Genomic DNA, 57,671 nt, shown 5'->3' on the forward strand with positions numbered 1-57,671 from the left:
TCCCGGGCGCCCGCATCGTGGCCGTCGACGGCTCCGGACCGCTGCTGGAGCGGGCCCGCGCCCGCGCCGAGCGCCTCGGCGCCGGCGACCGCTTCGACACCCTGACCGGTGACCTGCCCGAGGTGCTGGCCGAGCTGGACTACCCGGCCGACCTGCTGTGGGCCAGCCGCAGCATCCACCACCTCGGCGACCAGGCCGCGGCGCTCGCGGCCTGCGCCGAACGGCTCGCACCCGGCGGCACGCTGGCCGTGATGGAGGGCGGACTGCCCGCCCGCTTCCTGCCCCGCGACATCGGCTTCGGCCGCCCCGGCCTCCAGGCGCGCATCGACGCCGTGGAGGAGGAGCGGTTCACGCGCATGCGCGAGGAGCTGCCCGGCTCGGTGGCCCAGGTGGAGGACTGGCCCGCCCTGCTCACCGCGGCCGGCCTGCACCACACCCGCTCGCGCACCTTCCTCCTCGACCTCCCGGCCCCGGTGCCGGACCGCGCCCGCGCCCACGTGGCCGAGACCCTCACCCGCACCCGCGACATGCTCGGCGAGCACCTGGACGCCGACGACCGCGCCACCCTCGACCGTCTCGTCGACCCCGGCGACCCGGCGAGCGTCCACCACCGCCCGGACGTCTTCGTCCTGGCGGCCCACACCGTCCACACGGGGGTACGGCCGGTGTGACGCCTCGGCGTGACCGCCGTCGTCCGGCCGGCGGGGCGGCCCGACCGGCCCACCCGGACACGCCGGCGGCCGGCCACCCGTCGGGACGGGGGCCGGTCACCGGCGTGGTGCGCCGTCAGGCGCTGTTGAACTCCGCGGGGTTCAGACCCACCCGCCGGTCCTCGTTCAGCGCGCTGATCGCCGCCAGGTCCTCGGCGTCCAGGGTGAACCCGAAGACGTCGATGTTCTCCTTGATGCGGGACGGCGTCACCGACTTGGGGATGACGACGTTGCCCAGCTGGAGGTGCCAGCGCAGCACCACCTGGGCGGGGGTGCGCTGGTGCTTCTGCGCGATGGCCACGATCGCCGGGATCTCCAGGATGCCCTTGCCGGAGCCGAGCGGGGAGTAGGCCTCGGTGGCGATGCCCCGCTCCGCGTGCCACTCCCGCGCGGCGGCCTGCTGCAGATGCGGGTGCAGCTCGATCTGGTTGACCGCCGGGACGACCGAGGTCTCCCCGGTCAGCCGCTCCAGGTGCTCCGGCAGGAAGTTGGACACGCCGATCGCGCGCACCCGCCCGTCCGACAGCAGCTTCTCGAACGCCCTGTACGTGTCGACGTACAGGTCCCGGGCCGGGGTCGGCCAGTGGATGAGGTACAGGTCGACGTAGTCGAGGCCGAGCTTCGCCAGCGACGTGTCGAAGGCCTTGAGGGTGGAGTCGTACCCGTGGTCGCTGTTCCACAGCTTGGTGGTGACGAAGATGTCCTCACGGGGGACGCCCGACCGCGCGATGGCCTTGCCGGTGCCCTCCTCGTTGCCGTAGATCGCCGCCGTGTCGATGCTGCGGTAGCCGGCCTCCAGCGCCGCCGCCACGGCCGTCTCGGCCTCCGCGTCCGGTACCTGCCAGACGCCGAACCCCAACTGGGGCATCTCGACGCCGTTGTTCAGGGTGATCGGGGGGACCTTGCTCACGAGCTCTCGATCCTTAGGTTGTGGTCAGGTGATACCTCCATCGTCAACGATCACGGCCCGCGCCGCATTCCTGACCGCGGAATTCATGCCCGGTACCACGCCTCGGCCTCTTGGGCGTACGCCTTCCCGGCGGCCTTGCGCTTCAGCTTCGACGACGGTGTGAGCGGCCCCCTGCTCCTCGGTGAACGGCTGCGCGAGGACACGGGAGGCGCGGATCGGCTCGGCCGGCGGGACGCTCCGGCCGCCGCACGTGCCGGCTCACCGCCGACCGGCGCAGTCCGAGCCGCCGCGCCGCCTGCGTGAAGCTCAGCGTCTGGGCCACCGACAGGAAGGTCCGCAGGCGGGTCGGCTCGTACATGCCGGCAGCCTGCTCCGGCGACCGCCCGGCGGTCGCATATCGTGATGGCGGTGAGAGCGGTGTACGGCATGTCCGGTCACGGGCCGGGGGAGCAGGACGGAGCGGGGACGCCTCGTCCCTGGCGCCGGGGCACCCGTTCCCCGGTACCGCACCGCCGAGCACACGCACCCGAGCACGTGGAGCACCGTGAAACGCCCGCACTGGCCGCGCTGGATGCCGATCGACCCGTACATCACGCTCCTGCTCGGCACGGTGGGGCTGGCCGCGCTGCTGCCCGCCCGCGGCACCGGCGCGGACGTCGCCTCCGGCGCCTCCACCGCCGCGATCGCGTTCCTCTTCTTCCTCTACGGCGCCCGCCTGTCCACCCGCGAGGCGCTGGACGGCCTCAAGCACTGGCGGCTCCACGTCACCGTCCTGGCCTGCACCTTCGTGGTCTTCCCCCTGCTGGGCCTGGCCACCCGCGGGCTCGTCCCGGTGCTGCTCACCGACCCGCTCCACCAGGGGCTGCTGTTCTGCACCCTGGTCCCCTCCACCATCCAGTCGTCGATCGCGTTCACCTCGATCGCCCGCGGCAACGTGCCTGCCGCGATCTGCGCCGGCTCGTTCTCCTCGCTGGCCGGCATCGTCGTCACCCCGCTGCTCGCGGCGGCGCTGCTCGGTGGCGGCGCGGGCGGCTTCTCCGCCGACTCGGTGGTGAAGATCGTGCTCCAGCTGCTGGTGCCGTTCCTCGCCGGGCAGGTCACGCGCCGCTGGACCGGCGGCTTCGTCGCCCGCCACCGCAAGGTGCTCGGACTGGTGGACCGCGGCTCCATCCTGCTCGTCGTCTACACCGCGTTCAGCGAGGGCATGGTGCAGGGCGTCTGGAGCCAGGTGAGCCCCGCCCGGCTCGGCGGCCTGCTCGCCGTCGAAGCGGTGCTGCTCGCGGTGATGCTGGCGCTCACCTGGTACGGCGCCAAGGGCCTCGGCTTCGGACGGGAGGACCGGATCGCCATCCAGTTCGCCGGGTCGAAGAAGTCGCTGGCCGCCGGACTGCCCATGGCGAGCGTGCTGTTCGGGGCGCACGCCTCGCTGGCCGTGCTGCCGCTGATGCTGTTCCACCAGATGCAGCTCATGGTGTGCGCGGTGATCGCCAAGCGCCGCTCGAAGGACCCGGTCCCGGAGGCCGCGTCCGGGGACCGGGCCGCACGGCCACGGACCGAGGCGGGTACGGGGACACCTCCCGGCTGAGCGTCACCGGTGCCGCGGACGTCTCCGCGGCGGCCCGCTTCCGGTTCAGGGCCGCGTCGATCGTGTCGCCACCGGGCCGCGCGTGGCCGAGCGGCGCCTTCGTCGGGGCGCGCTTGTAGTCCTCACCCGGTGCCTCGCCGTCCCCCCTGCCCGCCCGGCTGGGCGGGCGGGCCGTCGGCGGGTTCGTCGTCCTGCGCCCCGCGTCCCTGTCCGTGGGGCGCAGGGGCACGGGGCGCAGGACGACTCCCCGCCGCCGTGCGGCGAGGGGGCCGTCAGGCCCGGACGGCCGCGGCCCGCAGGGCGATCCGCTCCTCACCCGCGTACACGTTCATGGAGCTGCCCCGCAGGAAGCCCACCAGGGTCATGCCGGTCTCCGCCGCCAGGTCCACGGCCAGCGAGGACGGCGCCGAGACCGCCGCCAGCACCGGGATGCCGGCCATGACCGCCTTCTGCGCCAGCTCGAACGAGGCCCGCCCGGACACCATGAGGACGGTCCGGGACAGCGGCAGGCTCCCGTTCTGCAGGGCGCGGCCGACCAGCTTGTCGACCGCGTTGTGCCGGCCCACGTCCTCCCGTACGTCCAGCAGCTCGCCGTGCTCGTCGAACAGGGCCGCCGCGTGCAGTCCGCCGGTGCGGTCGAAGACCCGCTGGGCCGCCCGCAGCCGGTCCGGCAGCCCCGCCAGCAGCTCCGGCGTCACCCGCAGCCGCGGGGTGTCCGCGACCGGGTGACGTGTCGTGGTGCGCACCGCGTCCAGGCTGGCCTTGCCGCACAGACCACAGGACGAGGTGGTGTAGACGTTGCGCTCCAGCGTGATGTCGGGGACCGCCACCCCGGGGGCGGTCGACACGTCGACCACGTTGTACGTGTTCGCCCCTCCCTCGCTCCCGGCTCCGCCCGAGCGGGAGGCGCCCCCACGCGTCGCCCCGGCGCAGTAGACGATGTTCCGCAGGTCCGACGCGGTGGCCAGCACCCCCTCGCTGACCAGGAAGCCGGCCGCCAGCGCGAAGTCGTCCCCCGGGGTGCGCATGGTGATCGCCAGGGGCTTGCCGTTCAGCCGGATCTCCAGGGGCTCCTCGGCGACGAGCGTGTCCGGTCGGGTGGAGACCGCCCCGTCCCGGATGCGGATCACCTTGCGTCGTTCCGTGACTCGTCCCATGTCCCTACCCGTTCCGTCCAGTCCCGGTTCCGCACGTGCTGGTGGCCGGACCGGCCCTTCCTGCGCAGGGTGCCGTGGGTCACCGGGTGTCGCGCGGCGACGTGACCTTCACGGTCTCATTGTCCTGCACAGGGGGCGTCAGGTCGCGGCCCACGCCGCGAGGGGCGCGCACGGTCGTCGTGCGCGTCCACCGCGACCCGTCCCACGTACCCGCCGCCCGCGTGTCGAACTCCGATCCGTGTGACAGCGCCTTCGTGGGGCAGACTCCGATGCGCGCGTCGAAGCCGTGCCCGCGCCGGGGACCGCGGTGGTCTTCCGCCACCGCGCACGCCACGCGGCCGACGGCCCGTGCGGGCTTCGATCTGCTGCCGGCGCGGGTGTCACCCACTGCCCGCGCGGGCTCGGCTCGCTGCCGGCGAGGGCGCCGCCCACCGTCCGGTCCACGCTCGACGCGCCCGCCGGCACCGCCGGACCGCGGGTCTTTGCCCGGTCCGCCGTGCGCACCCCGCGGCGCTCGCGCCGGCCGCGCTCGTCGTTCCCCGGACGGCGCGGCGCGGGGACGCCGGACGGAAGCTCCCGGGGGCTGACGGAAGGCGACAAGCCTCACGCCCGTTTCCTGTCGCTTCACCTGCGCTCGTACCCGTGAGTCACTGATCAGACTGGTGAATCCCGCAACCGGATCACCGAGGGGATCACCATGAGCGGCTCGCGCATCACCGCCGTCGGCCACTACCAGCCCGCCCGCGTCCTGACCAACGAGGACCTGGCGGCCAGGGTCGACACCAGCGACGCGTGGATCACGAGCCGGGTCGGCATCCGCACCCGTCACATCGCCGGGCCCGAGGAGCCCGTCGACGAACTGGCGGCGCACGCCGCCGCCAAGGCGCTCGCCGCGGCCGGCCGCACCCCCGACGAGATCGATCTGGTCCTGGTCGCCACCTCCACCGCGATCGACCGCTCACCCAACATGGCGGCCCGCGTCGCCGCCCGCCTCGGCATGCCCGGCCCCGCCGTCATGGACGTCAACGTGGTGTGCGCCGGCTTCACCCACGCCCTCGCCACCGCCGACCACGCGGTGCGGGCCGGCGGGGCGCACCGGGTGCTGGTCATCGGCGCCGACAAGATGTCCGAGGTGGCGGACTGGACCGACCGCACCACCTGCGTCCTGGTCGGCGACGGGGCGGGCGCGGCCGTGGTGGAGGCGGCCGGGCCGGGCGCGGAGAACGGCATCGGTCCCGTGCTGTGGGGCTCGGTGCCCGAGATGGGCAACGCGGTGCGGATCGAGGGCACCCCGCCGCGGTTCGCGCAGGAGGGGCAGAGCGTCTACCGGTGGGCGACCACCCGGCTGCCGGAACTCGCCCGGCGGGCCTGCGAGAAGGCGGGGCTGACGCCCGAGGACCTCGCCGCGGTCGTGCTGCACCAGGCCAACCTGCGGATCGTGGAACCCCTCGCGCGCCGGATCGGCGCCGTCAACGCGGTCGTCGCGCGGGACGTCGTCGACTCCGGCAACACGTCGGCCGCGAGCATCCCGCTCGCCTTCTCCAAACTCGTCGAACAGGGCGCGGTGTCCAGCGGGGACCCGGTGCTGCTGTTCGGCTTCGGCGGGAACCTGTCGTACGCGGGGCAGGTCGTGCGGTGCCCCTGAGCGGGCCCGTCGTGGTGTGACGAGGGTGATCCTCGCCGAGGGCCCCGGTGCGGTCGGTGCGGTCGGTGCGGACGACGCGGACGCCGCGGTGGCGCTCAACGCCCGTTCCACGCCACGGTGAGGGAGCCGGCGGGCAACGCGGTGCTCACCGGGCCGGCCGCCCAGGTGGACCGGAGGGCGCGCCGGTACTACGCGCCGGCAGCGCGGCGAGCGGTCCTGGACCGCGCACCGGGAGCTGATCGCCGCCATCGCCGCGCGGGACGAGCGGCCGGCCACCCGTCTGATGCGGGAACACATCGCACACACCCGGCGGTCGCACCACGCGCGGGAGGACTCCTGAAGGACTTCGTCCCGTTCTGAGCGGTACTGTCCCGGGCCGCGCGCCCCCTCTTTGTCCTGAGAGTGGAAAAAGTAGGGGCCAATTCCTGCGCGACTTCTTCCCACCTCTGGCAGGCGCTGCTACTTTCCCCTCCGAAAGCACGCCACACACGTGGCCGGAATCCGGCGCGCACAGCCGACGAGGCGGGGAGGGGCTCGTGAGACGCATGACAGCGCGACCCGCGAACGCCCATCAGGCACGACTGCTCAGGCTGCTGCGCGACGGCGGACCCAACTCCCGTGCCCAGCTCGGCGACCAGGTCGACCTGTCCCGGTCGAAGCTGGCCGTGGAGGTGGACCGGCTGCTGGAGACGGAACTCGTCGTGGCCGACGGACTCGCCGCCTCGCGCGGCGGCCGCCGCTCCCACAACATCCGCCTCAACCCGCACCTGCGCTTCCTCGGCGTCGACATCGGCGCGACCTCGGTCGACGTCGCCGTCACCAACGCCGAGCTGGAGATCCTCGGGCACATCAACCAGCCGATGGACGTGCGCGAGGGACCGGTCGCGGTCTTCGAGCAGGTGCTGGCCATGGCCGCCAAGCTGAGGGCCACCGGGCTCGCGGAAGGGTTCGACGGCGCCGGCATCGGCGTCCCCGGGCCGGTCCGCTTCCCCGAGGGCATCCCGGTCGCGCCGCCGATCATGCCCGGCTGGGACGGCTTCCCGGTGCGGGAGGCGCTCAGCCAGGAGCTCGGCTGCCCGGTCATGGTCGACAACGACGTGAACCTCATGGCGCTGGGGGAGCAGCACGCGGGCGTCGCCCGCACCGTCGCCGACTTCCTCTGCGTCAAGATCGGCACCGGCATCGGCTGCGGCATCGTCGTCGGCGGTGAGGTCTACCGCGGCACGACGGGCAGCGCCGGCGACATCGGGCACATCCAGGCCGTGCCCGACGGACGCCCGTGCGCCTGCGGCAACCGGGGCTGCCTGGAGGCGCACTTCTCGGGCGCGGCCCTCGCGCGGGACGCGACCGAGGCCGCCGAGCAGCGGCTCTCGCCCGAACTCGCCGCCCGGCTGGAGGCGAACGGCACGCTCAGCGCCGTCGACGTCGCCGCCGCGGCCGCCGCTGGTGACGCCACCGCCCTCGACCTGATCCGCGAGGGCGGGAACCGCACCGGCCAGGTCATCGCCGGCCTGGTCAGCTTCTTCAACCCGGGCCTGGTGGTGATCGGCGGCGGGGTGACCGGCCTCGGCCACACCCTGCTCGCCGCGATCCGCACCCAGGTCTACCGCGGGTCGCTGCCCCTGGCGACGGGCAACCTGCCCATCGTCCTGGGGGAGTTGGGCCCCACCGCCGGAGTCATCGGCGCGGCCCGCCTCATCAGCGACCACCTGTTCTCACCCGCCTGAGCCGACACCGGTACGGCGCCCCGCCGCACCGGCGCCCAGCACCACCCGGGGAGGGTTCGCCCGCCCCGGTGTCCAGCACCACCCGGGGAGGGTTCGCCCGCCCCGGCGCCAGCACCACCCGGCGCGGGCCAGCCCGCGCCGACCCGGACTGCACCACCCGCCGGCACGGGTCCCAGCCCCGTACCGGCGTGCAAGGCACCACCTCGCCGGTGCGACCGCCAGCCGTACCGGCGCGAACAGCACGACCCGCCGAGAACAGCACGCCCCGCCGAGACGGAAGCCGTCCGCTCCGGTGCGAGCCGCACCACCCGTCGACGCGGGGCGCCGCCCCGTACCCGCACGAGTCGTACCACCCGCCGGCGCGGGTGCCCACCCGCTCCGGTGCGAGCCGCACCACCCGCCCCGACACCGCACGACCGCCGCCGCTCCGCTCCGCCCTGCCCGAAAACGCGCGCCCCGGAGGGGGCCAGGAAAGCCGGCCCCGCGAGGGGCCAGACACCGCTTGTCCCGCGAGGGGCCCGAAAGCCGGTCCCGTGAGGGGCCGTCGGCCCACGCCCGCCGAGGGGAATCCGCATGGCACCAGAACCACCGCTGCTCAGCATGTCCGGCATCACCAAGTCGTTCCCGGGAGTCCGGGCGCTGGACGGCGTGGACCTCGACGTCCAGGCCGGCGAGGTGCACTGTCTGCTCGGCCAGAACGGCGCCGGGAAGTCCACCTTGATCAAGGTGCTGGCCGGCGCCCACCAGCCCGACACGGGCACGATCCGCTGGCGCGGTGACGACGTCACCCTGCGCTCGCCGATCGCCGCCATGCGCCTCGGCATCGCCACCATCTACCAGGAACTCGACCTGGTGGAGCACCTGTCGGTCGCGGAGAACGTCCACCTCGGCCACGAACCCACCACCGCCGGCTTCGTCGTCCGGGGCCGGGCCGCCAAGGCGTCCACCGCCGAGCTGCTGAAGCGCCTCGGGCACCCGGAGATCGACCCCGGCCGCCTGGTCGGCGACCTGCCCGCCGCGCACCAGCAGATCGTGTCCATGGCCCGCGCCCTCTCCCACGACGTACGGCTCATCGTGATGGACGAGCCGTCCGCCGCCCTCGACCCGGACGAGGTCGACAACCTCTTCCGCATCGTCGGCGACCTGACCGCCGCCGGCGTCGCCGTGGTCTACATCTCCCACCGCCTGGAGGAGATCCGCCGCATCGGCGACCGCGTGACCGTGCTGAAGGACGGCCGGGCCGTGGCCCGCGGGCTGCCCGCCAGGTCGACGCCGACCAGCGAGGTGGTGTCGCTGATGACGGGCCGCACCGTCGAGTACGTCTTCCCGCCCCGCCCCGCCGCCCCGCCGGCCGCGGGCGATCCGGTCCTCACCGTCGAAAACCTGTCCAGGCGCGGGGAGTTCGCCCCGCTCGACCTCCACGTCCGCCGCGGCGAGATCGTCGGCCTCGCCGGACTCGTCGGGTCCGGACGGTCGGAGATCCTCGAGACGGTCTACGGCGCCCGCAAGCCCGACACCGGCCGCGTCCTCGTCGACGGAAAACCGCTCCGCCCCGGCAGCGTCCGCGCGGCCGTCCGCGCCGGACTGGGCCTCGCCCCAGAGGAACGCAAGGCGCAGGCCCTGCTGATGCTGGAGTCGGTCACCCGCAACGTGTCCGTCTCCTCCATGTCCCGCTTCGCGCGGGCCGGCTGGATCGACCGCGGCGCCGAACTGGGGGCGGCGCGCGCGGCGGTCCGGGAGCTGTCCCTGCGGCCCGACAACCCCGACGTGCCCGTGCGCACCCTGTCCGGCGGCAACCAGCAGAAGGCCGTGCTCGCCCGCTGGCTGCTGCGCGGCTGCCGGGTGCTGCTGCTCGACGAACCCACCCGCGGCGTCGACGTCGGCGCCCGCGCCGAACTGTACGCGGTCGTACGGCGGCTGGCGGACGAAGGGCTCGCCGTGCTGCTGGTCTCCAGCGAGGTGCCCGAGGTCCTCGGCCTCGCCGACCGCGTCCTGGTGCTGCGCGAGGGCTCCGTCGTCCACACGGCGCCCGCCCGCGAACTCGACGAACACCGTGTACTCGACCTGGTCATGGAAGGAAGCCCGGCGTCATGACGCAGAACGTCTCCCCGCCGCGGGACAGCACCTCCAAGGCAGCGCCGGCCGGCGAACGGCCCGCCTGGCGGGCCGTGCTGTTCCGCGCCGACGTGCGCACCCTGTCCCTGCTCGGCGTGCTCGCCGTGCTGATCCTGATCGGCGGCATCACCAAGCCGGACGAGTTCCTGGACACCCGCAACCTCCAGCTGGTCCTCACCCAGGCCTCCGTCATCGGCGTCGTCACCGTCGGCATGACCTTCGTGATCATCTCCGGCGGCATCGACCTGTCGGTCGGCGCGATCGTCGCCCTCGCCTCGGTGTGGGCCACCACCGTCGCCACCCAGGAGTACGGCTTCGCCGGCATCCTCTTCACCGCCGTCCTGGTCGGCCTCGGCTGCGGCCTGGTCAACGGGGTGCTCATCGCGTACGGCGGGATGGTGCCGTTCATCGCCACCCTCGCCATGCTCGCCTCCGCCCGCGGTCTCGCCCTGCAGATCACCGACGGGCGCACGCAGATCGTCACCGTCGACGGCGTCCTCGACCTCGGCGAGCGCGCCTCCTACGTGCTGGGCGTCCCCCCGCTGGTGCTGGTGTTCGCCGCGGTCACCGTCGTCGGCTGGCTGGTGCTCAACCGCACCACCTTCGGCCGCCGCTCCGTCGCCGTCGGCGGCAACGCGGAGGCCGCCCGGCTGGCCGGCATCGACGTGCGCCGCCAGCGGCTCTACCTGTACCTGCTGTCCGGGCTGTGCTGCGGCATCGCCGCCTTCCTGCTGATCGTCCTGTCCGGATCCGGCCAGAACACCAACGGCAACCTCTACGAACTCGACGCCATCGCCGCCGCGATCATCGGCGGCACCCTGCTCACCGGGGGCCGCGGCACCATCGTCGGCTCCGTCCTCGGCGTCCTGATCTTCACCACCATCACCAACATCTTCGCCCTGAACAACCTGCAGACCGACGTCCAGCAGATCGCCAAGGGCGCGATCATCGTCGCCGCCGTGCTGGTCCAGCGGCGTACCGCGAGCACGACCTGAGGGAAGGGTTCACCGCCATGCCAGAGCCGACGTCCACCAGCCGCAGAGGACTCCTCCTCGGAGCCGCCGCCGTTTCCGCCGGCGCCCTCGTCACCGGCTGCACCAGCAACGAGCCCAGCGGCGGCGACGAGTCCGCCGCGAACAACCAGCCGGCCGCCGACGACAAGCCCGGCAAGCAGGTCACCATCGGCTTCGCCGGACCGCAGGCCGACCACGGCTGGCTCAACGCCATCAACGACCAGGCCAAGCAGCGTGCCGAGAAGTACTCCGACGTCACCCTGGAGAGCACCGAGGGCTCCAACGACACCGCCCAGCAGATCGGCCAGATCGAGACCCTCATCAACAAGAAGGTCGACGTCCTGGTGATCCTGCCCGCCGACGGCAAGGCGCTCACCCAGGTCGGGCTGAAGGCGATGCGCGCCGGCATCCCCGTCGTCAACCTCGACCGCATCTTCAACACCCCGCAGGCGTACCGCTGCTGGGTCGGCGGTGACAACTACGGCATGGGCCTCAACGCCGGCCACTACATCGGCGAGAAGCTCAAGGACAAGCCCGACGCCAGGGTGATCGAGCTGGCCGGCCTGGACAACCTGGAGCTGACCAAGCAGCGCACCCAGGGCTTCGACGACGCGCTGAAGAACTACCCGAACATCCGCAAGGTGGCCCGCCAGGCCGCCGAGTTCACCGTCGAGTCCGGCCAGGCCAAGATGGCACAGCTGCTCCAGGCCCAGTCGCGGTTCGACGCGCTGTGGAACCACGACGACGACCAGGGCGTGGGCGCGCTGCGCGCCATCGAGCAGGCCGGCCGCGACGACTTCCTGATGGTCGGCGGCGCCGGCGCGCTCTCCGCGTTCGAGGCCATCAAGGCCGACGACGGTGTCCTGAAGGCCACGGTCCTGTACCCGCCGACGATGGCCGCCTCCGCGATCGACCTCGCCCGCGCCCTCGGCCAGGGCAAGGGCATCGACGGCCTGTCCGAGTTCGAGATCCCCTCCTCGGTGACCTGCTACTCGGCCGTCGTCGACAAGGACAACGTCGACCAGTACATGCCCACCGGATTCAGGTGAGCGGCCCCGCCCCACGGGCCTGACCGGCCCACCGGGCGGGGACCGCCCCGCCCGCCACGACGACGAGGAGGACATCCGAATGGCACAGCCGCAAGCGTCCGAAGGGGCGGGAACGGGGAAGCCGCCGCTGCGCGTCGGCATGGTCGGTTACGCCTTCATGGGCGCCGCCCACTCCCAGGGCTGGCGCACCGTGGGACGCGTCTTCGACCTGCCGCTCCGCCCCGAGATGGCCGTGATCTGCGGCCGGGACGCCGACGCCGTGCGGGCGGCGGCCGACCAGCACGGCTGGGCACGGGCCGAGACCGACTGGCGGGCCCTGGTGGAGCGCGACGACGTCGACCTCGTCGACATCTGCACCCCCGGCGACAGCCACGCCGAGATCGCGCTGGCCGCGCTGGCCGCGGGCAAGCACGTGCTGTGCGAGAAGCCCCTCGCCAACACCGTCGCGGAGGCCGAGGCGATGGCCCGCGCGGCCCAGGAGGCGCGGGCCCGCGGCCAGGCGGCCATGGTCGGCTTCAACTACCGCCGGGTGCCCGCCACCGCGCTGGCCCGGCGGATGGTGGAGGAGGGCCGCGTCGGCACCCTGCGGCACGTGCGGGTGGCGTACCTCCAGGACTGGCTGGTGGACCCGCAGTTCCCGCTCACCTGGCGGCTGCGCCGCGAACAGGCGGGATCCGGCTCGCTCGGCGACCTCGGCGCGCACATCGTCGACCTCGCCCAGCACCTGGCCGGCGAGCGGCTCGCGGGCGTCTCCGCGCTCACCGAGACGTTCGTCCGCGAGCGGCCGCTGCCCACCGCGTCGAGCAGCGGCCTGGCCACAGTCTCCGCGGCCGGCACCGGGCCGGTCACCGTCGACGACGCCGCCGTGTTCACCGGCCGGTTCGCCTCCGGCGCCCTCGCGTCCTTCGAAGCCACCCGGTACGCCACCGGACGCAAGAACGCCCTGCGCATCGAACTCAACGGCGAGCGCGGCTCGCTCGCCTTCGACCTGGAACGGCTCAACGAGCTCGAGTACCACGACGCCACCGGGAACGCCGCGCACGGCGGCTTCCGCCGCATCCTCGTCACCGAGCCCGACCACCCCTACCTGGACGCCTGGTGGCCGCCGGGCCACGGCCTCGGCTACGAGCACACCTTCGCCCACCAGGCCCGCGACCTGGTGCACGCCATCGCCGAGGGCCGCGTCCCGGAACCGTCCTTCGCGGACGGACTCCAGGTGCAGCGCGTCCTCGCGGCGGTGGAGGAGAGCGCCGAGAAGAACGCCGTCTACACCCCGATCGCCGCCTGAGGAGGACGGATACGGATGTCGCGCAACTTCACCCTGTTCACCGGCCAGTGGGCCGACCTTCCGCTGGAGGAGGTCTGCCGGCTCGCCCGCGACTTCGGCTACGACGGCCTCGAACTCGCCTGCTGGGGCGACCACTTCGAGGTGGACAAGGCCCTCGCCGACCCCTCCTACGTGGCCGGCCGCCACCAGCTCCTCGAGAAGTACGGCCTGAAGTGCTGGGCGGTCTCCAACCACCTGGTGGGTCAGGCCGTCTGCGACGCCATCATCGACGAACGCCACCGGGGCATCCTGCCCGCCCGGATCTGGGGCGACGGCGAGCCCGAGGGCGTACGGCAGCGGGCCGCCGCCGAGATCAAGGACACCGCGCGCGCCGCGGCCCTCCTGGGCGTCGACACCGTCATCGGGTTCACCGGCTCCGCCATCTGGCACCTGGTGGCCATGTTCCCGCCCGCCCCCGAGTCGATGATCGAGCGCGGGTACGAGGACTTCGCCGAGCGCTGGAACCCGATCCTCGACGTCTTCGACGCCGAGGGCGTGCGCTTCGCCCACGAGGTCCACCCCGGCGAGATCGCCTACGACTACTGGACCACCGTGCGCGCCCTCGACGCGGTGGACCGCCGCCCGGCGTTCGGGCTGAACTTCGACCCGTCCCACTTCGTCTGGCAGGACCTCGACCCGGTCGGCTTCCTGTGGGACTTCCGCGACCGGATCTACCACGTCGACTGCAAGGAGGCCCGCAAGCGCCTCGACGGCCGCAACGGCCGTCTGGGCTCCCACCTGCCGTGGGGCGACCCCCGGCGCGGCTGGGACTTCGTCTCCGCGGGCCACGGTGACGTGCCCTGGGAGGACGTCTTCCGCATGCTGCGCTCCGTCGGCTACCGGGGACCGGTCTCCGTGGAGTGGGAGGACGCCGGCATGGACCGCCTCCAGGGCGCCCCCGAGGCGCTGAAGCGGCTCAGGGCCTTCGACTACGACCCGCCCAGCGCCTCCTTCGACGCGGCGTTCAGCAGCTGAGGCGCGACCCGCCCGGCGCGTTCCCCGACGCGGCGTCCAGCGGCTGAGGAAACGGTCCCGACGCCAGGTCGGGGACGGGGGCCGCGCGTTCGCCGGCCCCCGGTCCGGCCTGCCTGGAATCCGCTTTGTCCTCTCCTGGGCAAAAGTTCAACCAGGCCCGGTCCAAGGGGTGTTGTCCCCGGAAGAACGCGGTTACCGTCCCTGGAGTGTTCAGGGCGCCCACGCCTCCGGGGTGACGGCGCACCCCGGCCCACGCACGCACCGCACGATCAGCACCTGTTCCGTACGGCCCCATCCCGTTCCCGGAGGGACTTCGTGCACAGAAGAAGACTCACATCGACCCGCACCGCCAAACGCCCCGCCTTCCGCACCACGCTCGCCCTGGTCACCGGCCTGCTGCTGGCCGTGGGCACCCCGGCCACCGTCGCCGGCGCCCACCCAGGCCACCCGGAGCACGACGGACCGGCGGCGGCCGAGGGGCAGTTCCAGCAGGTGCCGCTCGCCAAGGGCGAACCCGAGATGGGCGAGCCCATGTCGCTCGCCGTCCTCCCGGACCGCAGCGTCCTGCACACCTCCCGGGACGGCACCCTGCGCCTCACCGACCAGGGCGGCGTCACCAAGGTCGCCGGCCGCATCCCCGTCTACAGCCACGACGAGGAGGGCCTCCAGGGCGTCGGGGTGGACCCCGGCTTCGAGAACAACCGGGCGATCTACCTCTACTACGCCCCGCCGCTCGACACCCCCGCCGGTGACGCCCCGGAGAACGGCACCGCCGAGGACTTCGCGAAGTTCGACGGCGTCAACCGCCTCTCCCGGTTCGTCCTGAATCCCAACGGAACCCTGGACCTGTCCAGCGAGAAGAAGATCCTGGACGTCGCCGCCTCCCGCGGCACCTGCTGCCACGTCGGCGGCGACATCGACTTCGACGCCGAGGGCAACCTCTACCTGTCCACCGGCGACGACACCAACCCCTTCGCCTCCGACGGCTACACGCCGATCGACGAGCGCCCCGGCCGCAACCCCGCCTTCGACGCCCGCCGCAGCTCCGGCAACACCAACGACCTGCGCGGCAAGATCCTGCGCATCAAGGTCGCCGAGGACGGCTCGTACACCGTCCCGGAGGGCAACCTCTTCCCGCCGGGCACCGAGAAGACCCGCCCCGAGATCTACGCGATGGGCTTCCGCAACCCGTTCCGGATGAGCGTCGACGAGAAGACCGGCATCGTCTACGTCGGCGACTACGGCCCCGACGCCGGCGCCGCCAGCCCCACCCGCGGCCCGGCCGGACAGGTCGAGTTCGCCAAGGTGACGAAGGCCGCCAACTTCGGCTGGCCGTTCTGCACCGGCGACAACGACGCCTACGTCGACTACGACTTCGCCACCGGCACGTCCGGCGACACGTTCGACTGCTCCGCGCCGAAGAACACCTCCCGGCACAACACCGGCCTGGTCGACCTGCCGCCCGCCCAGCCCGCCTGGATCCCCTACGACGACGGCTCCGTCCCCGAGTTCGGCAGCGGCTCCGAGTCCCCGATGGCGGGCCCGGTCTACCGCTACGACCCGGACCTGAAGTCCTCGGTGAAGTTCCCGGAGGAGTTCGACGGCGACTTCTTCGCCGGCGAGTTCGGGCGCCGCTGGATCAAGCGCATCGAGCAGACCGAGGACGGCCCCGGCGGCTCGGTCGCGAAGATCAACGACTTCCCGTGGACCGGCACGCAGATCATGGACATGGACTTCGGCCCGGACGGCGCGCTCTACGTCCTCGACTACGGCCTGTCCTGGTTCCAGGGCGACCAGCACTCCGCGCTGTACCGGATCGAGAACGCCGAGGACGGCTTCTCCCCGATCGTCGGGGTGAGCGCCGACCGCACGTCCGGCGCGGCCGGCCTGAGGGTCAGGTTCACCGCCACCGCGGAGGACGCCGACTCCCCGGACCTCACCTACGCCTGGGACTTCGGCGACGGCACCAAGGGCGAGGGACTCACCCCCACCCACAGGTACAAGAAGGCCGGCACCTACACCGCGACCTTCACCGCCACCGACCCCGAGGGCAACACCGGCAACGCCAGCGTCCGCATCGTCGTCGGCAACACCGAGCCCACCGTGAAGATCGAGATCCCGGGCAACGGCAGCCTGGCCGCCTTCGGCGAGCCCGTGCCGTTCAAGGTGACCGTCACCGACCCCGAGGAGCAGGTCGACTGCTCCAGGGTCAAGGTCGCCTACAGCCTCGGCCACGACAACCACGCCCACGAGCTCACCAGCGAGACGGGCTGTGAGGGCACCCTCAACCCGCCGCCCGGCGACGGCGGTCACGACCCCAACGCCAACATCTACGGTGTCGTCGGCGCCAGTTACACCGACGGCGGGGCCAATGGCCAGGAGGCGCTGACCGGCACCGCGCGCGCCGTCATCCAGCCGCTGCACCGCCAGGCCGAGCACTTCACCGAGCAGTCCGGCGTCAGCGTCATCGACAAGACCCAGGCCAACGGCGGCAAGACGGTCGGCGACATCCACGACGGCGACTGGATCTCCTTCACCCCCTACCGCTTCGACGGCCAGAAGAAGCTGACCGTGCGGGCCTCCTCCGGCGGCTCCGGCGGCTACATCGAGCTGCGCACCGGTTCGCCCGAGGGCCCGCTGCACGGCTCGGCGTACATCCCGCCGACCGGCGGCTGGGAGACCTTCCAGGACGTCGACGTCCCGCTGCGGGCACTGCCGAAGAAGACCACCGAGATCTACCTGGTCTTCAGGGGCGGCGAGGGCGCGCTGTACGACGTGGACGACTTCGAGTTCTCCACGCAGCCGTTCAAGCAGGGCAAGAAGGTCCTCGTCTTCTCGAAGACGGCCGGCTTCCGGCACGACTCCATCGAGGACGGCGTGGCCGCCCTGAAGGAACTCGGCGCCCCGGCCGGCATCTCGGTCACGGCGACCGAGGAGGCCGGACAGTTCACCACCGCCAACCTCGCCAAGTACGACGCGGTGGCCTTCCTGTCCACCACCGGTGACGTGCTCAACGCCGAGCAGCAGAAGGCGTTCGAGAACTACGTGAAGAACGGCGGCGGCTACATGGGCATCCACGCCGCCGCCGACACCGAGTACGACTGGGAGTTCTACGGCGGCCTCGTCGGCGCGTACTTCGACTCGCACCCGGCCGTCCAGAAGGCCACCGTGCGCGTCGAGGACCACGACCACCCGTCCACCGCGCACCTGGAGGACACCTGGGAGCGCACCGACGAGTGGTACAACTACCGCACCAACCCGCGTGAGCAGGCCAAGGTCCTCGCCACCCTCGACGAGACCAGCTACGAGGGCGGCACGATGAAGGGCGACCACCCGATCGCCTGGTGCCAGACCTACGGCGGCGGCCGCTCCTTCTACACCGGCGGCGGCCACACCAAGGAGTCGTACGCCGACGAGGCCTTCCGCGCCCACCTGCTCGGCGGTCTGCAGTACGCCACCGGCCAGGTGAAGGCGGACTGCAAGCCGGACAAGGGCTACCGGAAGATCTTCAACGGCCAGACCCTGGACGGCTGGAAGCAGGCCGGCCCCGGCAGGTTCGTCGTCAAGGACGGCGGGGTCATGGAGTCCGAGGGCGGCATGGGCCTCCTCTGGTACCAGGCCAAGGAGCTCAAGTCGTACTCGCTGAAGCTCGACTGGAAGATGCGCGGCGACGACAACTCCGGTGTCTTCGTGGGCTTCCCGGCCTCCGACGACCCGTGGTCGGCGGTCGACAAGGGCTACGAGATCCAGATCGACGCGACGGACGCGGCGGATCGCACCACCGGCGCGGTCTACTCCTTCAAGTCGGCCGACATCAAGGCCCGCGACCAGGTGCTGCGCCCGCCCGGGCAGTGGAACTCCTACGAGATCAAGGTCAAGGGCGAGCGGCTCCAGGTGTTCCTCAACGGAGTCAAGATCAACGACTTCACCAACAAGGACCCGCAGCGGAGCCTGACCGACGGCTACATCGGCCTGCAGAACCACGGGGCCGACGACCATGTCTCCTTCCGCAACATCCAGCTGAAGGAACTGCCCTCCTAGGGCACCGAGAACGGCGGCGGGCGGACGGACGCCGGACCCCCGCCCGCCGCCTCGGTCCGGAACCCTCGGGTCCGGCACACGTCCGGCCCTGGTCCCGGCACCTCGCCCGGGCCACGGGGCCGGCGCCCGGCTCGCCCCCTTGGCCCGCCCGGAGCCTGGTCCTCCGGCCGGTCCGCAGGGCGGGCGCCCCGTCCGGCTCACGGACCGGCACACCGGTCGGCCCGTGAGCCGGGCGCAGCGCCCGGTGCGAGGGCAGGCCCACCGTCCGGTCCGCAGGACCGAGCGTGGCCCGCGGTCCTGAGCCGACACCGCGCCGGGCCTGCGGCCCGCACGGTGTTCCGCTCCCGGCCTCGACGTACGCCGGGCTCCGGCCGGCCCCTCCGGGCCGGTGACCTGACCGGCCCGTGGGTCCGGGCACCGACCCGGGGCGGGGACCCGTACCAGGCCCCGAGCCCGATACGGGATCCGTCCTCGGGCCGGCGTCGGTGGCGGGTCCGGTGGCCCGGCTGCCGTGCGGCACCGCGCCCGCACACGTGCACGACGCACCACCCGGTTCCCGGGTACGGGCCACGGCCCGGTCCCGGGACCGGCACGCGCCTGGTCCACGGGCCGGGCACCGCGCCGGGTCCGTACCCGGTGCCACGCACGGCTCCTGCGTCCGGCAACGCCGCGGCCCGAGGGCCGAGAACACCGTCCGGTCCCCGGACCGGACACACCACCCCGCCCGGGGTTCGCCCCACCGCCGGTCGTAGCGCCGGCGGTGGGCCGGGCCGCCGGGCCGGCGCACCGCCACACCCGGTTCGCGTTCGACAAGGAGGCTGCCCATGTCCGCCGAACCGTCCTCCGTCCCCACCACCCCCTCCTCCTCCGCTCCCCGCTTCGGCGTCTGGCTCGTCGGCGCCCGCGGGTCCGTCGCCACGACCGTCGTCGTGGGCTGCGCGGCCGTCGCCGCCGGGCTCCATCCGCCGACCGGCATGGTCACCGAGACCCCCGACTTCGCCGCGAGCGGCCTGCCCCCGCTGTCCTCGCTCGTCTTCGGCGGGCACGACACCGTGGACTGCCCGCTCCCCAAACGCGCCGAACACCTCGCCGACGGCGGCGTCCTCCCGCACGGCCTCCCCGCCGCCGTGCACGCCGAACTCGTCGCCGCCGACCACGAGATCAGGCCCGGCGGCCCCGTTCCCGGCGACACGGACGCCGGCCCCGCCCGCACCGACGACGACTGGATCGACGTCTTCGCCGCCGACATCCGCGACTTCGTCGACCGCAAGGGCCTCGCCGGCGCCGTCGTGATCAACGTCGCCTCCACCGAGCCCGCCCCCGCGGACGGCGCCCTCCCGCCCAGCTCCCTCTACGCGGCCGCCGCCCTCCGCGCCGGCTGCGGCTACGTCAACTTCACCCCCTCCACCGGCCTCCACCACCCGGCGCTGGCCGCGCTCGCCGCGGAGGCCGGCGTGCCGTACGCGGGCCGTGACGGCAAGACCGGGCAGACCCTGCTGCGCGCCGTGCTGGGCCCGATGTTCCAGCAGCGCGCCCTCGCCGTGCGCGCCTGGTCCGGCACCAACCTCCTGGGCGGCGGCGACGGCGCCGCCCTCGCCGACCCCGCCGCGGCCGCCGCGAAGAACGCCGGCAAGGAACGCGTCCTCGCCGACACCCTCGGCGCGGCGCCGGAGGGCGAGGTGCACATCGACGACGTGCCCGCGCTGGGCGACTGGAAGACGGCCTGGGACCACATCGCCTTCGACGGCTTCCTCGGCTCCCGCATGATCCTCCAGACCATCTGGCAGGGCTGCGACTCCGCCCTCGCCGCGCCGCTCGTGCTCGACCTGGCCCGGCTGCTGCTCCGCGCCCGGCAGAGGGGCGTCACCGGCCCGCTGGGCGAACTCGGCTTCTACTTCAAGGACCCGGTCGGCGACGGCCCGTCCTCCCTGGGGGAGCAGTACACGGAGCTGAAACGCTTCGCCGCACGCCTGCGCGACGACGCGGGGGACAGCGGGGCGCAGCGATGACCCACACCGCGACCCCGCGCCTCACCCCCGTGGCCCGGGGCACCGCCCCCGCGACTCCTGCCGCCGGGGACCCCCCGCCCTCCGGCGCCCCGCGTCCCGGCCGCGCCGCCGCCTGGGCGGAACTGGTGCGGCTGCCCGCCCTGTTCACCGTCCCCGGCGACACCCTCGCCGGTGTCGCCGCGGCCGGCCGGCGGCCCGGACCCCGCGCCCTGCTCCCCATCGGCTCCTCCCTGTGCCTGTACGCGGCCGGCATGGCGCTGAACGACTGGGCCGACCGCGCCGAGGACGCCGTGGAACGCCCCCACCGTCCCCTCCCGTCCGGACGGGTCCGCCCCGCCGCCGCGTTCACCGCCGCCTGCGGCCTCACCGGCGCCGGACTGCTGCTCGCCGCCCGCGCCGGACGCCCCGCCCTCGCGGTGGCCGCCCCGCTGGCGGCCACCGTCTGGGCGTACGACCTGGCGCTGAAGCACACGCCCGCGGGCCCCGCCGCGATGGCCGCCGCCCGTGGGCTGGACCTGCTGATGGGCGGCGCCGCCGCAGGCTCCGCCCGGGCGGCGGCGCCCTCCGCCGCCCTCCTCGGCTGCCACACCCTCGCCGTCACCGCCGTCTCCCGGCGCGAGACCACCGGCGGCTCGGCGGCGGCCCCGCTCGCCGCCCTCGCGGCGACGGGCGCGCTGACCCGGCTGGTCACCCGCCGCCGCATCCGACTCCCGGCAGGCCGGCGGGCAGCAGCCGCCCCCGGCCTGCCGGGCCCCGCCCCGGGCGGCGCCCGGCCCACGCCCGCCGGCGCCGTCACCGCCGCGCTGGCCGCCGCCTACGCCGCCACGGCCGCGCGGCCGTACTTCCACGCCGCGCTCAACCCCTCACCCCCGCTCACCCAGCGCGCGGTCGGCGGCGGCATCCGCGCCACGGTCCCCCTGCAGGCGGCGCTCACCGCCCGGTCCGGGGCGACCGCCACGTCCCTGCTGATCGCGGCCCTGGCCCCGGCCGGCCGGGTGTTCGCCCGCCGGCGCGCCATGAGGGGAGTGAGCCTCACATGACCGCGCACGCGCCCGCCGCGCTGCCGCTGCGCTTCGGCTACGGCACCAACGGCCTCGCCGACCTCCGCCTCGACGACGCCCTCGGCCTGCTGGCCGACCTCGGGTACGACGGCGTGGGGCTGACCCTCGACCACATGCACCTCGACCCGCTCGCCCCCGACCTCGCGGCCCGCACCCGGCACGTCGCGCGCCGCCTGGACGCACTGGGGCTCGGCGTCACCGTGGAGACCGGCGCCCGCTACGTGCTGGACCCCCGGCGCAAGCACGGCCCGTCCCTGCTCGACGCCGACCCCGACGACCGCGCGCGCCGTGCGGACCTGCTGGTGCGGGCCGTGCGGGTCGCGGCCGACCTCGGGGCGCACGCCGTGCACTGCTTCAGCGGCACCCTTCCCGACGGCACCGACGAGGACACCGCGTGGAAACGTCTCACCGGGGCCCTCACCCCGGTGCTGGACGCGGCGTCCGCCGCCGGCGTCCCGCTCGCCGTCGAACCGGAACCCGGTCACCTCCTCGCCACCCTCGCCGGCTTCCACCGCCTGCGCCGCGCCCTCGGCGACCCCGAGCCGCTCGGCCTCACCCTGGACATCGGCCACTGCCAGTGCCTGGAACCCCTCGCGCCCGCCGACTGCGTCCGCGAGGCCGCGCCCTGGCTGCGCCACGTGCAGATCGAGGACATGCGCCGCGCGGTCCACGAGCACCTGCCGCTGGGCGAGGGGGAGATCGACTTCCCGCCCGTCCTCGCGGCGCTCGCCGCCACCGGATACCGGGGCCTGACCGTCGTCGAACTGCCCCGGCACTCCCACGCCGGCCCCCGCTACGCCGCCCACTCGCTGCCGTACCTGCGCCGCGCCGCCCGGCTCGCGGCGGAGCGCACCACCGGCCCGTCCACCGTCCCCTCTCACGGCGATCCCTCCGCCATCCCCGAAGGGAGCAGCACTCCATGACCCGCCCGCCCGCGGCACCGGCCGGCCCGGACGCCGGCACCACCGGCACACCGGCCGCCCCCGGCGACGGCACCACCCCCGCCGTCATCCCGCCCGCCGACCTGCGCCGCCGACTCGCGGCCCGGCTCGACGGCGCCGCCCGCGCCTGGTTCGACCAGGCCCTGGACGAGGCCACCACCCACCCCGGCGCCCACGGACCGATCTCGGTGTGGGAGCTGCGCCTCGCCGAGGCGGGCCGCCGCTGCGGACCCGAACACGCCGACGCCGCCCGCGTCCTCATCCTGCACGCGGCCCGCGCCGACGCCGACGCCCTGACCCGCGTCTACCGCCAGGGCACCGCCGACGAACGCCGCGCCGTCCTGCACGCCCTGCCCCACCTGGTGCCCGGACCCGAGGCGCTCCCGCTCGTCGAGGACGCCCTGCGCACCAACGACACCCGGCTGGTCGCCGCCGCCCTCGGCCCCTACGGCGCCCGCCACCTCGACGCCCACGCCTGGCGGCACGCCGTACTGAAGTGCCTGTTCACCGGCGTCGCCGTCGACCTGGTCGCGGGCCTCGCCCGGCGCGCCCGCGGCGACGCCGAACTCGCCCGCATGCTCGGCGACTACGCCGCCGAACGCACCGCCGCCGGCCGCACCGTCCCGGAGGACCTGCACCGCGTCCTGGCCCTGACCGAGCCCGCCGCCCCGACGCACGGCACGGACGGCCCGCACGGTCCGGGCGTCCCCCACGGCAAGGAGTCCTGATGCGCATCTTCGACCCCCACATCCACATGACGTCGCGCACCACCGACGACTACGAGGCCATGTACGCCGCGGGCGTCCGCGCCGTCGTCGAACCCTCCTTCTGGCTCGGCCAGCCCCGCACCTCCCCGGCCTCCTTCTTCGACTACTTCGACTCCCTCCTCGGCTGGGAACCCTTCCGCGCCGCCCAGTACGGCATCGCCCACCGCTGCACCCTCGCCCTCAACCCCAAGGAGGCGGGCGACCCGCGCTGCACCCCCGTCCTCGACGCGCTGCCCCGCTACCTGGTCAAGGACAACGTCGTCGCCGTCGGCGAGATCGGCTACGACTCCATGACACCCGCCGAGGACACCGCCCTCGCCGCCCAGCTCCAGCTGGCCGCCGACCACGGGCTGCCCGCGCTGGTGCACACCCCGCACCGCGACAAGCTCGCCGGACTGCGCCGCACCCTCGACGTGGTCCGCGAGTCCGCGCTGCCGGTGGAGCGGGTGCTGATCGACCACCTCAACGAGACCACCGTCAAGGAGGCCAAGGACAGCGGCGCCTGGCTCGGCTTCTCCGTCTATCCCGACACCAAGATGGACGAGGAGCGGATGGTCGCCGTCCTGCGCGCCTACGGCCCGGAGCAGGTGCTGGTGAACTCCGCCGCCGACTGGGGGAGAAGCGATCCGCTCAAGACCCGCAAGGTCGCGGACCTGATGCTCGCCGAGGGCTTCACCGAGGACGACGTCGACCGCGTGCTGTGGCGCAACCCGGTCGCCTTCTACGGCCTCAGCGGCCGCCTCGACCTCGGCGTCCCCGCCACCGAGGCCACCCACGAGGGCAACTCCGTCCTGCGCGGGACGCCCAGGGACGAGCCGCGGCCGGACACCGCCGCCGCCGACGCCACAGGGGCGTGAGCCGTGCGCTTCCGCCACCCCGACGGCTCCACCGTCCACCTCGCCTACTGCACCAACGTCCACCCCGCCGAGACCCTCGACGGCGTCCTCGCCCAGCTCCGCGACCACTGCGAACCCGTCCGCCGGCGCCTCGGCCGGGACCGGCTCGGCATCGGCCTGTGGCTGGCCAAGGACGCCGCCCGCGCCCTGGTGACCGACCCCGCCGCCCTGCGCGACCTGCGCTGCGCACTCGAACGGCGCGGCCTGGAGGTCGTCACCCTCAACGGCTTCCCCTACGAGGGCTTCGGCGCCGAAGAGGTCAAGTACCGCGTCTACACACCCGACTGGGCCGACCCCGAACGCCTGGAACACACCGCCGCCCTCGCCCGCGTACTCGCCGCCCTGCTCCCCGACGACGTCACCGAGGGCAGCATCTCCACCCTCCCCCTGGCCTGGCGCACCGCCTACGACGACGAACGCGCGGACACCGCCCGCACCGCCCTGCGCACCCTCGCCGAACGCCTCGACGCACTCGAGGACCTCACCGGACGCTCCGTCCGCGTCGCCCTCGAACCCGAACCGGGCTGCGTCGTCGAGACCACCCGCGACGCCATCGCGCCCCTCACCGCCGTCGGCCACGACCGCGTCGGCGTCTGCGTCGACACCTGCCACCTCGCCACCTCCTTCGAAGATCCCGACACCGCCCTGGACGACCTCGCCCGAGCCGGCGTCCCCGTCGTCAAGGCCCAGCTGTCCGCCGCCCTGCACGCCGAACAGCCGCACCTCCCCGAGGTCCGCGAGGCCCTGGCCGCCTTCGCCGAACCCCGCTTCCTGCACCAGACCCGCACCCCCACGCGCGCGGGACTGCGCGGCACCGACGACCTCGACGAGGCCCTGGCCGGCGACGCCCTGCCCGACACCGGCCCCTGGCGCTCCCACTTCCACGTCCCGCTGCACGCGGACCCCGCCACGCCCCTCACCTCCACGCTCCCCGTCCTCACCTCCGTGCTCACCCGGCTCGTCGGCGGCCCGCACCCGCTCACCCGCCACCTCGAGGTGGAGACCTACACCTGGCAGGCGCTCCCGCCCGAGCTGCGCCCCCGCGGCCGCGCCCAGCTCGCCGACGGCATCGCCGCCGAACTCACCCTGGCCCGCGACCTGCTGACGGACCTCGGCCTGAAGGAACTCCCATGACCGACCCCATCCCCCTGCTCGTCCTCGACGTCGTGGGCCTCACCCCCCGTCTGCTCGACCACATGCCCCACCTCAAGACCCTCGGACGGACCGGGTCCCGCGCCCCGCTCGGCACCGTGCTGCCCGCCGTCACCTGCGCCGCCCAGTCCACCTTCCTCACCGGCGCCATGCCCTCCGAGCACGGCATCGTCGGCAACGGCTGGTACTTCCGGGAACTCGGCGACGTCCTGCTGTGGCGGCAGCACAACGGCCTCGTCTCCGGCGACAAGCTCTGGGACGCCGCCCGCCGCGTCCATCCCGGCTACACCGTCGCCAACATCTGCTGGTGGTACGCCATGGGCGCGGACACCGACATCACCGTCACCCCCCGTCCCGTCTACTACGCCGACGGCCGCAAGGAACCCGACTGCTACACCCGGCCGCCCGCCCTGCACGACGAACTCACCGAGAAGTTCGGCACCTTCCCCCTCTTCCACTTCTGGGGACCCGGCGCCGACCTGGTCTCCAGCCGGTGGATCATCGACGCCACCCGCCACATCATGGCGACCCGGCACCCCGACCTGACCCTCTGCTACCTCCCTCACCTCGACTACGACCTGCAGCGCTTCGGCCCCGACGACCCGCGCTCCCTGAAGGCCGCCGCCGACCTCGACGCGGCCCTCGCCCCGCTGCTGGACGACGCCCGCGCCGAGGGACGCACCGTCGTCGCCCTGTCCGAGTACGGCATCACCCGCGTGAGCCGGCCGGTGGACGTCAACCGCGCCCTGCGCCGCGCGGGCCTGCTCGAGGTCCACACCCAGGACGGCATGGAGTACCTCGACCCGATGGCCTCCCGTGCCTTCGCGGTCGCCGACCACCAGATCGCCCACGTCTACGTCCGCCGCCCCGAGGACCTCGACGCCACCCGGGAGGCCCTCGACGGCCTGCCCGGCATCGAGCAGCTCCTCGACGACGAGGGCAAGAAGGCCCATCACCTCGACCACCCACGGGCCGGCGAACTCGTCGCCGTCGCCGAACCCGACGCCTGGTTCACGTACTACTACTGGCTCGACGACGACCGCGCGCCCGACTTCGCGCAGCTCGTCGAGATCCACCGCAAACCCGGCTACGACCCGGTCGAACTGTTCATGGACCCCCACGACCCCTACGTCAAGGTCAAGGCGGCCGGCGCGCTGGCCCGCAAGAAACTCGGCATGCGCTACCGCATGGCGGTCGTGCCCCTCGACGCCTCACCTGTTCGCGGCAGCCACGGCCGCCTCCCCGCGAGCGACGACGACGGTCCGCTCCTCATCTGCTCCACCCCCCGTGCGGTCGGCGACCGCGTCGCGGCCACCGACGTCAAGCAACTCCTGCTCCGGCTCGCCGGACTCGGCTGACACCGCACCACGCACGGCCGCCGACTTCCGACTACCGAGAGTGAAACACACGGCACTGACAACGGCCGGTCCCACAGCCGCCGGGACCGGCCACGACCGAGAAGGCAGGCACCCGTGACCCCGTACTCCGACCCCTCCCGCCCCTCCGGCAGCGACGCCGCCCCGCTCACCGACACTCCGGACGAGGCGCTGCGCCGCAGCCTCGGCGTGGCCCGGCGCCGCTTCCTGAGCACCTGCACCGCCGTGGCGGCCGGCGCCGTCGCCGCCCCCGTCCTCGGCGCCGCCCCGGCCCTGGCCCACGACAGGGACCACGGCCACGGCCACGGACATGGACATGGGCACGGCCACGGCCGTGGCCGGGTGCTCGTCCCGCCGCACAAGCGCGGCATCATCCTCTACACCGTCCGTGACGCGACCGCCCGCGACCCGCTCGCCAGTGACCTGCCCTCGGGCTTCCGCGAGGTGTTCAAGCAGCTCGCCCGGCACGGCTACCGCCAGGTCGAGTTCGCCGGCTACCGCCAGCACCCGAACGCGCCCGGCGGCGACAACCTCGAAACGGCGCAGGGCGCCAAGCTCCTGCGCCGCTGGCTCGACGACTACGGACTGCGCGCCCAGGGCAACCACGGTTTCATCCCGTCGTCCTGGCCGCTGACCGCCGCCGACCAGGACACCTTCAAGAAGCACCTGGAGATCGCCAACATCCTCGGCATGGACCACATGGGCACCGGCGGCGACCCCACCGGCAGCTCCTACCGCGCCGACTGGGACGTGGCCGCCGACAAGTGGAACGCGCTCGGCGAGATCGCCCGTCGCGAGGGCATCAAGCTCTACACCCACAACCACGACAGCGCGTACGGCTTCCTGCTCGACCGGGGCCCGCTGGACGACCAGGGCCGGCCGACCCGCAGCTCGGGCGTCCGGAAGCTGGAGTACTTCCTGAAGGTCACCGACCCGAAGCTGGTCTGGCTGGAGATGGACGTCTTCTGGGCGCACGTCGCCCAGTACAAGTTCCACACCTACACCGCCCCCGACGGCTCCACCCGCAGGAGCGTCTTCGACCCGGCGGGCCTGGTCGTCCGCCACAACAAGCGCTACCCGCTGTTCCACGCCAAGGACGGCGTCGTCGACACCACCAACGGCATGGGCTGGGACATGGTGCCGTTCGGCACCGGCGACATCGACTACACGACGTTCTTCTCCCGCGTCGGGCTGAGCGACTACCGCAACCCGATGGTGGAGGACGACAACGCCCCGAGCGAGACCGACCCCGCGCAGTCGCTGCGCGAGGCCAAGATCAGCTACGACAACATGGCGGCCCTGCGCGGGCGCCGCCGCTGACCGCGTGACGACGGACGGGGCGGGCGCGGCCGGGCGTCACGCGGTCAGCGGCGGCGCGAGGGGGCGGGACCGCCGCGCCCCGCCCCGCCCGTCACCACCGCACCGCGCGGAGCCCCGTCCGGCCCGGTCGGCACACCCGTCCCGGGTCGCCGCACCCGCGCGGCGACCCGGGAGGAACCGCCCGGCGGCTTCGGCGCGCCCTGGCACCCGACCCGTCGGCGGCGACGGGCGGGCCCCTGGCCCGCGCGGTGCCCCGTGGCCCGGCGCCTGAGCGGCTGCCGGGGACGTCCCGGACGGCCGGTCCGACGTCCCGGGTCCGTCGGACCGGCCGACGCCCCGAGCCGGTCCGACCGACCGACGGACGCCCCGAGCCGGTCGCGGACCCGTCGCGCGGGACGCGGCCCCGACCTCTCCGGGACGACGGAAACGCAGGTGAAAGGCGCTCCGAAACCTTGGTATGGTTGTCCATGTCGCCACGGGGGAACACCCCCGCACGCGACAGACACCTTGTCCGGGTGGCGGAATGGCAGACGCGCTAGCTTGAGGTGCTAGTGCCCTTTATCGGGCGTGGGGGTTCAAGTCCCCCCTCGGACACGCACTCCAGTGACACGCATGAGAGGGCCTCGACCTGACGGTCGCGGCCCTCGTCGCGTTTTCGTAGCTGACTGTGATGCCCAGGGCTTCATGGAGAGTCGCATCACTCACCGTAACGAAGCGCTACGAGCGCCCGGACGGGGAGAAGCGATCATTTGAGATGTGAATCGGAGCACCATGTAGAGCTGCGCTTCGTCCCCGGATGCGGACGGCCCCGGTCCCGGAATCAGCCCGTGGGCGGCGGATTCAGGATGACGTCGGAGACATCCCAGCCGCCTTTGACGGCGGGTCCGTTCTCACCCATCGTGCAGCCGGCCGCCGATGCCGGGTCCGTGGGCGTCCACTCGCCGTACACCCGCACCGGCGGTGTGTCGTTGGAGACCCGGCAGTCGACCCGGACCCGGAAGAATCCAGTGCCGCCCGTGCAGGTCACGACGAAGTTGTAGAAGGACTGGTAGCGCTGGGGGGGCGCACTCCTTCGGCAGTGCCTGTGCGGTGCTCGCACCGACGCCGACGAGGGTGAGCGCGGCCATGGTGGCCGCGGTGAGTAAGGCGGAGATGCTTCTGCGCATGTGGGGCTCCTTCGTGGGGGTGCTGCCGTCCGGACGGACGGCGGAGCTGGGGGCGCTGTGCAGCAGTGTCGCTGGGGGAGATGCGGCGGGCAGCGGGGCGTAACGTGGCCCGTGTGCCCTCCCCGCTGAGCCGCCCCTCCCTCGCCCCGTGCGTGTCGCTGCGGAGGCGACCGGGAACCTGATGCCCGGACGGCCGCCGGGACTCCCAGCGGTCGGCAACCACGGCGACCCCGGGGGGCGGACGTGAAAGCCACGGACCCCTTCGGCCGACGCTCGGTGATCAGCGGCACCTTCCGGCAGGTGGCGTTCGGTGGAGCACCGGATCCGGTGGGCCCCACCGTCGAAGAAATCACCGTCTCCACCGCTCACGTGCCGGGATGCTCCGTCAGGGCGAGCTGTCGCGGCCAGGGGATGTCGCGGCCGGGCTTGCTGTCGGCCAGTTCGTTCCGACGCCCGGAACGGGAGTGCCTGGAGCGTGCTGAAGGGCGGCGTCCCTGGTGGAGGCGTCGCCCTTCGGTGTTTCGCGTGGTGCCGGCGCCGGGTCAAGCCACAGGGCGGACGGGCGTTGCCGGGCCCTGAGCGCCCGGGGCTGCCGTTCCTGTCGCCCGTACCGGCCTGACCGATCGTTCGGGAGCCGCGCGGGACGGGATCGGGATCGCCGGGGCCGAAAGTCCAGGAGCCATTCTCTTCAGGAGGAGTCTCCGATGAAACATCCCCCGGACCGCATCGACCTCGCCGAGGGGCTACGGCGTGTACTGAGGGACCTGTCCGTAGTGGAACGCTGGACCGAGGGCGCGGTGCCCGGGCTTCCCGAGCCATATGCCGACGACGAGTCGTGGAGCGGACCGGAGTACCGCGTCGAGACCATGAGCGACGACTGCATGCACACGGTCGTGGACATCGTGTGCGACCCCACCCGGGTGCCGCCGGGCCGTGACGGGCCCGCCGAGGATGAGGCCGCCGCGCTGCGCTCCACCGTGCGGGCCCTGCTCGATCTCGCCGGCGTCGGCTCCGGGCCCGCCTGGACCACGGTCGTGCTGACCGCGCGCGGACCCCGCGTCGTGAACTGCCGCATTGGTTCCGGCGAGACGGTGTTCGCTCGCGAGCGGGTCTCCCGGAGGGATTGAACGCGCCCAGGCGTCGAAGGTGTCCCGGGGGAGTCCCGCCCCCTGGGGCAACGGCGGAATCAGGGCGGTGACACGGGCCTGACCTGGCGTTACCGTTCCGGTTCCCGTTGCGCCCGAGGAGCGGTACCGGCGTGGGAACGGTCCGGGAACAGGCCCCAGGAAAGTGCGTCGTGTCGGGAAGCAGAGCCGGACACACCGCCTAAAGGGGACTCGTCATGGGACGCAAGTCGGCCGGAATCGCTGGGATCGTCACCATCGTGCTGGGCCTGGGCACCGCGATCGACGCGGGCCTCTCGCAGGGCCCCGAGGCCTCAGTGCAGATCCTCGCCGACGACATGGGGCCCACGGTGATCGGCGAGTTCGCCACCGGGACGGCCACCACCGACGACGACATGGGCCCGACCGTGGTCCCGGCCTCCGTCAACGACGACATGGGCCCGACCGTGGTCCCGGCCTCCGTCAATGACGACATGGGCCCGACCGTGGTCGGCGAGCCCGGTGCCGGTGCAGGCACCGACAGGACCGACGACGACATGGGTCCCACCAGCTATGCGGTCTGATCCCCGGCTCGAGCGACCCGTGCCCGACCTCGAACACCCTGTGCCCCGCACCGGGAGGCCAGTCCTCCGGTGCGGGGCACGGTCGTGTGTGAGGGCGGAGCGCTCAGTGGCGGCGTCGGTCCGCCGGGACGCCCATGTCGGTGAACAGTTCCTCCGCCGCCCCCTCGTGCCGCGCCGCGTCCTCGTTCCGGCCGAGCGCCGCCTGTGCGCGGGCCATGCCGGACAGCGCGTAGGCCGTCTCGATGCGGAAGTCGAGGGAGCGGGCCACGTCGAGGGCCTGCTCGTGCAGCTCCAGCGCGGAGCGGTGTTCGCCGAGCCGGTGCAGATAGCGGCCGACCGTGTTCTCCACCTTGGCCCGCCGCAGCGGGGAAACGTTTGAGCTTACGGTGGTGAGTGCGCGGTCGGCGTATTCCCCGGCCTGTTCGGTCCGGCCCAGGCGATGGCAGACATCCGCCGACAGCGCCAGAGCCAGTGCCACCTGTCCCGGGTCGCGGTTCTCCTCGCACAGGGCGCGCGCCTGCATCAGGTTCACCTCGGCCGCCTCGGGGTCGCCGAGGCAGGAATGGGCGAACGCCAGGTCGGTCAGCGCCGACAGCTTGTTCTCGTGGCGGCCCAGCTCATCGCACAGGGCGATGGCCCGGCGCGCGGCGGAGGCGGCCTCCTCGTGCCGGCCCCACTGCTCGTACAGGGTGCTCAGCAAGGTGTGGGTCTCCGCCTCGGCACGCCTTGCGCCCAGTTCGCGCTGGTGTCCTATCGCCTTCTCCAGGTGGGACAGGGCCTGCGGGAAGCGTCCGAGGAGGCTGCTGAGCTGGCCCAGCGAACTCTCGCTGTGGGCCACGGTCTGGAGGTCGCCGAGTCGCTCGGCCACCTCCAGGCTCTCCGTGGCGATCTCGAGGCCCTCGGCGAAGCGGCCCAGCTTCCAGCAGGCCACGCCCAGGTTGGACAGGCTCACTCCGAGCAGGGGCAGCTCTCCGAGGCGGCGAGCGGCCGCGACCGCCAGCAGGCCCATCGTACGGAACTCCTCCAGATGTCCGCGCACACTGAGCTGGAAGGCGAGATTACGGGTGAGGAACACCGTGTGCCGGTCAAGACCGAGCCGCCCCGACAGGCCCACCATCCCCAGGACCGCGCCCTGCTCCCGGGCGAACCAGCCCTCGGCCTGCGGCCGGTCACCGAATTCCGGTGTGGACAGGCTTACTTCCTCCGTGCCTGTGGGAATGCGGCGGCGCCCCGGGAACATCACCTGGCAGGCCGACTCCGTCGCCGTCAGGTAGTAGTCGAGCAGCCGCCGCACCGACTCCGTGTCGTCGTCCTCCGTCGATGCCGACCGCAGACTGTGCGCGAAGCTGCGCACCAGGTCGTGGAAGGTGTACAAGCCGATGTCCGGCTGCTTCAGCAGGTGGACGTCCAGCAGCTGTTCGAGGACGTCCTCGGCGTCGAAGAGATCGATGCCCAGCAGTGCGGCCGCCACCTGCACGTCGATGTCGCCGCCCGGATGCAGCGCCAGGATACGCAGCGCGGTCCGGCATTCCTGGTCCAGTGCCTGGTACGACAGCCTCAGGGTGGCGGCGACACTGCGCTGTCCCGAACTCAGCTCGTCCAGTCTCCGGGTCTCGTCCCGCAGCCGGTCGGCGAGATAACGCAGCGTCCAGCGTGGGCGGTTGCGCAGCCGGGCCGTGGCGATCCGCAGTGCCAGCGGCAGATGCCCGCACAGCCGGGCCAGTTCGGCTGCCGCCTCCGGCTCGGCGGCGTACCGCTGTTCGCCCAGTGTCTCTGCGACCAGCCGCGCGCACTCCTGCGGTGACATCACGTCGACCGAGATCCACTGCGCCGAGTCCAGGTCGACGAGCCGCGCCCGGCTGGTGATCAGCACCAGGCAACCCGGCGTGGTCGGCAGCAGTGGCCTTACGCCCTCGGGATCGGCGGCGTTGTCCAGCAGGAGCAGCAGCCGTCTGCCCGTGATCGTGGCCCGCCACAGGGCCGTACGGCCGTCCAGGCCCTCCGGGATGCGTTCGCCCGGCACCCCCAGTGTGCGCAGCAGGGCGTCCAGGGCGCCGCCCGGGATGACCGGTTGCTCGCCGGGGGTGTAGCCGCGCAGGTCGATGTAGAGCTGGCCGTCCGGGAACTCCTCAGCCAGGCTGTGGGCCGCGTGCACCGCGAGCGAGGTCTTGCCGCTGCCGCCCATGCCGTCCAGGGCCACGATGCGTGAGTGACGCGCGTAGTCACGCCCGGCGCAGTCCAGGAGTTCGGCCAGTTCGCGTTCGCGCCCGGTGAAGTCCGCCAGGTCGCAGGGCAGGGTACAGGGCGCCTCGGAGGCGGGCGCCACCGCGGGTTGCGAAGGCACCGGCGTCGCCGTCGGCTGGGCTTCGGGGGCGGCCACCTCCGGGCTCTCGCGCAGGATGCCCTCGTACACCCGGGTCAGGCCCGGGCCCGGATCGACGCCCAGTTCCTCCACGAGCAGTTCCCGGACCTTGCCGTACTCGTCCAGCGCCTCCGCCTGCCGCTCCGAGCGGTACAGGGCGAGCATCAACTGGGCGCGCAGGGTCTCCCGCAGCGGGTACCGCTCCACCAGGTCGCGAAGGTCCACGACGAGCTCACCGGCCTCGCCGAGACCGAGACGCAGGTCGAAGAGCTGCTCGGCGGCGGTCAGCCGGCGTTCCTCGTAGGCGGTCGCGGCCGACTCGATGACCGGACCGCCCGCCCCGGACAGGATCGGGCCGCGCCACAGGCCGAGTGCCCGGCGCAGCGCCGTGACCGCCTGGGCCTGCCGGTCCTCTCCCGCTGCGTCCTTGGCCTCCTGCACCAGCAGGCTGAACTCGGTGAGGTCCAGCTGCTCCGCGGCCAGTGCCACCCGGTAGCCCGGACCGTCGGTGATCAGCACCTCGCCGCCACCGGGGATGCGCCGCCGCAGGTCGGCGACGGCCTTGCGGACCTGGTGGGAGGCGGTGGCGGGCGGATCCTGCGCCCAGGCCGACTCCACGAGCCTGGTGATCGGTAACACCCGCCCGGACTCCAGCAACAGAGTGCCGAGGACGCGCTTCTGGATGTGACCGCCCAGCCGCAGCCGGGTCCCCCCGGCCCAACCCTCCAGAGGTCCCAGCACGTTGAAGCGCAGCGAACCAGCTTCGGCACTGGTCATGCCGGTGAGCCTCCCTCAGGTCCCGTGTTCCCCCGACCCGCCCCTCCGCGCCCTCGGATCATAGCCCGTTCCCTTCCCGCTCGGTAACGGACCGGTATGCGTTCGGTAATCGGGGATTCCACTCTGGTCCCACCAGCCGGGACCGGTGACCCGACCTCGCCGAACGGGCCCCACGTGTCGTACAAGGAGACGGAATGACAGAGCAGTCAGCGACGGAAGGACTTGCCGGACAACTGCGGGCGGCACGCCGCTGGGCGGGCATCACCCAGGACCAGCTCGCTGGTCTGTCCACCGTCAGCGTGCGTGCCATCCGAGACCTGGAACAGGGCCGGGTACGGCATCCGCGCCGCGAGACCCTTCGGCTGCTCGCCGACGCCATGCGCCTGAGCGACGCCCGGCGCGCCGCGCTGGAACTGGCGGTGGAGGGCGCGCCCGCCGGCCCGGTCGTGCGTGAGGCCTACGGTGCCGAACTCGCGTCTCCGCCCAAGCCGCTGCGCCGCATCGTCGGCCGGACCGAGGAACTGCGCGTCCTGAGCGGGCTGCTGTCCACCGAGCACGAGCGGCTGCTGACCGTAGTGGGTCTCGCGGGCGTGGGCAAGACCCGACTGGCGCAGGAGGCTGCCCTGTTGCTGCACACCCGCGACAGGACACCGGTCGTCTGGGTCGACATGGCCGCCGCGGACCCGGCCGGCACGGCGGACCGCAGCCCGCGCTCCGCGCTCACCGGCTGGGTGCGCTCGCTCGCGGGGGGCGGCGGAGGACTGGACGAACTGGCCTCCGTCATCCGCGGCCAGGCCACCCTCCTCGTCCTCGACGGTTACGACACCGTCCCGCAGGTCGGCCCCCGGCTGCTGGAACTCCTGTACAGCTGCCAGCGGTTGAAGGTCCTCATCACCGCCCGGGAACCGCACCGCAGCTGCGGCAACCGCATCATCCCGCTCGCCCCCCTGCCGGTTCCCGCCCCGCTCCCCGAGGGACCCGCGCCGCTGCCGGGCGAGTCCCTCACCGTGGGTGAGCCCGCCGTCGAGCTGATGCTGTCCTGCATCGGCCACATGCGGCCCGACCTGCTGCCCACGGACTCCGTCGTACGAACCGTGGCCCAGATATGCCGGGCCTTGGACGGCGTACCGAGAGCCATGGAGTCGGCCGCCTCATGGCTGCTGCTGCACTCCTTGGAGGAGCTGCTGCGGATCGCCCGTACCCGCCCCCTCGACATCGTGGACGACGCCACCGTCGCCGACCTGGCCGGCGACGGGCTCGGCACGCTGCTCACCGACGCCGTCGCCCGCCTCGACGATGCTCCCGCCAGGCTCCTCGGCGACCTCGGCGCGCTCTGCGACGGCTGGACCGCCGACCAGGCCGCCGCGGACCTGTCCGTGCCCAGCGCCCTCGTGGTCCGCGACGTGCACGCGCTGATGCTGCGCGGCCTGGTGCGCAGGCTGCCCGCCGGGCAGGACGGGGCGGCGCGCTTCGGTGTCCTCAACCTGGTCCGGCAGCTCGGCGCGGACCGGGCGGCGGCACGCGCCCCGCAGGCCGTGCCGACGGGCTGACCTCATCCGGTGTCGATCCGTCCGACCTCCAGTCCCGGCGTTCGACCGTCTGACCCCCGCCCCTCGTGCCCGTACCGAACCCGAACCCACGAAAGGCCCCTGCCGTGCGCAATTTCATCTCTCTCGCCGACCTCGCCCCCGAGCAGCTCTCCCGGATCGTCGCCCGCGCCGTCGAGTTCGGCAGCGGCGAGGCACACCCGCGCCCGCTGGCGGGCCGCCGGGTGGGCATGTACTTCCGCAAGTCCTCCACCCGCACCCGTGCGTCCTTCTGGAGCGGAGCCACCCGGCTCGGCGCGGACGTCATCACCTTCGGGCCCGACGAACTCCAGCTCTCGACGGGTGAGACGGTGGAGGACACCAGCCGGGTCCTCGGCCAGTACCTGGACGCGCTGGTGGTCCGTACCAACGGGGACGTGTCCGAGATGCGCCGCCTCGGCAGCAGTCTCGACCTCGCGGTCGTCAACGCCCTCAGCCTGGACGAACATCCCACCCAGGCCGTCGCCGACCTCGCCACGCTCACCGAGCACTTCGGCGCCCTCGACGGAGTGCACCTGCTCGTCGTGGGGGAGGGCAACAGCTCCGGCGCGGCCCTGGCCCTGGCCGGAGCCCTCACGCCCGGGCTGCGGATCACCCTGCTGTGCCCGACGGGGTACGAGGTCCCGCAGGAGACCCTCGACCTGGTCGAGAAGCTCAGCGGCGGCAGCCACCAGGTCACCCAGATGACCGACCCGGCCGCGGTCGAGGGTCCGGTGGACGCGATCTACACCAGCCGCTGGCAGACCATGGGCGTACCGAAGGCCGACCCCGACTGGCTCGCTTCCTTCCAGGGATTCGCCGTCGACCAGGCTTTCTTCGACCGCTACGCCGGCCCGGAGACCGTATTCCTGCACGACCTGCCCGCCGTGCGCGGCCAGGAGGTCGCAGATGAGGTCCTCGACGGCGAGCACAGCCTCGCCTGGCGGCAGGCGTACCACAAGATGAGCGCCGCGATGGCGGTGCTGGAGTGGTGCGTGGCCGGCGACGCCCAGCTCTGACGACCACGTCCGAGGGTCCGGCGCCACGGCCGGCTCTCCGCGGCACAAGGGGGGCGGCGGCGGTGCGGCTCGGCAGGCCGCACCGACGCCGCCCCTGCGCGCGTGGTCCTCGAACCGGTCAGCCGCCCATGGCGGCGATGACCGAACGAGGTCGCAAATCCGTCCAGTTGGCCTCGATGTAGTCGGTGCACTCCTGCTTGCTGCCCTCCTCACGCACCTCCTGCCAGCCCTCCGGGCGACGAACACGGGCGGGCCACAGGGAGTGCTGTCCCTCGTCATTGACCAGGACGACAAAACGACCGTCGGCGTCGTCGAACGGGTTGGTTGCCATGAGAATCCACCTCTGTCGGGTCCGTCTGCTGGGGCTGCGCTGCCGCACCGCCGTCCTGACCGTAGGCGCCGGTCCGTGCCTCCCCGGGCAGGCCGAGCGGCAGTTGGGCGGCACCACGGTCCGCACGGTTGCCGCTGCCGCCTACACCGGTACGCGCGAGACCTGGTGCGCCCGGGTCACGGCGACGCCGGCCGCCACAGCGGCCGCCCGCACGGAGCCGAGCGCGTTGCGCAGCAACTCCGTACGCACCTGCGGCTGGTCGGCCAGCTCGGGCCGGTCGGCATCCAGCACCTGCACCGCGGCCTCCAGCACGGCGAACGTCGCCTCGCCCATGGGCTCACGGCGGTCGGCACGGGACATCGCCTCGCGCAGCGCCTCGGTCAGTACGTCGGCGGGGGCGGTCTGGGACATGGGTTCCACTCCTTTGCATGTCGCTTTCACAGAGCTTTCCGTTTTGGCGCGGCAACGCGAAACGACTGTACGCACGGCTCCCTTTCGGAATGGAGGGCGGCAGCGGCAACTGCCGCCCGGCTGCCGCATCCGATGCCGGTGACAGAGCTTCGGCGTTCCTACGATCGATGCCGAAAGGAAGTTCCGAGCGATCACGATCAGGAAGCTTCGAGATGCTGCAGCCTGCGGAAATGGCGTCTCCAGCGCGGTCCGGGCCGCTGGACGTGGTGGTGACCGGACTGCCGTCCGATGCGCACACCTGGAATCTCGTATTCATTCAATTGCTGCTCGAAGACCTGGGACACCACGTCGTCAATCTGGGGCCGTGCATTCCTCAGGACGAAATCGTCGAGTCCTGCTGCAAGTCCCAGCCCGACCTGCTGGTCGTGAGCAGCGTGAACGGCCATGGATTCCATGACGCCGAGCACCTGATCCGGGCGATCCGGCGGCGCTGGGAACTGGCCGCACTGCCAGCCGCGATCGGCGGGAAGCTCGGCGTTCACGGTGCCGAGGGACGCACCGAGTCCGGGCATCGGCTCCTGTCGGCCGGCTTCGACGCGGTGTTCCAGGAGGACGAGAGCCTCGACGCCTTCGGGGAGTTCGTCTCCAGGCTCGCCACCCGGGAAGGGGCCGTACGGTGACTCCCTTCGGCCGGTTCGTGGCCGCCGCGGCGGCTCGCGGCACCCTCGTCGTCCAGCCCCGCATGGGCTTCTCCTCGCCCTCCCGGATGCGGGCCGGACTGCTCGCCACCAAGGGCGCGACCGACGCAGTCGCCGGCACCCTCACCATCGACAGCTACACACGCGTGGGTGACGAACCCGCCGCGGTACGCGCCCTCAACGCCGACGTTCCCCTCAACGGCTACCCGATCACCTCCTACAGCCGGAACACCTCCCGATGGGTCCTGGACGGCGTCCCCGACGACTCCTTCCCCGTCCAGGTCCGGCATGGTTCGGCCCGCCCCCAGCGGATCGTCGCCGCGCTGGCCCGGCTCGGCCTCACCGCCACCGAGGGCGGCCCGGTCTCCTACTGTCTCCCCTACGGACGCACCCCGCTCGTCGACTCCGTACGCAACTGGCAGGAGGCTTGCGAGCAGTTGGCGGCCCTCAGGGAACACGGTGCCGAGCCGCACCTGGAGAGTTTCGGTGGCTGCATGCTCGGCCAGCTCTGCCCGCCCGGACTGCTGGTCGCGATCAGCGCCCTGGAGGGCCTGTTCTTCCACCGGGCCGGGCTGCGGTCGATCTCCCTGAGCTACACCCAGCAGACCAGCCCGGAGCAGGACGAGCAGGCGGTACGCGCCCTGCGCAGGCTCGCCGCGGAACTGCTGCCCGGCACCGACCGGCACGTGGTCGTCTACACCTACATGGGCGTCTACCCGAGGACCCGGCGCGGCGCCCACGCCCTGCTGGAACGCTCCGCCGAACTCGCCGTCCGCGCGGGGGCCCACCGGCTGATCGTCAAGACCGCCGCCGAGGCGCACCGCATCCCGACCGTCGCCGAGAACGTGGCGGCCCTGCGCATCGCCGCCCGCGCCGCGGCGAACACCGCACACGAGCCGTACGACCCGCCTGACAACCCCGTCTACACCGAGGCCCGCGCCCTCGTCGACGCCGTGCTCGACCTCGACGACGACCTCGGGGCAGCCCTGCTCAAGGCCTTCGAGCGCGGCCACCTCGACGTCCCCTACTGCCTGCACCCCGACAACGCGGGCCGCACCCGCAGCCACATCGACGCGACCGGCCGGCTGACCTGGTCGGACATCGGCGCACTGCCTATCGGCAAGGTCACCGCGCACACCGGCACCCGGCTCACCGCCACCGGCCTCCACGACGCTCTGACCCACGTCCAGCGCCGGTACGACCACGCACCCGACGCCGTCGGCGCGTACGCCGACGACCTCCTGGAGGTATGACCATGACCGCGACCGTCCCCGAGGCCGTGGACGAGGCACTCGTGCCGTTCCCGTCCTCGCCCGACGCCCACCTCACCGACCCCCGCACCCGTGCCACCCTGCGAGTGCAGAGCCGGATGCTCACCGCCACCCGGGCCTTCCTGACCGGCCAGGGCTTCCAGGAGCTGCTGCCGCCCGTGATCGGCCCGGTCACCGACCCCGGCATCCGCGGCTCCAAGCAGGTCGACGTCGACTTCTACGGCCACAAGTACAAGCTGATGACCAGCGCGATCCTGTACAAGCAGGCCTCCCTCCTCGCCTTCGACAAGATCTTCTACATCGCCCCCAACGTCCGCCTGGAGCCCGTCGAGACGGCCGTCACCCACCGCCACCTGGCGGAGTTCCACCAGATCGACGTCGAGATACGCGACGCCCGCCGCGAGGACGCGATGGACCTCGCCGAGCGGCTCGTCACGCATGTCGTCACCGACGTCGTGGCCGCCGTGCCCGAGGACCTGGAGCTGCTGGGCCGTGACAGCGACGCGCTGCGCAGGGCCGTCGCCACCGCCTTCGACCGCGTGGGACACGGGGAGGCCACCGCCGGACTGATCGCCTCCGGGCACCCGCAGGACCCCGCCGCCGAGATCGACTGGCAGGCCGAGGAGATCATCTCCGCCGGCGCGGACAGGCCCTTCTTCGTCACCGACTACCCCAAGGGCTCACGCGGCTTCTACGACAAGGAGAACGCCGAACAGCCCGGTGTGCTGCGCAACTTCGACCTCATCGCACCCGAGGGCTACGGGGAGCTCGCCAGCGGCAGTGAGCGCGAGCACGACTACGCCACCCTCGTCACCCGGATGCGCGAGACCGGCGAGAACCCCGCCAAGTACGGCTGGTACCTCGACCTGGCGTGCCGCGGAATCCCCGGAAGCTCCGGCTTCGGTATCGGCCTGGAGCGCTTCACCCGCTACGTCACCGGGCGCCAGGCCGCCTGGCAGGCCAGCGCCTACCCCAAGCTCCCCGGGGTGGTGTCGGCATGAGTGCCGCACTCGTCGCCGACGGCTTCCCCGAGGCGCAGGTCCGCGCCCGTGCACGGCACGGCGCCGCCGCCGTGTTCCCCGACGGGACCGTCTACGGCGCCGGCCTCATCGGCGCCCGTCCTCAAGTGCCCGACGCGGGGGACGAGCTGGAGCGGATGAGGATCGTTCCGCCCGTCTTCATGCCCGAGAGGCTGAAGAAGCTCATCGACCTCGCCCGCGAACCCCTCTACGGTGACGTCGAACTCGACACCGTCGTAGGCGGGTTCACCAGCCGCCTGCCGGTGTACGTGTCCGCGTTCGGCTCCACCCAGGTCGCCAGCCACGAGCTCGGCGAGGCCGCCGGACGCCAGGCCGCCCGGCTCGGCATCCCCCTGGTCATAGGTGAGAACGTCGTCCCCGTCAACGGCTACCGCAGCGCCGACGACGCCGGAGTGAGCCCGCTCCTCGGCCGCATCCGCGCCTACGCGGACGCAGCCGACGACGAGTACGGCGGCGTCGCCGTCCAGCAGTCCACCGAGGACGCCGATGCCGAGGTCTGGAACCTCGTCTACAGCGACCCGGTCAGCGAACCCCTCCTCGCCACCGGCCGGCTCGCCTTCGAGCTGAAGGTCGGTCAGGGGGCCAAGCCGGGGCTCGGGGGCCTCACCATCCTCGGCCGTGACACCGCGGGCCGGGTCGCCGGACAGTACGCCACCGACGAGGTGTTCGGCCCCGGCAGCGACCGGGTGCTGCGTGTGGCGAGCCCCGGCACCTTCACCGAGGAGATCCTGCGCCAGCAGATCCGCCTCATGCGCAACAACTTCCCTCGCGCGAAGACGTGGGTGAAGCTGCACCCCGGCCGGGACGTCGGCCTCGCCGCGGCCACCGCGTGGGCGGCCGGAGCCGACGCCGTCACCGTCGACGGAGCCGAGGGCGGCACCGCCTGGGCGCCGACCGGCTTCCTCGGCCACGTGGGCCTGCCGCTGGCGGACTGCCTGCGCCGGGCCGGCCGCAAGGACCGCTGTCTGCTCGCCAGCGGCCGCATGTGGGAGGGCACCCGCGCAGTCAAGGCCATCGCTCTCGGCGCCCGTGCCGTCGGCCTCGGCCGCGCGGCCCTCCTGGCCGTCGACGAGGACCGTGAGGTCGGCCTGCGCCGTCTGGTGGAGGCCCTTGCCCTCGAACTGCGGATGCTGACCAGCGCCGTCGGCAAGTACCAGGTCGGCGCCCTCGACCCCGAGGACCTGCTCCTCCCGGACGGCTGGCAGTCACCCCCCGCCGCCTGACCCCTCTCGCACCACAGCCCGTCGCACCGCGCACGCGCTTCCTCAGTCGTGGCCGCACCGGTTTCCCGGCACGCCGCGAGACCCGTCCAGGCCCGAACTCTCGAGAAGGGTGTCGAGAAGATGTCTCCCCAGCACTCCGCCCAGGTCCCCGCAGCCGTCGTCGACATCGACGCGTACAACAACACCGCGGTACGACTGCCCGAGGGCACCCTGCACGAGCTGTTCGCCGCTCAGGCCGCGCGCACGCCCGATGCGGTGGCGGTGGTGTGCGAGAACCGCCGCCTCACTTACCACGAACTGGATTCGGCCGCCACGGCCCTCGCCCACCGCCTCCTCGCCCACGGCGTCCGCCCCGGTGACGGCGTCGGCCTCTTCCAGGACCGCTCCCTCGCCTACGCCGTCGCGGTCCTCGCCGTCCTCAAGACCGGCGGCGCGTACGTGCCCCTGGACCCGCGCCAGCCCGAGGAACGCAGGGCGTTCATCCTCGCCGACACCGGCGCGGTCCTTCTCCTCACCGACCGTGGCGCCGACGAGACCTCGTTCGCGGGGAACGTCCCCGTCCTCCGCCTGCCGACCGGACTCACCGCGCCCGCGGAGGAACCACCCCCTCTCGAGGTCGGGGTCCATCCCGATCAGCTGGCGTACGTGATGTACACCTCCGGGTCGAGCGGTATGCCCAAGGGGGTCGCCAACACGCACCGCAACGTCGTGGAGCTGGCCCTGGACCCGTGGTGGGGCGAGGGCGGCCGGCACCGCCGTGTGCTGGCCTACTCCCCGCTGGCCTTCGACTCGTCGACGTACGAGCTGTGGGTTCCGCTTCTGGGCGGCGGCACCGCCGTGATCCTCCCGGTGACCCAGGTGGATGTGGCCGAGCTCGGCGACGCCCTCTCCCGCCACGACATCACCGCGGCCTATTTCACCACTGCCCTGTTCGACGCGATGGCGTCGGAGGCGGTGGGGTCGCTGAAGGGTCTGAAGGAGATCTGGACGGGTGGTGACGTGCTGTCGGCGCCGGCGCTCCAGCGGGTGCTGGAGAGGTGTCCGGACACCACCGTCGTGCATGCCTACGGGCCGACCGAGTCGACGGTGTTCTGCAGCTACCAGGTGTTCGGTCCCGGTTCCCGGACGGTCGAGCGCCTGCACCTGGGCGTTCCGATGGCCAACACCGCCATGTACGTCCTGGACGAGGGGCTGCGACCGGTCGTTCCCGGAGTGGTGGGGGAGCTGTACGTGGCGGGCGGTCATCTCGCCTGGGGGTATGTGGGCCGTGCGGTGCAGTCCGCCGAGCGGTTCGTCGCCGACCCCTTCGGCCCGTCGGGCTCCCGGATGTACCGCACGGGTGATCTGGCCCGCTGGAACGAGCACGGCGAGATCGTTTTCGAGGGCCGCGCCGACCAGCAGGTGAAGCTGCGGGGCTTCCGGATCGAGCCGGGCGAGATCGAGACGGTCCTGGTCGCTCATGAGTCCGTCTCGCAGGCGGCCGTGATCGTCCGCGAGGACCGCCCCGGCGACAAACGGCTCGTCGCCTACGTGGTCGGAGCGGACGTCGACGCCGAGACCCTGCGGGGCCACTGCACCGGACATCTCGCCGAGTACATGGTGCCGTCGGCGTACGTTGTCCTCCCCGCGCTGCCCCTGACCGCGAACGGGAAGCTGGACCGCCGGGCGCTGCCGGCGCCCCGGGCCGGCAGCGGCGAGGGCCGGGCACCGCGGACGCCCGTCGAGGAGGTGCTGTGCGGGCTGTTCGCCGACGCGCTCGGGCTGCCGGCCGTCTCCGTCGACGACGACTTCTTCCGCCTCGGCGGACACTCCCTGCTCGCGACCGGACTCGTCGTCCGGGTCCGCAGCGCCCTGGCGACCGAACTGTCGCTGCGGGACTTCTTCCAGCACCCGACCGTGGCCCGGCTCGCCGAACACGTCGCGAGCCGCGCCGGGCGGACCACCCGCCCCCGGCTCACGGTCGTTGCCCGCGCCGACGATCCGCTGCCGCTGTCGGCGGCCCAGCGGCGGCTGTGGTTCCTCGACCAGATGGAGGGACCCTCCGCCACCTACAACATCCCGCTCGTCGTACACCTCACCGGCGCCGTCGACCCCGGGGTGCTGCGGTCGGCGCTCGGCGACGTCGTCGCCCGCCATGAGGTGCTGCGCACCAGCTACCCCGTGTACGAGGGCGAGCCCCGGCAGCACATCGCGGAGCCCGACGAGGCGGTCGTCCCGCTGACGGTCACCGACATCACCGAGGACGCGCTGCCCGGCCTGATCGCCGCCGAGTCGGCCCACCTCTTCGACCTGGCCTCCGAACTCCCGCTGCACGCCGTCCTTCTGCGGACCGGACCCGACCGGTCCGTGCTCGTCCTGGTCGTGCACCACATCGCCTCCGACGGCTGGTCCACCACTCCGCTGATGCGAGACCTCGGCACTGCCTACGCGGCCCGCGCCGAGGGCCGCGGACCCGACTGGGAGCGGCTGCCGGTCCAGTACGCCGACTATGCGCTGTGGCAGCAGGGACTGCTCGCCGAGCAGGAGGAGACGCAGCTCGCCCACTGGCGTCGCACGCTGGCCGGCCTGCCCGCCGAGGCGACCCTGCCGGCCGACCGCGGCCGCCCGGCCGCCGCCTCCTACCGGGGCGCGACCCACAGGGTGCGGCTCCCCGCCGAGACCCACCAGGCGCTGACCGTGCTGGCCAGGGAATCCGGGGCCACCCTCTTCATGGTCGCCCAGGCCGCCACGGTCGCCCTGCTGTCCCGCTCCGGAGCCGGGACCGACATCCCCATCGGCTCCCTGGTCGCCGGCCGCACCGACGAGGCGCTGGAGGACCTGGTCGGCTTCTTCGTCAACACCCTCGTCCTGCGCACCGACGTCAGCGGCACCCCGACCTTCCGCGAGCTCCTCGACCGGGTACGGGAGACCGACCTGGCGGCCTGGGCCCACCAGGACCTGCCCTTCGACCGGCTGGTGGAGGCCCTCAACCCCGAGCGGTCCGCCGCCCGGCACCCCCTCTTCCAGGTCATGCTGACCCTCGCCGACGCCGTCGACCCCGCGCCCGCGCTGCCCGGCGTGCGCGCCGTGACCGGCCGGCCGAGCCTGGGCACCGCCAAGTTCGACCTCACGGTCAACTTCTCCGAGCACCGTGACCGCACGGGCCGCCCCAGCGGCCTCGACATCGTCCTGGAGTACGCCACCGACCTGTACGACCCCGCCACGATCGAGAAGGCCGCCGACCGGCTGACCCGCGTCCTGGAAGCCGTCGTCGCCGACCCGGACACCAGGGTCGCCGACATCGAACTGCTCACCCCGGCCGTGCGACGCGCGCTGCTGGACGACTACAACGACACCGCGGCGGAGTCGCCCGAAGGCGCACTGCACGAGCTGTTCAGCGCCCAGGCCGCGCGCACCCCGGACTCCGTGGCCCTGGTGTGCGGGGAGCGCGAGCTGACCTACCGCGAACTCGACCGGGCCTCCGATGCCTTCGCCCATGCGCTGGCCGGCCGCGGGGTGGCCCCCGGCGCCGCGGTCGGACTCTTCCTCGACCGGTCGCCGGAGTACATGGTCGCCGTCCTCGGTGTCCTCAAGGCGGGTGCCGCCTATATCCCGCTGGACGCCCGTCAGCCCGCCGAGCGCCTGGCGTTCATCCTCGCCGACACGGGCGCCCGCCTCCTGGTCACCGACCGGGCGGAGGCACCGGGGGAAGGGCTGACACTGCTGGCGCCGCCGGACGTCACGGCTCAGGCGCAGGCCCCTCTCGAGGTCGGGGTCCATCCCGATCAGCTGGCGTACGTGATGTACACCTCCGGGTCGAGCGGTATGCCCAAGGGGGTCGCCAACACGCACCGCAACGTCGTGGAGCTGGCCCTGGACCCGTGGTGGGGCGAGGGCGGCCGGCACCGCCGTGTGCTGGCCTACTCCCCGCTGGCCTTCGACTCGTCGACGTACGAGCTGTGGGTTCCGCTTCTGGGCGGCGGCACCGCCGTGATCCTCCCGGTGACCCAGGTGGATGTGGCCGAGCTCGGCGACGCCCTCTCCCGCCACGACATCACCGCGGCCTATTTCACCACTGCCCTGTTCGACGCGATGGCGTCGGAGGCGGTGGGGTCGCTGAAGGGTCTGAAGGAGATCTGGACGGGTGGTGACGTGCTGTCGGCGCCGGCGCTCCAGCGGGTGCTGGAGAGGTGTCCGGACACCACCGTCGTGCATGCCTACGGGCCGACCGAGTCGACGGTGTTCTGCAGCTACCAGGTGTTCGGTCCCGGTTCCCGGACGGTCGAGCGCCTGCACCTGGGCGTTCCGATGGCCAACACCGCCATGTACGTCCTGGACGAGGGGCTGCGACCGGTCGTTCCCGGAGTGGTGGGGGAGCTGTACGTGGCGGGCGGTCATCTCGCCTGGGGGTATGTGGGCCGTGCGGTGCAGTCCGCCGAGCGGTTCGTCGCCGACCCCTTCGGCCCGTCGGGCTCCCGGATGTACCGCACGGGTGATCTGGCCCGCTGGAACGAGCACGGCGAGATCGTTTTCGAGGGCCGCGCCGACCAGCAGGTGAAGCTGCGGGGCTTCCGGATCGAGCCGGGCGAGATCGAGACGGTCCTGGTCGCTCATGAGTCCGTCTCGCAGGCGGCCGTGATCGTCCGCGAGGACCGCCCCGGCGACAAACGGCTCGTCGCCTACGTCGTGGCCTCGGGGGAGCGGCGGGTCGACACCGACGCCCTGCACCGGCACGCCACCGCCGCCCTGGCCGAGTACATGGTTCCGGCCGCCTTCGTCGAGCTGGACCTCCTGCCGCTGACGGCCAACGGCAAGCTGGACCGCCGTGCCCTGCCCGCGCCGCGCCTGGGCAGCGGACACGGCGGACGACAGGGGCGTACGCCCGTCGAGGAGGTGCTGTGCGGGCTGTTCGCCAACGCGCTCGGGCTGCCGGCCGTCTCCATCGACGACGACTTCTTCCGCCTCGGCGGACACTCCCTGCTGGCCACCCGGCTGGTCAGCCGGATCCGGCGCACCCTGGGCACCCAGGTGTCGGTGCGGGACATGTTCGGCAACCCGACCGTGGCCCGGCTCGCACGCTTCCTCGCCGAAGCCGGGGCGGCAGCGGGAGGGGAGGGCGAGCGCCGGCCCGCGCTGGTCGCGGGGGAGCGGCCGCAGCGGGTGCCGTTGTCGGCGGCCCAGCGACGGCTGTGGTTCCTCGACCAGATGGAGGGACCCTCCGCCACCTACCACATCCCCCTCGCCGTACGCCTCACCGGCGCCCTCGACGTCGACGCGCTGCATCTCGCGCTCGGGGACGTCGTCGCCCGCCACGAGGCCCTGCGGACGCTCTACCCGGCCGAGGAGGGCACGCCCTACCAGTACATCCTGCCCGCCGAGGAGGCCCGCCCCGCGATGGCGCTCATCCCGGCGGACCGGGAGGCCCTGCCGTCGGTGCTGCGCGACCTGTCGGCCACGACGTTCGACCTGGCCCGTGAACTTCCCTTCCGAGCCGACCTGCTGACGGTGGCGGACGATGAACACGTGCTGCTCCTCGTCACCCACCACATCGCCTCCGACGGCTGGTCCAGCACGCCCCTCATGCGGGATCTGGCCGCCGCCTACACCGCCCGCGTGCAGGGCCAGGCGCCCGGCTGGGAGCGGCTGCCGGTCCAGTACGCCGACTACGCTTTGTGGCAGCAGGCCCTTCTCGACGCCGACGAGGAACGCCAACTGAACCACTGGGGCCGGGTGCTGGAGGCCCTGCCCGAGGAAGTCACCCTGCCCGCCGACCGGCCGAGGCCCGCGACCGCCTCGTGCCGCGGAGCCTCCCTGACCGTTCGCTGCCCCGCCGGACTGCATGCCTCGCTCACCGGGCTCGCCCGGGAGAGCGGCACGACCCTGTTCATGGTGGCGCAGGCGGCGACCGCGGCCCTGCTGTCCCGCTCCGGAGCCGGCAGCGACATCCCCATCGGCTCCCCGGTCGCCGGCCGCACCGACGAGGCGCTGGAGGACCTGGTCGGCTTCTTCGTCAACACCCTCGTCCTGCGCACCGACGTCAGCGGCAACCCGACCTTCCGCGAGCTCCTCGACCGGGTACGGGAGACCGACCTGGCGGCCTGGGCCCACCAGGACCTGCCCTTCGACCGGTTGGTGGAGGTCCTCAACCCCGAGCGGTCCGCCGCCCGGCACCCCCTCTTCCAGGTCATGCTGTCGGTCACCGACGCGGCCAACCCGGTACCCGAACTGCCGGGCCTCAAGGGCGAGACGGAGTTCACCGCGCTCGACATCGCCAAGTTCGACCTGACGTTCACCTTCCACGAGCACCGCGCGCCCGACGGCGGTCCGGCCGGGCTCGGCATCACCGTCGAGTACGCCACCGACCTGTACGACCCGGCGACCGTTTCGGCCGTGACGGACCGCCTGGTGCGGATGCTGGAGGCCGCGGCCGAGACCCCCGACATACCGATCGGAGCCCTGGATGTCCTGGCCGACGACGAACGCGAGGCACTGCTCGACACCTGGCACGGCACCCCACAGGTCCGCCCCGCCGTCTCGCTGCCGGAGCTGCTCGCCGAGCAGGCCGCCCGCACCCCGGACGCCGTCGCCGTCACCTACGGCGAACACACCCTGACCTACGCCGCGTTGGACCAGCAGGCCAACCGCCTGGCCCATCGCCTGATCGCCGAGGGGGTACGGCCCGGCTCCAGGGTGGTCCTCCTCCAGGAACGCTCGGTCGAGGCGGTCGTGGCGATCCTCGCGGCGGTCAAGGCCGGCGCGGTGTACGTGCCGCTGGACACCCGCTACCCGAAGGACCGTATCGACCTGATCGTGCGGATGTCCGGCGCGAGTGTGTTCCTCACCGACCGGGAATTCGAATTCCCCGAGGGCGCCCGCGTGCTGAAGGTGACCGATGCCTCGGACACGGTCCCCGACACGGCCCCCGAGGTGATCGTCCACCCCGACCAGCTCGCCTACGTGATGTTCACCTCCGGCTCGACGGGCGTCCCGAAGGGCGTCGCCGTCACCCACCGCAACGTGGCCGAACTGGCCGCCGACAACCGCTTCACCGGGGCCGCGCACCGCCGGGTCCTGCTGCACTCGCCGCTCGCCTTCGACGCCACGACGTACGAACTCTGGGTCCCGCTGCTGTCCGGCGGCACCCTGGTGGTCGCACCGCCCGGTCTGCTCGACACGGCCGCACTGGCGGCCGTGCTCGCCGAGGAGTCCGTCACCGGCCTGTGGCTGACCGCGGGTCTGTTCCGGCTGGTCGCCGAGGAGGACCCGGCGGCGTTCGCCGGACTGCGTGAGGTGTGGACCGGCGGTGACGTCGTCCCGCCCGAGGCGGTGCGCCGGGTCATGGACGCCTGCCCGGACCTGACCGTCGTCAACGGTTACGGCCCCACCGAGACGACCACCTTCGCCACCTCGCACCCCGTCCGCCGGCCCTTCGACCACACGGGGGCCCTGCCCATCGGCCGCGCCCTGGACAACACCCGCCTCTACGTCCTCGACGACAGCCTGGAGCTGGTCCCGTCCGGTGTTCCCGGCGAGCTGTACATCGCCGGCACCGGCCTCGCCCAGGGCTACCTGGACCGGCCCGCTCTGACCGCCGAGCGGTTCGTGGCCGATCCGTACGGTCTGCCGGGGTCGCGGATGTACCGCACGGGTGACCTGGTCAGGTGGTCCCGTGAGGGTGAGGTCGAGTATCTGGGCCGGGCCGACCAGCAGGTGAAGCTGCGGGGTTTCCGGATCGAGCCGGGCGAGATCGAGTCGGCTCTCGTCGCCCACGGATCCGTGGCCCAGGCCACCGTGCTGGTACGAGAGGACCGGCCCGGTGACAAGCGGCTCGTCGCCTACGTCGTCGGCGCGGGTGCGGGTGTCGATGCGGCGGCGCTTCGGTGTCACGCGGCCGAGGTCCTGCCCGACTACATGGTCCCCTCCGCCTTCGTGGTGCTGGACGCCCTGCCCCTGACCGCGAACGGCAAGCTCGACCGACGCGCCCTGCCCGCACCCGACCCCGGCGCCGACAGCCACGGCCGCGCCCCGCGCAACCCGCGCGAGGAAGTCCTGTGCGGACTGTTCGCCGACATCCTCGGACTGCCGTCGGTCTCCATCGACGACGACTTCTTCCGCCTGGGCGGGCACTCCCTGCTCGCCACCCGGCTGGTCAGTCGGATCCGCACCGTCCTCGGGGCCGAACTTCCGGTCCCCGTCCTCTTCGAGAACCCGAACGTGGCCAGGCTGGCCGAGCGGCTCGACCGCGCTGGGAGCGCGCGTCCGAAGCTGCGGCCGATGCGCCGGATGGGAGCCTCCCAGTGATCCCCCTGTCATACGCTCAGCAGCGCCTGTGGTTCCTCGCCCAGCTGGAGGGCCCCTCGGCGACCTACAACATCCCGCTCGCGCTCCGCCTGACCGGCGACCTCGACACCGAGGCGATGACGCAGGCCCTGGGCGACGTCGTCGCCCGCCACGAGAGCCTGCGCACCGTCTACCTCGAGCGCGAGGGCACCCCCTACCAGGACATCCGGCCCGTAGAGGACGCCCGCCGCGCCCTGCCGGTCGTCGAGGCCGGCGAGGACACTCTCGCCGACGTCCTCGCCACCGAGTCCGCCCACGTGTTCGACCTCGCCACCGACCTGCCCGTGCACGCCCGCCTGGTCCGGCTCGCCGCCGACGAGCACGTCCTGCTGGTCGTCATGCACCACATCGCCTCCGACGGCTGGTCCATCGCCCCCCTGCTGCGCGATCTCGCCCACGCCTACCGGGCCCGAACGGCGGGGCGGGCACCCGACCAGGAGCCGCTGGAGATCCAGTACGCCGACTACACCCTCTGGCAGCAGGAGGTGCTCGGCGAGCCCGACTCCGAGGACAGCCTCATGAGCCGGCAACTGGCCTACTGGCAGAAGCGGCTGGCCGACCTGCCGGAGGAAGCCACGCTGCCCGCGGACCGGCCGCGCCCGGCCGTCGCCTCCTACCGCGGAGACACTGTCACCGCCCAACTCCCGCCCGAGGCACACGCGTCGCTGGCCGACCTGGCCCGGCAGAGCGGCGCCACCCTCTTCATGGCCGCGCAGGCTGCCCTCGCGGCCGTCCTCGCCGCCTCCGGCGCGGGCCCGGACATCCCCATCGGCTCCCCGGTCGCCGGCCGCACCGACGAGGCGCTCGACGACCTGGTGGGCTTCTTCGTCAATACCATCGTGCTGCGCACCGACGTCACCGGCGACCCGAGCTTCCGTGATCTGCTGGAGCGGGTACGCGCCACCGACCTGGCGGCCTGGGCGCAGCAGGACCTGCCCTTCGACCGGCTGGTCGAGGCGCTCAACCCCGAGCGCAGCGGAGCCCGGCACCCCCTCTTCCAGGTGATGCTCACCCTGGTCCAGGCGGGTTCCACCGACGCGGGCGTCGACTTCTCCGGCCTGAGCACCCGCATCGAGTACTCCAGCACCAGCACGGCCAAGTTCGACCTCACCGTCGGCTTCGACGAGCACCTTGACGCGGCCGGTCGTCCGGCGGGGCTCGACATCACCGTCGAGTACGCCACCGACCTCTACGACGCCGACACCGTCCAGGCCCTCCTCGACCGACTGCTGCGGTTGATCGGTGAGGCCCTTGCCCACCCTGACACCCCTCTGTCCGGTCTCGACCTCCTTGACCCGGCCGAGCGGACCCTGCTGCTGGAGACCCGGACGGGCCATGCCACGCCCGTCCCCGAGGCTTCCCTGGCCACCCTGTTCAGGGAGCAGGCCGCCCGTACTCCGGACGCGATCGCGCTCAGTCATGCCGGGCGTACGTGGACGTATGCCGAGGTCGACGCGGTGACCAGTACCTTCGCCCATAAGCTCGTCGCCGAGGGCGTCGGCCCGGAGACGGTCGTCGCTGTCCTGATGGAACGCTCCGCCGATCTGGTCCTGTCCCTCCTGGCCATCGTCAAGGCGGGCGGAGTTTACGCGCCGCTCAACGCGGCCGATCCCGCTTCCCGCCTCGCCCACGTCCTCACCGACACCGACGCTCCGTTGCTGCTGGTGGATCGGCAGCTCGCGGACCATGAGATCCTCGCCGAGTCGTCGGTGCGGACCCTGCTGGTCGAGGACCTCACCGAGGAACTCGACGCCTGCCCGGCGACCCTGCCGGAGGTGCCGGTCCATCCCGACCAGTGGCTGTACGTGATGTTCACCTCCGGCTCGACGGGCGTCCCGAAGGGCGTCGCCGTCACCCACCGCAACGTGGCCGAACTCGCCCTGGACCGGAGCTTCGCGCGGCCTGCGCACCGCCGTGTGCTCTTCCACTCCCCGCACACCTTCGACGCCTCGACCTTCGAGATGTGGGTGCCCTGGCTGACCGGCGGTACCGTCACCGTCGCTCCCGCCGGCATCCTGGACACGGCCGCACTGGCGGCCGTGCTCGCCGAGGAGTCCGTCACCGGCCTGTGGCTGACCGCGGGTCTGTTCCGGCTGGTCGCCGAGGAGGACCCGGCGGCGTTCGCCGGACTGCGTGAGGTGTGGACCGGCGGTGACGTCGTCCCGCCCGAGGCGGTCCGCCGGGTCATGGACGCCTGCCCGGACCTGACCGTCGTCAACGGTTACGGCCCCACCGAGACGACCACCTTCGCCACCTCGCACCCCGTCCGCCGGCCCTTCGACCACGCGGGGGCCCTGCCCATCGGCCGCGCCCTGGACAACACCCGCCTCTACGTCCTCGACACGGGTCTCAACCTGGTCCCGTCCGGTGTTCCCGGCGAGCTGTACATCGCCGGCGCCGGCCTCGCCCGCGGCTATCTGCGCCGCCCCGGCCAGACCGCCGAGCGGTTCGTGGCCGATCCGTACGGTCTGCCGGGGTCGCGGATGTACCGCACGGGTGACCTGGTCAGGTGGTCCCGTGAGGGTGAGGTCGAGTATCTGGGCCGGGCCGACCAGCAGGTGAAGCTGCGGGGTTTCCGGATCGAGCCGGGCGAGATCGAGTCGGCTCTCGTCGCCCACGGATCCGTGGCCCAGGCCACCGTGCTGGTACGAGAGGACCGGCCCGGTGACAAGCGGCTCGTCGCCTACGTCGTCGGCGCGGGTGCGGGCGTCGATGCGGCGGCGCTTCGGTGCCACGCGGCCGAGGTCCTGCCCGACTACATGGTCCCCTCCGCCTTCGTGGTGCTGGACGCCCTGCCCCTGACCGCGAACGGCAAACTCGACCGGCGCGCCCTGCCCGCACCCGACCCCGGCGCCGACAGCCACGGCCGCGCCCCGCGCAACCCTGCCGAAGAGGTGCTCTGCGGGCTCTTCGCGGACATCCTCGGTCGGCCCTCCGTCACCATCGACGACCACTTCCTGCGCCTGGGCGGGCACTCCCTGCTCGCCACCCGGCTGGTCAGCCGGATCCGCACCGCGTTCGGCGTCCGGGTCACCGTGCGCGACATGTTCCAGCACCCCACTGTGGCCCAGCTTGCCGAGCTGATCGCGGCGAGCAGCGGGGACCAGCGTCGCCCGGCCCTGGTGGCGGGGGAGCGCCCGGAACGGCTGCCGCTGTCCTCGGCGCAGCAACGCCTGTGGTTCCTCGACCAGTTGGAGGGGCCGTCGCCGACCTACAACATTCCCCTGGCGGTCCGCCTCAGGGGCGTCCCCGACACGGACGCGTTGGGTCGCGCCCTGACGGACGTGGTCGCACGCCACGAGTCCCTGCGCACGGTGTTCCGTGTCGCGGACGGTGAGGCATACCAACTGGTGCTGCCGCCCCAGGAGATCGAGGTGCCGTTGCCGGTGGTGCCGGCCACCGAGGCCACCCTCGACGACCTGCTCGCCGAGGAGAGCGCCAAGGTCTTCGACCTTGCAGCCGGACTCCCCATACGCACCGTCCTGTTGCGGCTGTCACCCGAGGACCATGTCCTTGTCGTGGTCACGCACCACATCGCCTCCGACGGCTGGTCCAACGGGCCCTTCTTCACCGACCTGGCCCATGCGTACGCGGCCCGCACGGAGGGATCGGCTCCCGGCTGGGCGCCGCTTCCGGTGCAGTACGGCGACTACACCCTGTGGCAGCAGACCCTGCTCGCGGACGAGGGCAGTCTTCAACTCGAGTTCTGGTGTGCGGGGTTGGCCGGTATGCCGGAGGAGGCGACGTTGCCGGCGGACCGGCCGCGGCCCGCCGTCGCCTCCTATCGCGGGGCCATCCACAAGGTGACCGTCCCCGCTGCCGCGCATGCTGCCCTGACCGGGCTGGCGCGTGAGACCGGAACGACCTTGTTCATGGTCGCTCAAGCTGCCGTCGCCGTCGTCCTCGCACGGTGTGGCGCCGGGACGGATGTCCCGATCGGTTCGCCGGTCGCGGGACGGACGGACGGGGCTCTCGACGATCTCGTGGGCTTCTTCGTCAATACGTTGGTTCTGCGTACGGACGTGGGTGGTGATCCCACCTTCCGTGAGTTGCTGGCCCGGGTGCGGGAAACGGATCTTGCCGCATGGGCTCACCAGGACCTTCCGTTCGACCGGCTCGTCGAGGTGCTCAACCCCGAGCGTTCGGCGTCCCGGCATCCGCTGTTCCAGGTGATGCTCACCGTCGGCGACACGACGGTGAGCGAACCTGGACTCAGCGGCCTGGAGGGGGAGTTCGTCACCCCCTCACTGAGCATTGCGAAGTTCGACCTGACTTTCGCGTTCGGTGAGCGTCGGGCCGTCGACGGCGGCCCGGGTGGTCTCGACATCAGCGTCGAGTACGCCACCGATCTTTACGAGCCGGCCACGGTCGAGGCCGTCGCCGCGCGTCTCGTGCGGCTCCTCACCGAGGCGGTGTCGGTCCCCGACCTGCCCGTTTCGGGTCTGGCTCTCCTCACCGAGGCCGAGCATGAGTGCCTCGCCCGTTGGGCCGGTCCTGTGGTGCCGGCTCCGGGGCTGGGTCTGGATGGTCTGTTCGTGGGTCAGGCGGCTCGTGCTCCGGGGGCGGTGGCTGTTGTCTTCGAGGATCAGGAGGTGACGTACGGGGAGCTGGATGTCTGGTCCAACCGGCTTGCCCGGTATCTGACGCGTAAGGGGGTGAGGCCTGGTGACCTGGTGGGCGTTCATGTGGAGCGTTCGCCGCACATGGTGGCGTCGTTGCTGGCCGTGCTGAAGGCGGGTGCGGGGTACACGATGCTGGATCCGCAGTTCCCGGTGGAGCGGTTGAACGGGGTGCTGGAGCAGGTCGCGCCGAGGGTGGTGGTCACGCAGTCGCATCTGGCGGAGCTGGATGTTCCGTCGGCTGTCGTTGTGGATCTTTCGCGTGAGGTTGCCGGGATCAGCGCGGAGTCGGGTTCGGCCGTGGAGACCGGCGGGTCCCCGGAGGCCGTCGCCTGTGTGATGTTCACCTCCGGTTCGACGGGCAGGCCGAAGGGGGTCGTCGCCTCGCATCGGGCGCTGGCCGCGACGTTCGTGGGTCCTGACTATCTGGCCTTCGGGCCCCAGCAGACTTTCCTGCAGTGCTCGCCGGTGTCCTGGGACGCCTTCGCCCTGGAGGTCTTCGGGCCTCTTCTGCACGGTGGAGTGTGTGTGCTGCAGCCGGGTCAGCACACCGACCCGCATCAGATCGCCGAGCTGGTCGAGCGGCACGAGGTGACGTCCCTGCAGATGTCGGCGAGCCTGTTCAACCACATGCTCGACGAGCATCCCGCCGTCTTCGGGCACATCCGTGAGGCCATGACCGCCGGTGAGGCGGCTTCGCCCGTGCACGTGGCCCGGGCGCTGCAGGCCCGTCCCGGGCTGCGTCTGCTGAACGGTTACGGTCCGGCGGAGAGCATGGGGTTCACGACCACGTTCACGGTCGAGCCGGGCGCGTGTCCGGAGACGGCGTCGAGCATTCCGGTCGGTGGCCCGCTGCGCGGGAAGCACGCCTACGTCCTGGACGAGAACCTGGAACTGGTGCCTGCGGGCGTGCCGGGTGAGCTGTATGTCGCCGGTCACGGGCTCGCCCACGGTTACATCGGTCAGCCGGGTCTGACCGCGGACCGGTTCCTCGCGAACCCGCACGGCCCGGCCGGCTCCCGCATGTATCGCACCGGCGACCTCGCCCGCTGGAACAGGCAGGGTGCCCTGGAGTACCTCGGCCGGGGTGACGAGCAGGTCAAACTGCGGGGCTTCCGTATCGAACCCGGTGAGATCGAAGCCGTCCTGACCTCCCGCCCCGACGTCCAGCAGGCGGCGGCCGTCGTCCGCGAGGACCGCCCCGGAGACAAACGACTCGTAGCCTACGTGGTGGCCTGCGACGTCGAGGCCGACGCCCTGCGCCGGCACGTGGCCGCCCGCCTCCCCGAACACATGGTCCCCTCGGCCGTCGTGCTCCTCGACGAACTGCCCCGCACGGTCAACGGCAAACTCGACCGCCGCGCCCTGCCCGCACCCGACCTCAACGCCGACAGCCACGGCCGCGCCCCGCGCAACCCGGCCGAAGAAATCCTCTGCGGCCTCTTCGCCGACACCCTCGGCGTCACCGGCGTCACCGTCGACGACCACTTCTTCCACCGCGGCGGCCACTCCCTCCTCGCCACCCGGCTGATCAGCCGCATACGTGAGGCCTTCGGCGTACGACTCGGCGTGCGGGAGATTTTCCAGCACCCCACCGTCGTGCGACTGGCGGAACTGATCGCGACGAGCGACGGCGACGAGCAGCGGCCGGCGGTCACGGCGGGGGAGCGCCCGGAACGGCTGCCGCTGTCCTCGGCGCAGCAACGCCTGTGGTTCCTCGATCAGATGGAGGGGCCGTCGCCGACCTACAACATTCCGCTGGCCCTGCGCCTGTCCGGACCGCTCGACGCGGAGGCACTGCGCCTCGCGCTCGTCGACGTGATCGGCCGGCACGAGTCCCTGCGGACCTCGTTCCCTTCCGAGAACGGGCTGCCCCACCAGGCTGTCCGTCCTCTCGCGGAGACCGACCTCGCGCTCCCGGTGATCCCGGTGACGGAGGAGTCGCTGCACCAGGCGCTGGCCCGGGCGGCCGGCACCACCTTCGACCTCTCCAGCGATCTGCCCATCCGCGCGGATCTGCTGGAGCTGTCCCCCGAGGAGCATGTGCTCCTGCTGGTGATGCACCACATCGCCTCCGACGGCTGGTCCAACGGCCCGCTCCTGCGGGACCTCTCCACCGCGTACGCGGCCCGCACGGAGGGATCGGCTCCCGGCTGGGCGCCGCTTCCGGTGCAGTACGGTGACTACACCCTGTGGCAGCGGAGTCTCCTCGCCACCGATGAGGAGCGCCAACTCGAGTTCTGGTGTGCGGGGTTGGCCGGTATGCCGGAGGAGGCGACGTTGCCGGCGGACCGGCCGCGGCCCGCCGTCGCCTCCTATCGCGGGGCCATCCACAAGGTGACCGTCCCCGCTGCCGCGCATGCTGCCCTGACCGGGCTGGCGCGTGAGACCGGAACGACCTTGTTCATGGTCGCTCAAGCTGCCGTCGCCGTCGTCCTCGCACGGTGTGGCGCCGGGACGGATGTCCCGATCGGTTCGCCGGTCGCGGGACGGACGGACGGGGCTCTCGACGATCTCGTGGGCTTCTTCGTCAATACGTTGGTTCTGCGTACGGACGTGGGTGGTGATCCCACCTTCCGTGAGTTGCTGGCCCGGGTGCGGGAAACGGATCTTGCCGCATGGGCTCACCAGGACCTTCCGTTCGACCGGCTCGTCGAGGTGCTCAACCCCGAGCGTTCGGCGTCCCGGCATCCGCTGTTCCAGGTGATGCTCACCGTCGGCGACACCGCCGCCGACGCACCGGAGCTGGGAGGGCTCGCAGCGGCCTTCCTCGAACCGGGGCTGGGGATCGCGAAGTTCGACCTGACTTTCGCGTTCGGTGAGCGTCGGGCCGTCGACGGCGGCCCGGGTGGTCTCGACATCAGCGTCGAGTACGCCACCGATCTTTACGAGCCGGCCACGGTCGAGGCCGTCGCCGCGCGTCTCGTGCGGCTCCTCACCGAGGCGGTGTCGGTCCCCGACCTGCCCGTTTCGGGTCTGGCTCTCCTCACCGAGGCCGAGCATGAGTGCCTCGCCCGTTGGGCCGGTCCTGTGGTGCCGGCTCCGGGGCTGGGTCTGGATGGTCTGTTCGTGGGTCAGGCGGCTCGTGCTCCGGGGGCGGTGGCTGTTGTCTTCGAGGATCAGGAGGTGACGTACGGGGAGCTGGATGTCTGGTCCAACCGGCTTGCCCGGTATCTGACGCGTAAGGGGGTGAGGCCTGGTGACCTGGTGGGCGTTCATGTGGAGCGTTCGCCGCACATGGTGGCGTCGTTGCTGGCCGTGCTGAAGGCGGGTGCGGGGTACACGATGCTGGATCCGCAGTTCCCGGTGGAGCGGTTGAACGGGGTGCTGGAGCAGGTCGCGCCGAGGGTGGTGGTCACGCAGTCGCATCTGGCGGAGCTGGATGTTCCGTCGGCTGTCGTTGTGGA

33 protein-coding genes, 1 tRNA gene and 3 pseudogenes (2 of these 37 cut by a window edge) are annotated in these 57,671 nt (G+C 72.7%); 30 read left to right on the forward strand and 7 right to left on the reverse strand.

Annotation, left to right across the window (positions count from 1 at the left end; genetic code table 11):
• On the forward strand, positions 1 to 671 hold the 3' portion of the coding sequence (locus ACWH4W_RS17495) for a class I SAM-dependent methyltransferase (protein WP_473076653.1). It extends 256 nt beyond the left edge of the window; the window shows 671 of its 927 coding nt (coding positions 257-927); the start codon falls outside the window, past its left edge; the stop codon is at positions 669 to 671.
• A 115-nt stretch (positions 672 to 786) separates the two neighbouring features.
• On the opposite strand, the gene ACWH4W_RS17500 is transcribed toward ACWH4W_RS17495, so the two are convergent.
• Both ACWH4W_RS17500 and ACWH4W_RS17505 read right to left on the reverse strand, forming a co-directional pair.
• Entirely contained in the window at positions 787 to 1,578 is a 792-nt protein-coding gene (locus ACWH4W_RS17500) for an aldo/keto reductase (RefSeq protein ID WP_473077530.1), read from the reverse strand.
• Between the two features lie 262 nt (positions 1,579 to 1,840).
• Positions 1,841 to 1,978, reverse strand: a pseudogene (locus ACWH4W_RS17505) (helix-turn-helix domain-containing protein); the annotation flags it as partial.
• A 213-nt stretch (positions 1,979 to 2,191) separates the two neighbouring features.
• Here ACWH4W_RS17505 and ACWH4W_RS17510 point away from each other — a divergent pair.
• Entirely contained in the window at positions 2,192 to 3,205 is a 1,014-nt protein-coding gene (locus ACWH4W_RS17510) for a bile acid:sodium symporter family protein (protein ID WP_473077531.1), read from the forward strand.
• Between the two features lie 272 nt (positions 3,206 to 3,477).
• Here the strand turns inward: ACWH4W_RS17510 and fdhD are convergent, their stop codons facing one another.
• Both fdhD and ACWH4W_RS17520 read right to left on the reverse strand, forming a co-directional pair.
• Entirely contained in the window at positions 3,478 to 4,362 is an 885-nt protein-coding gene (fdhD, locus tag ACWH4W_RS17515; protein ID WP_473076654.1) for a formate dehydrogenase accessory sulfurtransferase FdhD, read from the reverse strand.
• A pseudogene (locus ACWH4W_RS17520) lies at positions 4,332 to 4,654 on the reverse strand (hypothetical protein); the annotation flags it as partial. The gene fdhD and the pseudogene ACWH4W_RS17520, both read right to left, overlap by 31 nt.
• A gap of 405 nt (positions 4,655 to 5,059) precedes the next feature.
• Between ACWH4W_RS17520 and ACWH4W_RS17525 the strand changes: the two are divergent.
• The 20 genes and pseudogenes from ACWH4W_RS17525 to ACWH4W_RS17620 all read left to right on the forward strand — a co-directional run bounded on the left by ACWH4W_RS17525 (position 5,060) and on the right by ACWH4W_RS17620 (position 30,629).
• A complete protein-coding gene (locus ACWH4W_RS17525; protein WP_473076655.1) occupies positions 5,060 to 6,007 on the forward strand; it encodes a beta-ketoacyl-ACP synthase III in 948 nt (315 codons plus the stop codon).
• Positions 6,008 to 6,065: 58 nt separating this feature from the next.
• A pseudogene (locus tag ACWH4W_RS17530) lies at positions 6,066 to 6,347 on the forward strand (FCD domain-containing protein); the annotation flags it as partial.
• Between the two features lie 205 nt (positions 6,348 to 6,552).
• Positions 6,553 to 7,734 (forward strand): ROK family protein, encoded by a 1,182-nt coding sequence (locus ACWH4W_RS17535; protein WP_473076656.1) that lies wholly within the window; start codon positions 6,553 to 6,555, stop codon positions 7,732 to 7,734.
• 573 nt (positions 7,735 to 8,307) lie between these two features.
• Positions 8,308 to 9,828 carry a sugar ABC transporter ATP-binding protein gene (locus ACWH4W_RS17540; RefSeq protein WP_473076657.1) on the forward strand — a complete coding sequence of 507 codons (1,521 nt, stop codon included), beginning with the start codon at positions 8,308 to 8,310 and terminating at the stop codon, positions 9,826 to 9,828.
• Entirely contained in the window at positions 9,825 to 10,844 is a 1,020-nt protein-coding gene (locus ACWH4W_RS17545; protein ID WP_473076658.1) for an ABC transporter permease, read from the forward strand. The genes ACWH4W_RS17540 and ACWH4W_RS17545 overlap by 4 nt, the downstream gene beginning before the upstream one ends.
• A 17-nt stretch (positions 10,845 to 10,861) precedes the next feature.
• On the forward strand, positions 10,862 to 11,911 hold the full coding sequence (locus ACWH4W_RS17550; protein WP_473076659.1) for a substrate-binding domain-containing protein: 1,050 nt from the start codon (positions 10,862 to 10,864) through the stop codon (positions 11,909 to 11,911).
• Positions 11,912 to 11,990: 79 nt separating this feature from the next.
• Complete coding sequence (locus tag ACWH4W_RS17555) at positions 11,991 to 13,199, forward strand: Gfo/Idh/MocA family protein (protein WP_473076660.1); 1,209 nt, start codon at positions 11,991 to 11,993, stop codon at positions 13,197 to 13,199.
• A 15-nt stretch (positions 13,200 to 13,214) separates the two neighbouring features.
• Positions 13,215 to 14,213 carry a sugar phosphate isomerase/epimerase family protein gene (locus ACWH4W_RS17560; RefSeq protein WP_473076661.1) on the forward strand — a complete coding sequence of 333 codons (999 nt, stop codon included), beginning with the start codon at positions 13,215 to 13,217 and terminating at the stop codon, positions 14,211 to 14,213.
• A 315-nt stretch (positions 14,214 to 14,528) separates the two neighbouring features.
• Complete coding sequence (locus ACWH4W_RS17565; RefSeq protein ID WP_473076662.1) at positions 14,529 to 18,254, forward strand: ThuA domain-containing protein; 3,726 nt, start codon at positions 14,529 to 14,531, stop codon at positions 18,252 to 18,254.
• An 824-nt stretch (positions 18,255 to 19,078) separates the two neighbouring features.
• A complete protein-coding gene (locus ACWH4W_RS17570; protein ID WP_473076663.1) occupies positions 19,079 to 20,263 on the forward strand; it encodes an inositol-3-phosphate synthase in 1,185 nt (394 codons plus the stop codon).
• The gene (locus ACWH4W_RS17575) at positions 20,260 to 21,303 is read left to right on the forward strand and encodes an SCO3242 family prenyltransferase (RefSeq protein WP_473076664.1); all 1,044 of its coding nucleotides are present in this window, start codon (positions 20,260 to 20,262) and stop codon (positions 21,301 to 21,303) included. Before ACWH4W_RS17570 ends, ACWH4W_RS17575 begins: the two co-directional genes overlap by 4 nt.
• Entirely contained in the window at positions 21,300 to 22,247 is a 948-nt protein-coding gene (locus ACWH4W_RS17580) for a sugar phosphate isomerase/epimerase family protein (RefSeq protein ID WP_473076665.1), read from the forward strand. The genes ACWH4W_RS17575 and ACWH4W_RS17580 overlap by 4 nt, the downstream gene beginning before the upstream one ends.
• Entirely contained in the window at positions 22,244 to 22,993 is a 750-nt protein-coding gene (locus ACWH4W_RS17585; RefSeq protein ID WP_473076666.1) for an EboA domain-containing protein, read from the forward strand. The genes ACWH4W_RS17580 and ACWH4W_RS17585 overlap by 4 nt, the downstream gene beginning before the upstream one ends.
• Complete coding sequence (locus ACWH4W_RS17590) at positions 22,993 to 23,889, forward strand: TatD family hydrolase (RefSeq protein WP_473076667.1); 897 nt, start codon at positions 22,993 to 22,995, stop codon at positions 23,887 to 23,889. Before ACWH4W_RS17585 ends, ACWH4W_RS17590 begins: the two co-directional genes overlap by 1 nt.
• A gap of 3 nt (positions 23,890 to 23,892) precedes the next feature.
• Positions 23,893 to 25,062 carry a metabolite traffic protein EboE gene (eboE, locus tag ACWH4W_RS17595; protein ID WP_473076668.1) on the forward strand — a complete coding sequence of 390 codons (1,170 nt, stop codon included), beginning with the start codon at positions 23,893 to 23,895 and terminating at the stop codon, positions 25,060 to 25,062.
• On the forward strand, positions 25,059 to 26,438 hold the full coding sequence (locus ACWH4W_RS17600) for an alkaline phosphatase family protein (RefSeq protein WP_473076669.1): 1,380 nt from the start codon (positions 25,059 to 25,061) through the stop codon (positions 26,436 to 26,438). Before eboE ends, ACWH4W_RS17600 begins: the two co-directional genes overlap by 4 nt.
• 114 nt (positions 26,439 to 26,552) lie before the next feature.
• Entirely contained in the window at positions 26,553 to 27,776 is a 1,224-nt protein-coding gene (locus ACWH4W_RS17605) for a sugar phosphate isomerase/epimerase family protein (protein ID WP_473076670.1), read from the forward strand.
• Positions 27,777 to 28,285: 509 nt separating this feature from the next.
• A tRNA-Leu gene (locus tag ACWH4W_RS17610) sits at positions 28,286 to 28,370 on the forward strand.
• A 1,276-nt stretch (positions 28,371 to 29,646) separates the two neighbouring features.
• The gene (locus ACWH4W_RS17615) at positions 29,647 to 30,069 is read left to right on the forward strand and encodes a hypothetical protein (protein ID WP_473076671.1); all 423 of its coding nucleotides are present in this window, start codon (positions 29,647 to 29,649) and stop codon (positions 30,067 to 30,069) included.
• 215 nt (positions 30,070 to 30,284) lie between these two features.
• Positions 30,285 to 30,629 carry a hypothetical protein gene (locus ACWH4W_RS17620; RefSeq protein WP_473076672.1) on the forward strand — a complete coding sequence of 115 codons (345 nt, stop codon included), beginning with the start codon at positions 30,285 to 30,287 and terminating at the stop codon, positions 30,627 to 30,629.
• A 103-nt stretch (positions 30,630 to 30,732) separates the two neighbouring features.
• Here ACWH4W_RS17620 and ACWH4W_RS17625 read toward each other — a convergent pair whose 3' ends face one another.
• On the reverse strand, positions 30,733 to 33,768 hold the full coding sequence (locus tag ACWH4W_RS17625) for an AfsR/SARP family transcriptional regulator (protein WP_473076673.1): 3,036 nt from the start codon (positions 33,766 to 33,768) through the stop codon (positions 30,733 to 30,735).
• Between the two features lie 194 nt (positions 33,769 to 33,962).
• On the opposite strand from ACWH4W_RS17625, the gene ACWH4W_RS17630 reads away from it, so the two are divergent.
• Positions 33,963 to 35,318, forward strand: a complete 1,356-nt coding sequence (locus tag ACWH4W_RS17630; protein ID WP_473076674.1) for a helix-turn-helix domain-containing protein — start codon at positions 33,963 to 33,965, stop codon at positions 35,316 to 35,318.
• A gap of 104 nt (positions 35,319 to 35,422) precedes the next feature.
• On the forward strand, positions 35,423 to 36,352 hold the full coding sequence (locus ACWH4W_RS17635) for an ornithine carbamoyltransferase (protein ID WP_473076675.1): 930 nt from the start codon (positions 35,423 to 35,425) through the stop codon (positions 36,350 to 36,352).
• Between the two features lie 118 nt (positions 36,353 to 36,470).
• Here the strand turns inward: ACWH4W_RS17635 and ACWH4W_RS17640 are convergent, their stop codons facing one another.
• Together ACWH4W_RS17640 and ACWH4W_RS17645 are read right to left on the reverse strand one after the other, a co-directional pair.
• Positions 36,471 to 36,683 (reverse strand): MbtH family protein, encoded by a 213-nt coding sequence (locus ACWH4W_RS17640; protein ID WP_473076676.1) that lies wholly within the window; start codon positions 36,681 to 36,683, stop codon positions 36,471 to 36,473.
• Positions 36,684 to 36,824: 141 nt separating this feature from the next.
• On the reverse strand, positions 36,825 to 37,094 hold the full coding sequence (locus ACWH4W_RS17645; RefSeq protein ID WP_473076677.1) for a hypothetical protein: 270 nt from the start codon (positions 37,092 to 37,094) through the stop codon (positions 36,825 to 36,827).
• A gap of 212 nt (positions 37,095 to 37,306) precedes the next feature.
• Here ACWH4W_RS17645 and ACWH4W_RS17650 point away from each other — a divergent pair, with 212 nt between their 5' ends.
• The 6 genes from ACWH4W_RS17650 to ACWH4W_RS17675 form a co-directional block, all read left to right on the forward strand.
• Positions 37,307 to 37,774: a cobalamin B12-binding domain-containing protein gene (locus tag ACWH4W_RS17650; RefSeq protein WP_473076678.1), complete on the forward strand. Its 468-nt coding sequence runs from the start codon at positions 37,307 to 37,309 to the stop codon at positions 37,772 to 37,774.
• Entirely contained in the window at positions 37,771 to 39,045 is a 1,275-nt protein-coding gene (locus ACWH4W_RS17655) for a methylaspartate mutase (protein ID WP_473076679.1), read from the forward strand. The genes ACWH4W_RS17650 and ACWH4W_RS17655 overlap by 4 nt, the downstream gene beginning before the upstream one ends.
• A 2-nt stretch (positions 39,046 to 39,047) precedes the next feature.
• The gene (locus ACWH4W_RS17660; RefSeq protein WP_473076680.1) at positions 39,048 to 40,064 is read left to right on the forward strand and encodes an asparagine synthetase A; all 1,017 of its coding nucleotides are present in this window, start codon (positions 39,048 to 39,050) and stop codon (positions 40,062 to 40,064) included.
• Entirely contained in the window at positions 40,061 to 41,326 is a 1,266-nt protein-coding gene (locus ACWH4W_RS17665; protein ID WP_473076681.1) for a glutamate synthase-related protein, read from the forward strand. Before ACWH4W_RS17660 ends, ACWH4W_RS17665 begins: the two co-directional genes overlap by 4 nt.
• 120 nt (positions 41,327 to 41,446) lie before the next feature.
• Positions 41,447 to 49,606, forward strand: coding sequence for a non-ribosomal peptide synthetase (locus tag ACWH4W_RS17670; protein WP_473076682.1), 8,160 nt, complete (start codon positions 41,447 to 41,449; stop codon positions 49,604 to 49,606).
• A protein-coding gene (locus ACWH4W_RS17675; RefSeq protein WP_473076683.1) for a non-ribosomal peptide synthetase crosses the window boundary here: on the forward strand, positions 49,603 to 57,671 show its 5' portion. 2,194 nt of this gene lie beyond the right edge of the window; the window shows 8,069 of its 10,263 coding nt (coding positions 1-8,069); its start codon is at positions 49,603 to 49,605; the stop codon falls past the right edge of the window. The genes ACWH4W_RS17670 and ACWH4W_RS17675 overlap by 4 nt, the downstream gene beginning before the upstream one ends.

The sequence above is a fragment of the Streptomyces sp. DSM 120436 genome (genome assembly GCF_055778765.1).

Excerpts from the sequence above, each read along its gene's own strand:
- ACWH4W_RS17500 (WP_473077530.1), bottom strand. The coding sequence starts at position 1,578 with ATGCCCCAGTTGGGGTTCGGCGTCTGGCAGGTACCGGACGCGGAGGCC.
- ACWH4W_RS17510 (WP_473077531.1), top strand. The coding sequence starts at position 2,192 with ATGCCGATCGACCCGTACATCACGCTCCTGCTCGGCACGGTGGGGCTG.
- fdhD (WP_473076654.1), bottom strand. The coding sequence starts at position 4,362 with ATGGGACGAGTCACGGAACGACGCAAGGTGATCCGCATCCGGGACGGG.
- ACWH4W_RS17525 (WP_473076655.1), top strand. The coding sequence starts at position 5,060 with ATGAGCGGCTCGCGCATCACCGCCGTCGGCCACTACCAGCCCGCCCGC.
- ACWH4W_RS17535 (WP_473076656.1), top strand. The coding sequence starts at position 6,553 with ATGACAGCGCGACCCGCGAACGCCCATCAGGCACGACTGCTCAGGCTG.
- ACWH4W_RS17540 (WP_473076657.1), top strand. The coding sequence starts at position 8,308 with ATGGCACCAGAACCACCGCTGCTCAGCATGTCCGGCATCACCAAGTCG.
- ACWH4W_RS17545 (WP_473076658.1), top strand. The coding sequence starts at position 9,825 with ATGACGCAGAACGTCTCCCCGCCGCGGGACAGCACCTCCAAGGCAGCG.
- ACWH4W_RS17550 (WP_473076659.1), top strand. The coding sequence starts at position 10,862 with ATGCCAGAGCCGACGTCCACCAGCCGCAGAGGACTCCTCCTCGGAGCC.
- ACWH4W_RS17555 (WP_473076660.1), top strand. The coding sequence starts at position 11,991 with ATGGCACAGCCGCAAGCGTCCGAAGGGGCGGGAACGGGGAAGCCGCCG.
- ACWH4W_RS17560 (WP_473076661.1), top strand. The coding sequence starts at position 13,215 with ATGTCGCGCAACTTCACCCTGTTCACCGGCCAGTGGGCCGACCTTCCG.
- ACWH4W_RS17570 (WP_473076663.1), top strand. The coding sequence starts at position 19,079 with ATGTCCGCCGAACCGTCCTCCGTCCCCACCACCCCCTCCTCCTCCGCT.
- ACWH4W_RS17575 (WP_473076664.1), top strand. The coding sequence starts at position 20,260 with ATGACCCACACCGCGACCCCGCGCCTCACCCCCGTGGCCCGGGGCACC.
- ACWH4W_RS17580 (WP_473076665.1), top strand. The coding sequence starts at position 21,300 with ATGACCGCGCACGCGCCCGCCGCGCTGCCGCTGCGCTTCGGCTACGGC.
- ACWH4W_RS17585 (WP_473076666.1), top strand. The coding sequence starts at position 22,244 with ATGACCCGCCCGCCCGCGGCACCGGCCGGCCCGGACGCCGGCACCACC.
- ACWH4W_RS17590 (WP_473076667.1), top strand. The coding sequence starts at position 22,993 with ATGCGCATCTTCGACCCCCACATCCACATGACGTCGCGCACCACCGAC.
- ACWH4W_RS17600 (WP_473076669.1), top strand. The coding sequence starts at position 25,059 with ATGACCGACCCCATCCCCCTGCTCGTCCTCGACGTCGTGGGCCTCACC.
- ACWH4W_RS17615 (WP_473076671.1), top strand. The coding sequence starts at position 29,647 with ATGAAACATCCCCCGGACCGCATCGACCTCGCCGAGGGGCTACGGCGT.
- ACWH4W_RS17620 (WP_473076672.1), top strand. The coding sequence starts at position 30,285 with ATGGGACGCAAGTCGGCCGGAATCGCTGGGATCGTCACCATCGTGCTG.
- ACWH4W_RS17625 (WP_473076673.1), bottom strand. The coding sequence starts at position 33,768 with ATGACCAGTGCCGAAGCTGGTTCGCTGCGCTTCAACGTGCTGGGACCT.
- ACWH4W_RS17630 (WP_473076674.1), top strand. The coding sequence starts at position 33,963 with ATGACAGAGCAGTCAGCGACGGAAGGACTTGCCGGACAACTGCGGGCG.
- ACWH4W_RS17640 (WP_473076676.1), bottom strand. The coding sequence starts at position 36,683 with ATGGCAACCAACCCGTTCGACGACGCCGACGGTCGTTTTGTCGTCCTG.
- ACWH4W_RS17645 (WP_473076677.1), bottom strand. The coding sequence starts at position 37,094 with ATGTCCCAGACCGCCCCCGCCGACGTACTGACCGAGGCGCTGCGCGAG.
- ACWH4W_RS17650 (WP_473076678.1), top strand. The coding sequence starts at position 37,307 with ATGCTGCAGCCTGCGGAAATGGCGTCTCCAGCGCGGTCCGGGCCGCTG.
- ACWH4W_RS17660 (WP_473076680.1), top strand. The coding sequence starts at position 39,048 with ATGACCGCGACCGTCCCCGAGGCCGTGGACGAGGCACTCGTGCCGTTC.
- ACWH4W_RS17665 (WP_473076681.1), top strand. The coding sequence starts at position 40,061 with ATGAGTGCCGCACTCGTCGCCGACGGCTTCCCCGAGGCGCAGGTCCGC.
- ACWH4W_RS17670 (WP_473076682.1), top strand. The coding sequence starts at position 41,447 with ATGTCTCCCCAGCACTCCGCCCAGGTCCCCGCAGCCGTCGTCGACATC.